The following is a 55513-nucleotide window of genomic DNA, read 5'->3' as shown; positions in this document are numbered from 1 at the left end:
AGCCTCATGATCGGCGAGGTAGGTAAGCAACATCCTGGCCAGCTCCTGCTCTGACTGTGTCGAACAGTGGGCCAAACATTCGGCGAGCCAATGATGCATTTCCCGCGTCCAGACAATTAGATCAGAAAACGTTTCAACTTTCATGGTCTCAACCTCCTAAAGATCGGCATGCGATAGCCTAAACCGGAATTTTCCAGATGGCTCACTGGGCATCAGCGCGAAGTCGGCGCCGGCCCGATCCACGCCGGGCTGCGGGAATCAACCCCCCAGTTCCAGCAATGCCCGGTCGATTGCCACCTTGCGCGGATCCCCCTGCGGCAGGTCATCCGCCAGATCCCTTGCCCTGCCATAGGCGTTCCGGGCGCCGTCGGTCTCGCCCAGCACCGAATAGGCGTTGCCCAGCCGCATCCAGCCGTCCAGATCGCCTGGGTTTTCCTGCATCCGGCTCGCAAGCCGTTCGACCATCGAGCGGATGAAGGCCTGCCGGTCTTCGTCTGACATCTCCTCGGCCGCCGCCACCTGATCGGCAGTTGGGCCGGGCATGGAAGGGGCAAAAGCCGCCAGATTCACCGGAGCCCGTCCGATCGACGGGGCGATGCGGTTAAGCTGGGCCACAAAACTCTCCATCCATGGCCGGAACTCCTCTTCGGCGTCCATCCGCGTCTTCAGTAGGTCATAGGCCTTATCAGGCGATCCAGCCTGCTCCAGACCAATGGCTTTGTAGAATGTCGCTGCTGGGTTCGATGGGTCCAGTTCCAAGGCTCGTTCAAACGCCCGATCGGCCTTGGGCGTAACGACACCGTCATCGGCATAGACCAACGCCTCGCCATATTGCGACACCAGCGCTGAATTCGCATTGGGTCGGTCCAGCAACCCCTCGAACGCGTCTGCGGCATCTCCAAAGCGTCCCATACGCATATAGGTCTGAGCCAACAACACCCATCCCTCGGTTGGCCCGCCGGTTTCATCCGCCTCAAGCCGCGACTTCAGGCGCACGGCAAGGTCGGCGATTTCACGGGCTTCGGCCTGCTCCCCCTCGCGTTGGGCAAATGGCTGGCTGGGGATGTAGGGACTACCCAGTTGCCAATAAAGACCGGCTCCGAGCGCTGGAACTACCAGCGCGGCAAGTAAAATCAGCGCACGCCCGGAATGGCCCATTATCGCTTTGTCGTCCGATTGCCGGTCAATCGCCTTCAGGCGACGTTCTATCTCGGCTCTGGCGGCCTTGGCCTCTTCGGCTGAGATAATTCCTCGTTCCAGGTCCTTCTCCACTTCGCCGATCTGGTCGGAAAAGATGGCAGAGGCGCTTTCGCGTCTCGACAAGTCCGAGGTCTTGCGCCCCAGGCCGGAGAGGGCGAGCGTCAGAAACACCGCCACGGCCATGAATGAAAAGATAATCCAGATCATGCGTGCGGCTCCGTGAGTGAATGGTTTTCGGGATTCCGTTCTTCGCTCGCGCCGCGTTCCGTCTCTTGTTTTCGCGACTTCCGATATCGGCGCGCATTTTGGGTCAATACCGCTGCAGTCGCGATACCACCCAGCCCCAGGATGACGATAGGCGCAACCCACAGAATGTAAGTTGATGGCTTCCATGGCGGGTTGAACAGAACATAGTCGCCATAACGCGCAACCAGAAAGTCCATAACCTGCTGGTCCGTGTCGCCTGCCACCAGCCGTTCGCGCACAAGCAGACGAAGGTCGCGCGCCACGCCAGCGTTAGAACTGTCGATGTCTTGGTTCTGGCACACCACGCATCGCACCTGTTTCGAAATCGCCCGGGCCCGCTCTTCCAATACCGGATCTGCAAGTATCTCGTCGGGCTCAACCGCGAATGCCGGCTGCGACACCAGCATCGCCAGAGTGACCGCGGTAATTACAATGCGACGTATCATGACGCCTCTCCTCCGGCCGCCCGCGCCTGATCCAGCGCGGTGCGCATCTTTGAAATTGCCTCGTCGCCCAGCACCGGGCCGACAAAACGGAATACGACCTTGCCCGCGCCATCAATCACAAAGGTCTCCGGCACGCCGGAAATCCCCCATTCGATCCCGGCTCGGCCGTCCAGGTCGGAACCGATGCGCTCATAAGGGTTGCCCAGATCGTCGAGCCATTTCCGCGCGTCCTGCGGCTTGTCTTTGTAGTTAATGCCCATCAGGCGAATGCCCTCATCGCGTACCATACGCGTCAGCACCGCATGTTCGGCCCGGCAGGGCACGCACCAGGACGCAAACACGTTGACCACGATCGGAGCTGACCCGTCATTTTCCACCAGATCGGTACTGGACAGCCCGTGGGTATCCAGCCCTTCGACCGGCGGCAAGTCGAACTCAGGCACCGGCTGCGAGATCAAAACAGACGGGATTTCGTTTGGATCGCGATCGGGATTCAGTCCCCATAGCAGGAAGGCACCCAGGATGCCGGCAATCGTAATTGGGAACAGTGCAAATAGACGTTTCATTGCCCTACTCCGCCGCCACCGCAACGGAGCTCTGCCCAGTCCGTTTTCGTGGTGCACCGACGCGTAGACGCCGATCGGAGAGTGACAAGACACCACCAAATGCTAACAATCCTGAACCTATCCAGATCCAGACCACCAATGGCTCATACAAGATACGCAGGGTCCATTTGCTCTGTTCTGATTCCGCCGCCGGTTCCGATATTGAGGCGTAAAGGTCCCCTGCCAACGTCGTTCGAATTGCTGACTCGGTCGTACTGGTACCCGCCACGAGATAGGCCCTGCGCTCGGGTTGAAGCGTGGTGACATAAGCGCCATCGCGAAATACCGTCAGTGTGGCCGCGCGAGACAGATAGTTCGGACCGCGAAGCTGTTCCACACCGTCAAAACGCACGTCGAACCCTGCTATCTCAATCTGTGTTCCGGGCTCGGCAAAAGTCACGACCTCGGATTTCCAAGCGCTGGACCCGATAAAGCCGATCATACAGACAGCCAACCCCGCATGGGCCACGACCATGCCGTAATGAGAACGCGGTAGGCTGCGGGCCCGACGCAGGGACTCGGCCAACGGTGCCTCACCCAGCTTAATTCGGCTGGCCCACTCTGTCAGCACAGCGCCCAGCAACCAAACCGCAAGGCCGATCGACACTACCGCCAAGGCTGGGCCGCCGGTATCCAGATACCACACAAGCAACGCTACGAGCAGGCTAACCCCGGCCACCCATTTGAGCCGGGACAGAACACCGCGCAAATCCGCCCGCTTCCATGACAACAGCGGCCCAATCCCCATTACAACGACTAGAACCAGCATGATCGGCACGAAACTGGCGTTGTAATAAGGTGGTCCAACCGAAATCTTTTCACCTGTCACAGCCTCAAGCAAAAGCGGATAAAGCGTACCGAATAGAACCGTCGCCGTTGCGGTGGCCAGCAGCAGGTTGTTAATAAGCAAACCGGCCTCGCGGCTGATCGGGGCAAAAAGACCGCCGCCCTCCATCTCCGGTGCGCGTATGGCAAACAGCGTCAATGAACCACCGATCGCGACAGCCAACAGCGCCAAGATGTAAATGCCGCGTTCGGGATCGACCGAAAACGCATGGACCGATGTAAGCAAGCCTGAGCGGACAATGAATGTCCCCAACAAGGACAACGAGAAGGTCAAAACGGCCAGTAGGATCGTCCAACTTTTGAAGCTGCCGCGCTTTTCGGTCACAATGGCCGAATGGAACAGCGCTGTGCCAGCAAGCCAGGGCATAAACGAGACATTCTCGACCGGATCCCAGAACCACCAGCCGCCCCAACCCAGTTCGTAATAGGCCCACCAGCTGCCCAGAACGATACCAAGTGTCAGAAACACCCAGGCCGCCAATGTCCAGGGTCGGACCCACCGCGCCCATGCCGGATCGACCCGCCCCTCAATCAGGGCAGCCACGGCGAAAGAAAATACGATAGAGAAGCCGACGTAACCCAGGTATAGGAACGGCGGGTGCATAGCCAGGCCGACATCCTGCAACAGCGGATTTAAATCCTGACCATCCAGCGGTGCCGGAAACACCCGGTCAAACGGGTTCGAGGTGAACAGCATGAATGACAGGAACCCCGCGCTGATCCAGGCCTGCACTGCCAGAGTGCGCGCCTTGAGTTTCAGTGGGATGTTCCGAGCCAACAGAGACACACCCAGCCCGAAAATCACCAATATCAGAATCCACAACAGCAGCGACCCTTCGTGGCTACCCCAGGTCGCAGCCACCTTGAAAAGCATCGGTTTCAGCGAATGAGAATTGCTGGCCACATTTAGCACAGTGAAATCGCTGACCACGAAGGACCACATCAGAGCGGCGAAGGCGATAGCAACCAGCGCTGTCAGTAGGACCGAGGTCGCAGATGCCGATCGCATCCACATGACATTGTTCCGTGCTGCTCCAATCAAGGGAAATACGCTTTGCACCAAGGACACGGCCAGGGCAAGCGCCAGGGCGAACTGCCCGATTTCCGGTATCATTCCAATCCCTCCGGATTTCCGGTTTTGCGGCCTTGTCCGACAATCCAGCGCTGGAGGGTCAAGCGCATTATTGCCGCACCCCCTTCGGCTGATGCATGCTTGACGAGCGCAAATCTGGCCGGCGGCCTTGACCTTCCAGCGCTGGAGACCCCCACCATTTCGACTTCACCGATGGACGTACCGAACACTTTGTTTTCAGGGCAGGGACTCAGGAAACAAACGAACACGAGGGCATCATGACACGGAGCAACAGCAAGATTACGTGCGTCTGGCAACGCCTCCAGGCTGTAATACTGGCTGGGGGGCTGAGCCTTGGGTCAACTGCCATGGCCCAACCGGAAACCCGTCCGGCTGACAACGTGGCGATGAACCCGCAAGCCTCCAGCAACATGTCAGGTATGGGAAGCATGTCCAGGATGATGCGCCCCGACGCGGTGCCGCCAACGGGTGTCGTTGGCGGTATGCATCCACCCGAGGGTGTTTTGATGCCTGTGTTCTCTTACATGAACATGGAGATGGACGGAAATCGTACCGGAACGCAGTCGCTGTCTACCTCGAACGTTCTGTCGCAGTATCCGATCGCGCCGCTCAGCATGAGCATGAACATGGCGATGGTCGGCCTGATGTACGGTGTGACCGACGAGATCTCGGTGATGGCGATGCTGCCCTATACCCGCAAGACGATGAAGCACCAGACCCGCATGGGCCAGACCTTTAAGACCAGGGCACAGGGGTTTGGCGATCTGAAGATCATCGGCGGATATGATATCTACAAATCCGACGGGCAGGTGCTGGAACTATCTCTTGGCCTCAGTCTGCCGACTGGCTCGATAGACGAGACCGACACCACGCCAGCTGGGCCGGACCAGCTGCTGCCCTACCCCATGCAACTGGGTTCAGGCACCTACGACCTGCTGCCGGGCGTCACCTATACGGGCCAGAACGCGGATTGGTCTTGGGGCGCCCAGCTGGCCGCCGTGATCCGGATGGGTGAGAATGATGCCGGTTACACCTTGGGTGACGTCTATTCAGCAACAGTTTGGGGTGCACGGCGCTGGAATGACCAGTTCAGCTCCTCGTTGCGGGTGGTCGGCGACATCGTGGAAAACATTGACGGGTCGGATGCGCGCCTGAACCCAGGCATGGTGCCCACCGCTGATCCGACCCTGCGCGGCGGCCAGTTTCTGAGTATCGGAATCGGAGTGAATTACCTTGTGCCGGGGTCGGGCGTTTTGGCGGGCACGCGCCTGGGTATCGAGGGCGTGATCCCTGTGTATCAAGATCTGGATGGGCCCCAGCTTGAACGCGATTACGCAGTCTCCTTCGCGATACGCAGGGCGTTCTGACCCTTCAGCCCCAAACCGACTGTAAACGGACAATCAGCGCCGCCGCGGTGGTCAGAACGACCACTGACACCGCCATCAGTAGCAGGGCCAATGTCACAGGTCCGCCGCGCCCAGGTACGCGACGTGCCAGTTGGGCTGCAAATCCAGTACCGTGGGCGATCTGGCTCTGAACGACGGATAGGTATAGCGGCAGCGCTCCGACCAGCGTGGCGTACAGGTAAACGCCTGAGATGTTCTCGAAGTAGGCGGAGCGTACCAGCGTCGGACCGACTACCCGCAACGCCACTACGGGATCACCGCCGAAAGACCCGAACCAGTCTGCCGAAAGCGCGTAGATCAGCGCGTGCAGCGCGATGAACAGGACGGCCCGTAGCAGCAGGTCAATTAGCAGATACCGGGCCGGGATGGCCCCCCTGCCCCGCGCCCTTACCCCAACGGCGAAAAGAAAAAAGCTGAGATAATTTAAAAGGAAAACGACCGGCAACCCATTCGTCACCACCTGACGCAAAAACCGAACAAACGCGGGACCACTGTTCAGGAGGTGCGTCGCAAAGCCCGGCGTGCGCAAAACGAAGATGGCCAACAGCGGAAACAACGCAAGGCAACTGACGATCAGCGTGTTTCTGGCAAACTTCCAGAAAGGCAATTCAGTGGCAAAATATCTGTTCATTTCATTTAGTTTGCCAACGGTTCCAGCGCAATGTCGATGCCAATTGGTTTACAGACCTGCGACAGAACCTCCGATTTTATTATTCCGCAAGCCCTCTACCTACTTTACGCGCAAAATCTGTTACTTTTGCTCGTTACTTTTGTTGCGCTATCAGTTTCAAGTTACACTCGATAAGTATCCCTTATCATGACTGATTGATTTCGCCGGAAAATGCGCGCAGAATGTGCCTCATGAAGCCCCTTGCGCCTTACCTCCCCAGCCCCTCCCCAGCCCTCTCCGCAGAAGATCAGGAGGCGCTCACCGATCTTTATGTGCGCGGCACGCCAGCCAATACGCTGCGCGCTTATGAGCGCGACCTGCTCTATATCACCGCCTGGAAGTCCGCGCGGTTCGCAGCGACGCTGGACTGGCCGGAATCTGAGGCCACCGCTCTCACCTTCATTCTCGATCACGCTCGCGATCTGAATGACGCACCAGAAACGGATGTGGCGCGCGAAACCGCAGAAGCGCTGATTACTCAGGGGCTGCGGAAGTCCCTCGCCTGTCCTGCCCCTTCGACGCTGGACCGGCGCATCGCCTCCTGGCTTGCCTTTCATCGAATGAAGAACCTGACCAGTCCTTTCGGTGCGCCGCAGGTGAAGCAGGCCCGTGCCAAGGCGCGCCGGGCTACAGCCCGGCCCCCTGCCCCAAAATCGCAGCACCCGATTACCCGCGATGTTCTCGAGCAGTTGCTGACCACCTGCCGGGGGTCGCGGCGCGATTGCCGCGACCGGGCGATCCTGATGCTGGGTTGGGCTTCGGGCGGGCGGCGAAGGTCCGAGATCACCGGATTGATGCGGGAAGATGTGTCCTTGAAAGAGTTCGAGGCCAAGGGTCTGGTGTGGATCTCGCTGCTGGAAACCAAGACCACCCAAAAGAGGGAAACCCCGCGGCTGGTGCTCAAGACCCGCGCGGCACAGGCGCTGGTGCATTGGATCGAGGTGGGCCAGATCAGGGATGGGCCGCTCTTCCGACCCATCTCCAAGGCTGACCGGGTGCTCAAGCGCCGCCTCAGCCCGGATGCGATCTACCAGATTGTTCGGCACCGGTTGAAACTGGCGAGGCTGCCCGAAGGCTTCGCCTCGCCCCACGGGCTGCGCTCGGGTTTTCTGACCCAGGCCGCACTGGACGGTGCCCCGATCCAGGCCGCCATGCGCCTGTCCCTACACCGCTCCATGGCACAGGCGCAGAAATACTACGATGACGTCGATATCGCCGAAAACCCGGCCGCAGACCTGTTGGGGTAAGCTGGTGCTAAACGAAGAAAGCGGTAACCCGTGGGTTACCGCCATTAAAATTAAGAAATCTGAGCATGGGTAACCCGCGGGTTACTACTCGTTCAAAACAGCTTCGAAAGCCTCAACCGCTCTCTGGAGCTTTGACCGGTCAATCGAACTAAAGTCCTGACCAGACAATATCCTGCACTCTCCCTTGCGCGCAGTGATTTTTGAAGCGCCCACGTGGAACTCATACTTCACGCTCTCAACCTTCTCACGCCGCTTGCCGCTAGCTGGTTCAGCATCAGAACTTGCCACGAAAGCATCAAGTATTTCGTTTTGCTCACCGGCTGTGGATGCGCGCACTAACACATCTCTTAATGCAGCAGCTGAAGCCGATGACGCTCGAAGTTTCCGCGCAACCTCAACGCCAAGGTTTCTGGAAACACTCTTTGGAAACGGCAACGCACCCTCAAGTTCACTGAGCAGGTAAACAAAGCTACGAATATAGGAGCGTTTCATCTTGTGCAGGGATGAGTACAGCCTTCCGACCAAAGCTTCTGCATCCCCTGCCCCCAACTCTGAATCTTTAGAAGCAAGAATTGCCACTTGCGCCATCTCAGCAAACGTCAAGTCTTCCCGAACAACGTTCTCTTCAACCATGTCAATATAGAGGTCGATGCGATCACTCTGGGATTTGGCAACTCGCGCCGTAACACTGGAAAAGCGTTCATCACCGGTCTCTTCATAAAGCTGCTTAAGAGCAGTTACTCGTCTCCAACCTTTTTTGAGTTGGAAGCGTCCATCTGAATCCTTATAAAGCTCTATGGGCTCCTTCTGGCCGCGTTCCTGAATTGAAGCCTTGAGTTCATCCATCTCGTCGGAACTTGCGACAGCCGAAAGATCCAAGCGATCTCGTGGCAGATCTGTCGTATGAATTTCATTGATGCCAACCGCAACCAAGACTCGCCCCTCATCACGAGCTTTACGATACTCCTTAGCATCGGAGGCATTTTGCCGTCGCTGTTCGACACGGTTCTCAGTGCTTTCATTTAGGCTGTTTGCTGTCTCGCGAACCGCAGCCCCCATCGGCCCCACTTCGCGGCGGCGTGTTTTCTTGAGGTCATCTTCATCAATTGGAGTGAAGCCAAATTTATTCCCGCTCATTCTACCCGCTCCTCAATTTTAGTACGTGCCTCCCAAGCCCTTAGGACGACATCCCTAAATTCGCTGTATGCATTATCAAATGACTGACGCGCCCGTTTCCATGTGTCCCGAGTCATCTGTCTGTAGTCCTGCTCGTAAACAGACATCTGGAACCTACCAGATTGCTCGACCGCACGTGTCATTTCGATGGGATTTTGACAGACATCGGCGCCGAAGACATTTTTGAAAGCATCCATCATCGCGACGTGCAAAGAGTTGCTAGCCTCGAAGCGAGTCATGAGAACACGTATGTCATCGAACCTTTTAGGAAGCGTGATACCAGCATCCTGTGCAATACGTTCGAACCCGCTGGTTATGTCTTCCAAGGCATCGCCAAGCTGACCAAGATAACTCGTTGTGCTGTCATACTCCCAATAACCAGGACCAGACGGAATATAGAGGATGTCAGCAGCAAAGGCCGCATTCAAAGACTGGTATCCAATTGCCGGCGGGCAATCGAAAACAATCAAATCATATTGGTCGTCAGGCAACTCATCGAGATATCTTGCTACGCATCCAAAAAAACTCCATGCCTTATGAATGGACCTGTACTGAGCGGACGCAAATTCAACGAAGGCCGCGTTCGCACAGCTCGGGATGATGTCGATCGTCGACCAAGAAGTTCTTTGAATGAAGTCTTGTACACGTTGCGCGCCAATCGACTGAACATCTTCAGGCAATTCGTCGGCAGTAGGGTAGGGGCAATCTGCGGGATCATCATATTCGTCCGCGATCCGGTTCGCCTCACGGCAGAGATCGCGGCACATAATGCCCCAGACAGTATTCCACTCTCTAACTTCAGCCAGACCCATCGAATGCGTGAGTGTCGCCTGGGGGTCGAAATCCACCACCAGAACACGGTAACCATCAAGCGCGGCCGCATTCGCCAAGTGCTGGGCAACGACAGTTTTGCCGACACCACCCTTAAAGTTCGAAACCGCTACTCTCATAGCCCGGCCTGCCGGCCTTTGAGGCAGAAGGCTTTTACCTCTAAATCTCAGGCGCCGTCTCAACTCATTTATCTCAGCCAGAGAAAACCATCTTTGCCGCCCATCATCTTCAGTCGCCCCTTGCGGAAGAGACGGATCTTCGGCCAACTTCTTTCTCAAGGTGTCCGCCGGGACATCAAACATGAACTGGCTAATTTCCCAGATCGAGAATGGTCGAAGCACTTTCTCGTCAGCGGGCGAGAAAGTAGCGCGGCGGACGGCAGCCTGTTGGGCCAGGCTTCGTTCGTTCATAGCTTGAAGGTCGGTGTGGTCACGCATGGTGCTGCTCTTGTTATATCACGGATGTCTTCTAATAACGCGATTTTGGAAAACTGCAAAACGTAAAGAATGGAATTTCCGCTTTTTCGCCTCCGACTCGGTAAAAACGGGAGGTATTTCGAAAGCGAAGCTATGTTTTGGTGACAGGCAGCGACCAATTACCAGATATATGGTGACACTCGACCCCCAATATGGTGACAGCATAGTGTCACCTATAACCTATTAACCGAATTTTCTTTTGATTTTGAAGAAAGAGGCGGTCATCCTGTTTTTCAAAGCCCGTTGACAAACTACGGGATTTCATCACACTGAACCCAATTGATGGAATCGGTCAGCGAAACCGATCCGCTCGAGGCACAGTGGCAGTATCAAAATGGAAATAAAACGATTTACAGGATTTCAGGCCGGTTCTCAGAAGTACGATCTTTTGACTGCAATCTCTGTTGCGGGATTGAATGGCACACCCGGTTTTCAATGTTCGATGATGCGGCTCATTGCGTTGATAACGGCCCGATACAACTGGCGCACTGATGAGCTGACGGTCGGACAAAAAGAAATGGCCCGCCTCTGGTCTGTGGACGAACGAACCGTCAAGAGAGAAATTAAGCGATTGACGGATTCAAGTATACTTCTCCAGCTTAGGCCTGGGGTTAGAGGCCGCGTCGCAGCGTACCGACTCAACTACACGGAAATTTACCGTCTGAGCGAACCGGTTTGGCGAAATGTTGGTTCTGATTTTGTATCGCGCATGGAGACACAAACTCCAAAACCGACCGAAAAGGTTGTTCATGTACAATTTGGCCAAGAAAAACCAGAAGCTGTTGAACATGAGGGACAAGACCTTCAGGATCCGTGGGGCAGGGCGCTTCGGCGCCTATCAGAGTCTGAAGCACTATTGTTTAAAAGTTGGTACTGCGATCTCAAATTTGTTGAAATACAAGATCAGACAATCACCTTGCGCGCACCCAGCAAGTTCATCGCACAGTACATTCAATCTCACCATTTGAAACCTTTACTTGGAGCGGTCCAGCTCGAGTTCGGGCGAATTCAGAAAGTGTGTTTGCTCGGCTAACAATCCAGATTTGTAAGTCGCACGCTGTGCCGTGAGACAACCGAAATTGCTGATTTCAACCGTTGAGTTTGGCCTCGAACATCCCGATGGTTTTCAGAATGTTGTCGAACAAGGGGGGATCCCCGATGATCATTTCTTGCATCCCCACATAGTCCCGGCGCAGCGCTGCTTTCAGCTCAGGGTTCGGTAGCAATCTTAGTGATCCGGGCCTGGCATTCTCGTAGTTAGCCCAAGCCGCTTTGAAGAAGACGGACTTATGGTGTGCAACCTGATCCAGCAAATCGATCTGTTCGATAGCGCGAGAATGGGTCTCGTGTTTGATCAACTGAGCCATGTCGTAATAATGGCGCGACATACGGTCAGCCAGAGGTTTGGTGATGTCCTGATGATAGAGCATATGCAGGATCGTGGCTTTCTCCCAGAATGTGCGTTCAACACCCAAGACCTTCACATCGACGTCGCTCGCCTCCAACAGGTCTGGAAATGCCTGATGCACATAAGGTGATATCCTGCGGGACTCGGCTGGAAGGTGAACCCCACGGGCGCCAAATTCGAACCGCACTACCGGCTGGATGTAGCCGCTGGCCGCACTTGTCTCGGATGGATAGGCGAAAAGCAAGGTTTGTGCATCATTAGGATCGACCGAGAGGGAAAAGTGCTGATCAAGCACGGCGCCAAACTTGATCTTGGTTTCTTTCAGAAGCGGTCCTGAGACTACTTTGGTGGCCGTATCCTGAAGCTCCTGCAGCAGTTGCTTTTGTTTTTTGCCTGAAAGGGCAGGGTGCTCGGGGTCACGTGTGCCGTCGAAACCGAGCTGTGCCCGGTCGAGAGACAGATCCACGTCTTCTGAGAACCGATGGATGATGTCATAGACCTTGGATAGCGATGTCCCACCCTTGAAGATCATGTGAGTGCCAAAAGAGGGCAGGGCGAATAGATGTTTCAGCGACCAGCAGACCCAGAAATCCTTCTCAACGATTGCCTTGGAAATGCCAAGCTTTGCGGCCGTTTCCTGAAACGCTTCTTCACGGTTCTTTGGAGTATCGTTGGCAAACTGGTCCAAGATCAGACCCATGCCACGATTTGCTGCACTACCGGGTGCATCCAGGCCGGAACATATCTACTTTGTCTTGCGAGCAATGCGCGGTCCTTAACATCCAGATTGCGGGCCAGCGTGTCGACAACACGGCTATCCACCCGGTTTTTGCCAACATAGCGTAACGCCTGAAATACGGCGCCGGTTTTCTGGCCTGCACCAACTAGCGTTTTGGATGATGCATTCCGGAACTGGATGACTTGTCGACCAACTGTCTTGGTGCGGGTCGGGCCGTCGGTCATGTAAGTCGGCTTGGACGGCACTTGGGTCGACAGCCCCAACTGGTTGGCTGCCATGGCAGGGGAGGGCTGTAGAACCTGATTGTCTTTGCGTGCAATCGCTTTGGCAATGTCATCGGCTGACGGAGACAACAGCCCTAATCGGGCGCTCTTTCTCGGATAGTCATAAAGCCCACGCGTTAACCGTCGGATCATCCCTTGATCTGCCAAACGCGACAATGCCTGATCCACACTTGCGCGGGAGCCAATATCCAGAAAGTCGGTTGGCGCAAAGATTGCGCCCCGGCCTTTTCCGATGATGCGTTGTCTAATCGATGAAGTGATCATAGTTTTCTCCTTGTCAGAAAATATAATACTTTTTTCTGACTTACAAGTTAGCAGAGTATCTGGGTGATTTTGTAAGTTGAGCGGGAAGTGGAAGTTCGCTGCAGTCGCTACGCATGCTCGCAGGAAATGCGGAAGCTGACGTTTAGATAGCTTCCCAAGCGAGCATCTTTCTGTCCCGCCGCAAGGCGGCTCCGAGTTCGTACTTCATATGAATGGTCCATGCCGAAACTGGCGCAATGGGCGGGAAACGAACCTTCGTCGTGTCAATCCCGAACTCCGCTATGCGGCCTAAGCCGAGCTAGAGCTTGTCCACGCCGGTCATATTGATTGAATTCCGAAAGTGTGGAAACGTTCATATGGTAGACGCGTTAACGGCGATATTTCACATGAAGCGTATCCTGTTCTCAGTTGTGTTTTGTTTTCTGCCTGCGATGGTGCTGGCGGACAAAGTTGCCTTGGTAATTGGCAATGCGAACTACCAACATGTCAGCAATCTCAAAAACCCGTCGAATGATGCGATCGACATTGCAGAGGCATTGCGCAGGATCGGGTTTGAGGTCACAACAGGTCTTGATCTGGATTACCGCGACATGCGCCTTGCCATACGTGACTTTGGAGAAAAGGCAAAAAACGCCGAGTCGGTCATCGTATACTTCGCCGGCCACGGCATCGAGTTGGACAACACGAACTTCCTGATCCCTGTCAGTGCGGAACTGCGGAGCGACCGTGACATCGAACTCGAGGCAATCCGCCTCAACACATTGATTAGCTCCATCGCGGGCGCACCCGGCTTGAAGATCGTGTTGGTTGACGCCTGCCGCAACAATCCATTCCTCGCGACTATGGAGCGCACAAACAGCACCCGCTCAATTGGACGCGGACTTGCACGTATCGATCCGGGAGGTGTGTTGGTTGGATATGCTGCAAGGAGCGGAACGCTGGCGCTTGACGGCGATGGCCGCAACAGCCCCTATGCTCAGGCTCTGCTCAACCACATCGAGGAACCCGGACTTGAGATTGGCAAGTTGTTTCGGCGAGTCCGCGACAGGGTTTACACTCTGACAGAAGGCTATCAGGAGCCATTTACTTATGGCTCGCTTCCCGCCAGAGACATTTTTCTTGTTCCAGATGCGGCTGCAGGCTCGACGCCAGAGGAAGAAATTGAGCGTGTCGAAGACCAGATTTATGCGGACTTTGAACTTGCGCGTTCGCTCGGAAGGCTTGATGCGATCGAGATGTTTCTGGAGCGATACGAAGGCGAAAGGGATCATTTTGCAGTCGCGCTCGCCCTTTCGTTGCGGGACGACTTGCTTGCTGAGCACCAGAAGGACGAAGTGCCGGGCAACAGTAGTACTGCGCGAGACAAAGTAGCAGCTCTTGTGCCGACATCGCCTCAAAGCGCGAAGGATGATACAGAGACGCGCAGCCTGATCCGTGATATACAAACTGAGCTAAATCGCGTTGGCTGCAGCGCTGGCACAGCGGACGGTGTTGCGGGCCCACGCACGAGATCTGCTTTCTCTCGGTATATCAGCGCTAGAGAGAATCTTGGACTGACGCCTGAGAGCCTCGAGACCAGTGAAACTCTTGCCGCACTTCGAGGAGAGCAAGGAAGAGTCTGTAATCAGTTGGTCGCGCCGTCTTTCGCGACTTTTGATGGTGACTACATTGTCTTAATCAGACGCAGATGGGACGATGATTATTGGCAAACAACCAGTCGGCCCGACAAGGCCTATTTCCCCGGAAAAATCGAGCCACTTGCAGCCTTGCGCATCAATCGCAATGGAGACAAGCTGACCTTGCTATCTGCCCAAGGCTTTGCGGCCGAAGGGCCTTGGTTTAGGGACTTCACTGGCAAATTCGATGACTCCGGTCAGTTGAAATTGCGCTTCACATTGAGTTCGCATTTCGGGCAGGCGACACCCTATAAGGTCAATATAAGCGTCAAACTGCCCGAAGGACTTTCGCCAGGAAGAAGGCTTGTCTACGAGCCGCGCAGGATTGACGGGCAGTTTTTTCTGAATTTTCTAATACGCCGTGTCAGTTGAAACTTTAAAGCGATGTCCTTGCCTGCTCCGCAAGAAGACCGTCGCTCTGGGCTCCTCGTCGCTGTTCGCCGCAGATTTCGCCAAGGTCTTGTTTGGGCCGTCCGCGAAGACGGCCCAAGTTGTTAGATTTCAATGGCCTCTGCGATCGCAAGCGCATCTTCCAGCTCAACACCGAGATACCGGACGGTGCTGTCCATCTTGGTGTGCCCAAGTAGCAGCTGGACCGCCCGCAGGTTGCCGGTCTTCTTGTAGATCTGTGTGACTTTTGTCCTCCGCATCGAATGCGTTCCGTATGCACTGGCCTCCAGACCGATCGACGTGACCCAATCCCGGACGATCCGGGCGTACTGGCGTGTCGAGATGTGCAAGCGTTCATGGAAACGACCCGGCCATAGGTACTCCGAGCCGACCATGAGCTCATCTTCCATCCACTTTTCAACCGAGGCGCGTGTGCCTTCGGAGATTTCAAAACGAACCGGCTTCTGCGTTTTGCTTTGCAACACCGAAGCTCGTTCCTTGATCTGGCCGGACGCCATCACGTCGACGACTTTCATCTTCACGAGATCGCAGCCACGCAGTTTGCTGTCGATTGCCATATTGAACAGCGCCAGGTCCCGATGGTTCTCGGCGAGTTCAAGTCGAACACGGATTGCCCAGACGTGTTTTGGTTTCAGTGGCCGTTTTTGCCCAACGATGCGCCCTTTGTTCCAAGCCGGGCGAAGCGCACGAATGGCCGGTAAGTTTGGTGTTTCCATGACTGATCCTCCGATCCGCCATGCCCTCCCACAACGACAACCTGACGTTGACGATGCCTCCATATCACGGGATGCTGCGTCGCATCCGAGGTCGGGGCTGAGCCCAAATTGACCAATTCTGTCGTCAGGATCAATTGGCGCATACTGTCAAGAAGCTGCCACTCAAATTCGCGGATCAACGCAAAGCGAGTGAGAGTTTGCGGTCCGCACGTTCCACCAAATGCTTCAATCGGTGGCAGTTAACTTCGGGTCAGACGAAGATCGCTTCAGACGCCATATGTGCAAGATCGAACCCAGATGAATGCTGCACCAATGCGCGAATTGCGAGATTTTCCAGGCTCTGATGCTCAGGAAACGGGAGTGTGAATCCTACGGGGCAAAAGAATCCTTGACCAATTCCAACATCAGCTCTAGTAAAACTGAAATGACGTTTTGCTAGATGAAACGATTGCGAATGATTATGTGGAGCCGCGCATGTCGCGAAGCCACAAACCAACCAACAGTTCGGGAGGAGCCTGACATGATGAAAGATAACCAAAAACTGAAGCTCACCACGGCGCTAGTGGCAGGTGGCCTGGCCATTGCTTCGCCTGCCTTTGCCGAGGGAGAGGTCGTGTTTGCGTCCTGGGGAGGCTCGTTTCAGGATGCCTTGCGCTCAGCCATGCTGGAACCTGCCGCTGGTGCGCTGAATATCACTGTCAAGGAAGATACGACAAACGGCATTCAGGACGTGCGCGCGCAGATCACGGCGGGTGCCGTTGCATGGGACGTTACAGAACAGGATTTGCCTTCGTGTGAAACCCTGAGCCGGGAAGGCAGCCTTGAGCCGATCGACTATTCGATTGTTGACACCACAGGCATTCCGAAAGAGCTGATCCATGACAATTACATCGGCTTCATCAACTTCACCAAGGTGATTGCCTATCGCAAGGATGCATTTGGCGACAATGGCCCGTCCAATTGGGCAGAGTTCTGGGATCTGGAAAACTTCCCCGGCAAGCGCGGTATGCACGGCAAGGTGAACTATAACCTCGAAGCCGCGCTCATGGCGGATGGTGTGCCGATGGCCGAGATCTATGACACGTTGGCCACGAATGAGGGCAAGGCGCGCGCATGGGACAAGCTGGGTGAGATTGCCCCCGAAGTTACCGTTTGGTATCGCGGCGGGTCGCAATCGGCGCAGTTGCTGCGTGACGGCGAAGTGGACGTGATCCATATGGGCCATAACCGCGTAGAAAGCGTGATCGCGTCGGGCATTGATGTGGCCTATGCCTTTGATGGCGGCACGATGGACGTGGACTGCTTGTTGGTTCCCAAGGGGGCTCCGAATAAAGACAACGCGATGCGCCTTATCAACGAATTGCTGAGCGCCGAAGCACAGGCGAGGCTGGCGGTGACCATGCCGTTGGGTCCGGTGAATTCGGGTGCCTTCGGCACCGGGATAATCTCGGATGAGATGGCAGTGAAGGTCAACACACATCCCGACAACTATGGCAAGCAGCTTCTGGTCGATCCGAACTTTTACATCGGCCAGCTGGGCGAGTTGACCGAAGAGTTTGACACGCTGATCCAACAGTAAAAAATATCTGGGCGCGGCACATCTTGTGCTGCGCCCATTTTTGTCAGGTTAGGAGCCCCCATGTCACCTGCAGCCCACTCCCTTCCCATCGATATATCCAACCTGTGCAAGGCCTACGGATCGGTCAAAGCGCTGAATGACGTGTCTTTGAACATCGCCGCGGGCGAGTTCCTGACATTGCTGGGGCCATCAGGCTCCGGCAAGACGACGCTTTTGATGGCGCTGGCCGGATTTGTGCGTCCTGATGGCGGGTCGATCCGGTTTGGCGAACAGGAAATGATTGCAACGCCGCCCCACAAGCGCGGCCTTGGCATGGTGTTCCAAAGCTATGCGTTGTTTCCGTTCATGACGGTCGCAGAAAACGTGGCTTATCCGTTGAAAATTCGCGGGGTGTCCAAAAGCGATCAGAAGGCCCGCGCCGAGCGCGCGCTGGAGACCGTGCAGCTGGGCGGTTATGGCGACCGGCGCATCACGCAATTATCCGGGGGACAAAGACAGCGCGTGGCCCTTGCCCGCGCCATGGTTTTTGAGCCGCAGATCATTCTGATGGATGAGCCGTTGTCAGCGCTCGACAAGAAGTTGCGCGAACATATGCAAATCGAATTGAAGGCGCTGCATGAAAAGCTGGATGCAACTGTCGTTTACGTGACCCATGACCAGCGCGAAGCCCTGACGATGTCGGACCGGATTGCAGTGGTCAATCATGGGCGGATCGAACAGATCGCGACGCCTGAGCGGCTCTATCGCCAGCCGCATAGTTTCTTTGTGGCGGATTTTATCGGGGAATCCATTTCCCTGCCGGTTAGTGTAGCGAATGACACGGCGCAGCTTGGCGAGCGCGTTCTGAAATCCAATACGCCTATTGCGCTGGGCAGCGGAGGCCATCGTCTGATCATCCGGCCCGAGTTGCTGGAAGTCACAGCAGGCGCGGTGCCAGACGCCGCCAATGACCTGTCCGGCCAAGTGCATGACATCATTTATCAGGGCGACAGCGTTCTAGTGATCGTTCAGCACGACAGCGCTGGTCAGATCAATGTGCGTGTGCCTGCCAATCGCGCGGGCCAAACCGGGTTGCCGTCGAAGGGAGAGCAAATCGGCCTTGCCCTGCATCCCGAAGATACGATCATCGTACCGGAACATGTGGCATGAGTATCGCCGAGACGTATGAAGGTGCTGGGACTCTTCAGAATGCCAGCACGCTCAAATCCGAAGAACGCCGCGAAAAACTGACGTTTCTTGGGCTTTCGATGCCTGCGGTTTTGACGATCTTGATCGTCGTCTTCCTGCCGATTTTCTGGCTGTCTTCGCTGTCGTTTTTCAATGCGGCAGGCGAACTGAGCACGGAAAATTACACGCGCATCTTTAGTAGTGCTCTCTATCGGCGAACCTTTGTCGTCACGTTTCAGATCAGCATTGCCGTGACGGTGATTTGCGTCCTTCTCGGCTACCCGCTGTGCTACTGGCTGACAAAGATGCCGAACAAAACAGCGGCCATTCTGATGGTGTTTGTGCTGGTCCCCTTCTGGACCTCGGTTCTGGTGCGGACCTATGCGTGGCTGGTGCTTTTGCAGCGCAATGGGATCATCAATTCGTCGCTGATGTCACTTGGCATTATCGAAGAACCGCTGCAACTGGCGCACAATCTGACCGGCTCCATCATTGGCATGGTGCATATCATGCTGCCTTTTTTGGTTCTGCCGCTCTACGCCACTATGCGCAATATTGACGGCGACCTGGTCCGAGCCGCCGTGGGCCTTGGTTCCAGCCCGCGCGGGGCCTTTTGGCGGGTATTTTTCCCAATGTCCCTGCCGGGCCTTTTTGCCGGCATCGTGCTGGTTTTCATCCTGTCGCTTGGGTTCTTTGTCACACCGGCTTTGCTGGGCGGTGGCCGGGTTCAGATGCTGGCGCAGCGTATCGAAAGCACCATCACAGTCTATTCGAACTGGGGGGCCGCATCAGCCCTGGGCGTGGTCCTGCTGTTGCTGGCGCTGGCGATGATCTGGCTGATGAACCGTGTCTTCGGGCTCGACAAACTGTTTATGCGCTGAGGATCTGAAAATGGAACAAGTCGGACAACGTAAAATCGACGGCCTGTGGCTGACAGTGGTCGGCATTGCTGTGCTGTTCTTTCTCATCCTGCCCACGCTGATCGTTATCCCGATGTCGTTTTCGGGGGCATCCTATCTGGAATTCCCGCCGACATCGCTCTCGTTTCGCTGGTACGTGGCCTATGTCACGTCGCCGGAATGGATGAGCGCAACAAAGACCTCGCTGATCGCGGCGGCGCTGACCACGGCAATCGCGACGCCCCTGGGCTCACTTTGTGCCTATGGTCTGCATTGCTCTGCGCCTCGTATCAGGAGCGCGGCTCAAATCCTTGTGATCATGCCGATTGTCGTGCCAGTGATCCTGATCGCTGTTGGAGTGTTCAGCCTCTATGCCAAGCTGGGGCTCAATTACACACTGACCGGGATCGTGATCGCCCATACTGCGCTGGCGCTGCCATTCGTGATCGTGACGGTGATGTCGGGATTGCAGAATTATGATTTCGATCAGGAGCTTGCAGCGCGCAGCTTAGGGGCGTCCCGTGCATACGCATTGTGGACAATCACCGTACCGCAGGTGAAATTCTCGATCCAGACAGGGGCTTTTCTGGCATTTATCACGTCGCTGGACGAGGTTGTGATCTCGATGCTGGTCTCGGGCGGGGAAAACGCCACAATCACCCGGCGCATGTTCAATTCACTGCGTGATCAGCTTGATCCGACAATCGCGGCGATCTCGACCTGTCTGATTGTCGTGTCCATCACGGCGCTTATCGGTGTGCAGATGATCGGGCGTCGGAAAGACAAGGCACAATGATGCGGGTCTTATTTTTCGCCAAACTCCACCCGAATCTGGCGGGCGGCATCAAGGACCGCCGCGCGATACTTTTCGACGGCTGTGTCATTGAAGCGGACGCGCAGGCCGGACAAGCTGATCGCGCCCAGCAATTCATCTTCGAACCCAAGAACAGGAACCGACAGTCCGGCGACGTCAGGATCGCGTTCACCAAGGCTGAGATAATACCCGGCCTTTCGGATGCTGGCCGCCTGTTTTCCCTGCCGGATGGAATAAGCATCCAGCACCTGACCCGAAGAGCCCATGCTCAGCGGAATGATCTCGCCCTCCTGAACGTGATCCCGCGCAAGCCTTGGCGAATTGACCCGGTAGAGGCACACGCCAGAGTTGCCGCGTTGCACATAAAACGACGCACTTTCGCCGGTCGCATTCACCAAATTCGCAAGCACCGGTCGCACAATTGGCCCCATCCGCAGGTTTTGGCGAAACACGGATCCAAGACGCCACAAAGACGGCCCGAGGTGAAACAGACCCTCGGCGTCTCGCGTAATATGACCAAACTTTTCAAGCGACACGCTCAGACGCAGAATTGTCGCCTTGTTGACCCCGCTGCGGTCCGCAACCTCCTTCAAAGAGAGGCCTGCATCGCCCGGCTCAAAGATGTCCAGCACACGCAATGCGCGCTCTACCGCTTCGACACCACCATTGGCGTCAGGGGATCGGGGCTTGTCGGGCATAGGCAGACCTTTCGACGCAAATCCGTCGCTTTTTATAGCCGGTTTGAGCGCAATTGGAAATCGCAAATAACGAAGGCGTCTGGCAATGAATAGCGCGCGGAAACAAATGATAACAGCTGGTTATGCGGACCTTCCTTTTGGCATTCATTCGCAATGTAAGGCTGATTGTGTTGGGGTTATGGGCGTTCCGAGCGAAGTTAACACCGGGCCCCGATCCGGCACCTCTCTGGCACCCGATGCGCTGCGCAAAATGACTGCCCAACTTGGGATCGGACTGCCTGTAGATGGTCGGGATCTTGGCAATCTGGACCTGTCAGGGGATTGGCCTGCCGCGTTGGAACAACTTGTGACGCAAATGGTGGATCACGGTGTTGTACCCGTTGTCTTGGGTGGCGCGTCTGATGTCGCCTCGGGTGTGCTGGGGGCCTTGCCTGATCTGCCAGTTGTCGCGGCCATGCCGTTGGCCCGGCGTGATATCGCGACGCGAACAGCCAACACGATCTGGGTGGGATTGAACGGCGATCAACCTGCTGGTGTCTGGGATCTGATCAGCCAGCGCAAGATGGATTGGCGCACCGCGCGGCAGTTGGATGAAGGGCACGGCGACTATTCTGACACGCCCGAGCGCGCTGTCTTGTGGATCGACATATCGGTCATTGATCTGGGGCATGCAGCTGGCAGCGTCGGCCTAAATCCCGGCGGGATGAAACCTGAAACGCTGGTTTCCGTCATTGGTGCCATGTCCTGTAAATGGCAGGCGATTGTGATCACCGGCCTTGCGCCTGCGCGCGACACCAGGGGAATGTCGGAACTGGCGGCGATCGAAACCCTGAACGCGGCGTTGCACAATGAGTGAAGCGGCGCAAATACAGTTTGACGCGATCCCCAGTTTTCTGGGCGCATCCATTGGCGATCTGGAAGATCTCGTGCCCGGTCAGGTCGCGATTGCAGGCTATTTTTGTGACAATCTCGCCCGGCCATCGGCAGGGCAACGCTATCTCGCGCGCCAGCTTCGGTATGCGTCCTGCCCCACAGTAACACCCGCGAATGCAATTGACCTTGGGGACGTGAACGTCTTTCCGCTAGAACCTGACAAGCATTTTCTCGCAGTTGCCTCGCAATGTGAATCGGTTCTTGAAACCGGTGCCCGCATGGTGTTGGTAGGCGGCGATTCCAGCGGTTTGGAAGCGCTTGACGTCGCCGCAAGACAGGTCACAGGTGCGGATGTTCCCATCATTGGGGTCAATGGCGGCGCAGTGAGCCATTTGCCCCGCACCCAACCGGTCATCCTGTCTGTGGATTTACAAGAGCTTGCGGGCAAATGGGTATCGCACCCGCATCGCCTGACGGGAATGTCACCAGCACAAATGATCGCGCAAATTGACGCCACCCCGGGCGATACCATCGCGGCTGCGGTTTTTGGGCTTGCCCCGGAACTGGACAACCGTGGCAAGGCTGAAACCCGCGCTGCACTGGCGATCCTGCAAGCGGTCACAGCTCGTCTTGAGAAAGGAGCAGGCTGATGCCTCTACGTTCGGCCCCGTTGCCGCGCATGGCAGGGCATCTGTCGTTCATGCGCTCTCAGACCAAAGCAATCGGCGACGTCCGGTCTGGAGATCTGGCCGTACTGGGCATCCCGTTTGAAGATACAAACGCACCTCATGCAGGGCAATCTCTGGCGCCGCGTGCATTACGCGAAACCTCGGTCTATTTCGGTTGGCACGCAAATCCACAATTCAGTCACCCCGTAGATATCGATGCGCGTCAGGATATCAGTACCGATGGCCTGCACGAGCGGCTTTGTGATCTCGGAGATATTGCACCGGGGTCCGAAGATGCGATCCACGCGGCCTTGAAGGCGGCCATGCGTCAGATCAGCGACAATGGCGCCTGTGCAATCTTTTTGGGCGGATCAGATCGCATGTCCGAGACGGCGCGGAGCGCGCTCCCTCATTGTCAGACAGTGCAGCTTGGCGGTACACCAGCCGATGCGCGCGATTTTCATATTGCGCCCTTGCCGAACGGAACGACCACGCCGGTAAATAGAGATACTGCCGCGCAGCGTGCCGCGTTTTCAGAGTGGCGGGATCCATCAAAGCCGTTGTTTGTTCGGTTTGATCTCTCGGTGTTTGAAACATCGCTCAGTGCGCTTTGTGATCGGCCCCGTTTGGGGGGCTGCGATCTTGCGACGGTGGTGCAATGGCTTGAGCTTTTGGGACGGCACGAGGTCAGCGCCATTATGTTGACCGGTCTGAATCCGAACCGTCCCGGAATGGGTGTCGTGAAGGTTGGCCAACGCCTGATGGTCACGGCTCTTCTGGCGTTTATCTATGCGCGCCTCGGCTTTGGGATTGATTTTCCGCGCCGCCAAACTTCCAAGGAAAAAGTACTGACATGACTGCAGCGATAACGACATTTCTCCCGCCTCTGGCACAACCGGGGTATCGGCTGTTTGATGGGCCTCTGCTCGATGCCGCCGACGTCCGTCCGGGCCAAATCGGTGTGGTGGGTATGCCCAGCGATTGGACACATTCAAGCCGGCTCGGAACCAGGTTTGGTCCCGAGGCGCTGCGTAAGGCAACGACGGTATTGCAATCCATGCGACCGCAGGGGGTCAGTTTTGATCCAGATACGGGCCAAAGAAGCGCAACGGCCAGCGACTGGCTCGTGGATTGCGGGGATGCAGTGATCACCCCTGAGGATGTAGACGCAACCACCGAGGCCATTGCCGCAATGACCGAGGCGCTGAGCGTTGGAGGGGCGATCCCTCTGGCACTGGGCGGTGATCACTATAATAGCTTCCCGGCCTGCCTTGGCTATTCCCGTGGGTTGGCCAAACGCGCACCAAATGCACGTTTTGGGTATATCCAGATCGACGGTCATCTGGATTTCTCTGACCGGCTTGGCGCGTGGGGCAGCCATAACCACGCAACCAATGCCCGTCGGATTTCCGAACTGCCCAATGTCGACGTGTCCAATATGGTTTGGGTCGGGATCACCGGTTGGGTCGACAGCGGTGAACTCGCCTTGATCGAAGAGCAGGGCGGTCGGGTGTTTTCGGCTGGCGACGTACATAAATTGGGGACGGCAGAGGCAATTCGTCAGGCGTTGGAGCATGCCATGAAGGGATGTGACGAACTGTATCTGTCAATCGACATCGATGCGATGGACGCTGGCTACCTCCCCGGCACCGGCTCAATCGTTCATAGCGGTATTACACCGCGTCAGTATTACGATCTGCTGGATGGGCTGGCCGAGGCCCCGTTGGGTGGACTGGATATTGTTGAGGTGTCCCCTCCTCTTGATCCGTCGGAGCGTACCGAATTTCTGGCTGCAGAAATGTTGTTCCGGATCCTGCGTCGCTTCCGCACACAACCTGTGACCGGGGCGGTGACAGAGCAATGATGGACTACAAAGGAACAGAGCAGCTGGGTGGGTTTTCCCATGCAGGAAAAACACTTGCGCCCGCGACACGGCCCTGGATCACAGACCTGTCAGCGCTTTGCCCTTACGAGGGCCTGCAACCCGGGAACCTACCGGAATTTGAACGCGACCCGAATTGGGACAACTGGGCGCTCACCGACAGTCCCAAAGACCCGAACCTGCGCCTGAACTGGCATCTATTTGAGGACGGTGGAAGAAGATTGATGGTCGCCGACCGGATGCTTATGAGCCGCGTCAGCTGGCAGGATCTGGATGATGCGGGGTATGTCCATGGCACAGAGCTGTCGATTGATGGACGCCTGTTTCGCTGCCGGTTGCTTACGGGGGGGGATACGCCCTGTAGTGACCCTTTTCAGGGGGCGACGCGCCCCAATGAATGGGATGCGCTGGTGGGGGGCAGCGGGGCGTTGAACGCTCCGCAACCGGACCCGGCCAATAGTACAGCACCGCTTTGCCCGGATCATCTGACCTCGCCTCATAACCGTTTGTGGAACTGGTTCGGCGCGGTCAGCTGGACCGCCGAACCGGTTGCCAGACGGGCCGATGGGCGGGTGTGCAGGGGCTATCATGGCCCGACCTATTTTTACGTGAATACTGTGGACCACCGGCATGAAGATATCGGGTGGCGACCAGTTCTTGAGGAAGCGCTATGACTGCAAACCCCTTTGCCAACTTTATCGCCGGATCATGGGTTGCTAGCAGCGACGCGGCCCCCAATGTCAACCCGTCCGACCTGAACGACACGATCGGCGAGTATGCCCGGGCAAGCGCCGATCAAACGGTTGACGCAATCGAGGCCGCGGCCGCGGCCCTGCCGAATTGGCGCAAGACATCGCCTCTGGTCCGGTTCGAAGCGCTCGACCGGATCGGGTCGGAAATCCTCGCCCGTGTAGACGAGCTGGGCGATATGCTGGCCCGCGAAGAGGGCAAAACCTTGCCCGAAGCCAAGGCCGAAGCGCATCGCGCCGGGCATTTGTTCAAATATTTCGCGGCTGAGGCGTATCGTGCGACCGGCGACACCTACCAATCTCTGCGCGAAGGTGTGTCGCTAAATGTTGTACGCGAGCCAATCGGCGTTGTGGGCGTAATCACGCCCTGGAATTTCCCACTGGCGATCCCCGCATGGAAAATCGCACCCGCTCTGGCCTATGGCAATACGGTTGTGTTCAAACCTGCCGAACTGGTGCCCGGATCGGCATGGATGTTGTCCGATATTATTGCCCGTGCGGGCGTGCCTGAGGGGGTGTTCAACCTTGTGATGGGAAAAGGCCGTGAGGTTGGGGAGGCAATCGTTACGCACCCCAAGGTGTCCGGGGTCACATTCACCGGTTCCACACCCGTCGGTCGCCATATGGGGGCGGCGCTGTTTGCGCGAGGAGCGAAAATGCAGCTGGAGATGGGGGGGAAGAACCCCTTGATCGTGCTGGATGACGCCGATCTGGATCTGGCGGTGCACTGCGCCGTTCAGGGCAGCTTTTTCTCAACCGGACAACGCTGCACAGCGTCTTCCCGCCTGATTGTGACCGAGGGCATTCACGACGCATTTGTTGACCGTCTTTGCGCGGCAATGAAAGACCTTCGGATCGGTGATGCGCGCGCTCCGGAAACCCAGATTGGTCCGGTCGCCAGTGAAGCGCAGCTCGCCATCGACAAACGATACGTGTCTCAGGCTGTGGATGACGGTGCAACGCTTGCCGCAGGTGGTGGCGAGGTCAAATCCAAAACAACCGGCCATTACTTTGCGCCTGCGTTGTTTACGGATGTGTCACCCGACGCAGCCGTGGCACGAGACGAAATCTTTGGGCCCATCGCCGCCGTGTTACGCGTGCCGGATTACGACGCCGCCCTGGCCACGTCCAACGACTGCGAATTTGGATTGTCCGCAGGAATTGTCACGCGGGATCCCGCCAAAATCGATCACTTCTCGCAGAACGCCGAAGCAGGCATGATACAAGTCAATCTGCCCACCGCCGGCATGGATTTCCACGCACCCTTTACGGGCCGAAAGGGATCCTCTTATGGTGCACCGGAAAAAGGCAGCTATTGCCGCGAGTTTTTCACGGCGGCCAAGGTTGTACACGCGGGGCGCGGATAATGTCGCAGACACCTTTGAAGGGCATTCGTGTTCTTGATCTGACCAATGTCCTTGCCGGTCCGTTCTGTTGTCATCATCTGGCGCATCTGGGCGGCGAGGTTATCAAGGTCGAAGCCGTCGGTCGGGGCGATCTCGCCCGCCAACTGGGGGCCGACCCAGAGCTGAACAAAGTCAACATGGGCGTGTCCTTTCTCGCCCAGAACGCGGGCAAGAAATCGGTCACGGTCAACCTCAAGAACCCACGGGGTCGAGAGATTTTTCTGAAACTGGTCGAAACTGCAGATGTCGTGGTTGAAAACTTCCGGCCCGGCGTCATGACGCGCCTCGGCGTGGGCTACCAGACCCTGAAAGAGGCCAATCCGACCCTCATCTATTGTGCTATCTCCGGCTTTGGCCAAGAGGGCCCGTGGATACGCCGCCCGGCTTATGACCAGATCATACAGGGAACCTCGGGTGTGATGTCGATCACCGGGGATAGCGACAGCGCGCCGCTGCGCGTTGGATATCCGGTGGCAGACACTGTGGGGGGCATCACCGCAGCCTTTGCGATTTCATCTGCTCTGAACGCCAATCCGCGCGGCACCTTTATTGATGTGTCGATGCTGGAATCGGTGCTGGCGACAATGGGCTGGGTGGTGTCGAACTATCTGATCGCCGGCGTCAATCCGACTGCCAATGGCAATGAAAACCCCACTTCGGCGCCTTCCGGTGCGTTTGAAGCGAAGGGCGGGTTGATCAACATTGCCGCAAACAAAGACCAGCAATGGGAGCTACTGACGGACCACCTGGGATTGGCCGCGCTGCGCGAGCGGCCTGAATATGCCACGCGCGAGGATCGCAAACGCAATAGGCTGGCTCTGAAAACTGAGCTGGAGACCGTGTTGAAGACCCGGTCACCGCGCGACTGGGCCAAGGAACTCAATAGCATTGGTGTGCCATCAGGAGCGGTTTTGACAGTGCCGGAAGTATTGGAAATGCCGCAGGTTGCAGACCGCGGTTTCCTCGACCAGTTTGAAAACGTCCCCGGCGTCGGACGCGACATTCAGGTTGCCACGACCGGGATCAAATTGGACGGCAGCGCGCCCACCGTCGATGCACCACCGCCCACATTGGGGCAGCACAACTCTCAAATCTGGAGCGAGTTAGGTCTTTCACCGGAAGACATTGAAAAACTGGCAAAGGATGGCGCGATATGACGGACCCCGCAGGACGCAATGACGCCGATGCCATTTGCCACTGGTGGCGCACCGAAATTATCGACATGGCTCCGGGGCGGATCGCCTTTCGCGGCCACCCGATCCAGGACCTGATCGGAAACGTCAGCTTTGCTCAGATGATCTGGCTCATGGTGCGCGGCAATTTGCCCACGCCAGAACAGGCGGCGCTTTTTGAATGCGCGCTGGTGGCGGGCGTGGATCATGGTCCGCAGGCGCCATCGATAGCCGCAGCGCGTATGGCCGCGACCTGTGGGCTGGGGCTCAACAACGTCATGGCCACCGGGGTCAACATGTTGGGTGACGTGCATGGCGGCGCCGGTGAACAATGCGCCGAGCTTTATTTCGACGTCGCCAAACGGATGGATGACGGCGCTGAACAGGAAGTTGCCGTCCGCGACGGTATCGCCGCCTGGTGTGAGGAAAATGGCAAGATCGTCTCGGGTTTTGGCCACCGTTTCCACAAGCCCGTCGATCCCCGCGCACCGCGATTGATGGCGTTGGTACGCGAGGCCGCGATGTCAGGCACTGTAGAAGGGCGATTTGCCGATATCGGTGAAGCTATACAGACGGAAATCGGACGTAAGCGCGGTGCCGATATCGCGATGAATATCGATGGGGCCACGGCTGTTATCTTTTGCGAATTGGGGTTCCCGGCACCGCTTTCCCGGGGATTGTTCTGTCTTTCCCGCTCGGTTGGCGTCTTGTCTCATGGCTGGGAACAGATTCAACAGGGCGGGCGGAACAAGGGGCCAATGCCGCCGCGTTATCTGCCGGAATATATTGGTGTCAAATCGGAGCGCTAACCCGATGACCATTGATGGTGCGAACGCCTAAATTCACACCGAACTTGGCATTGAAGCGCCACTGGCGTGTGGACTGTTTTGCCGGTCTCGGTCATTGGGCATCCCCCCCTAGAAGCAGACCCAACATGTTAGTCTGAACAAAGATTCACTTCTTTGGTGTTGTCTTTGAAGGTATTTCAATCCAGGCGAGAATCGATACATTTTCACGCTTGTTCTGACGTCAGCGAAGCGCACCGAGCTGCCATCGCGACAAGCGCGGCGAATTCACACTTGGTCCGCGATGCGTGAGTTTGTCGATCGCTGGATTTCGCAGTCGCAGCTAAAGTCCGGTCTGGTGGGCCGCACCGCAGCGATGCGCGCCCTCGGTCAACGGCAGCAAAGGGCCGATCTCCTAACAAGTTGTGGAAAGAAATTACGGGATCACCTTAGATCTCAGCGTTATCGCTCAGATTGAACCAAGTTGGCTATGCTAGTTCGCTGATCATCGATTTCAGATGGCGCATGTCGGTACCGCAGCATCCTCCAAATACTTGGATCGACGGATTCTGCCTCGCAATCGCGGCAATCTGTTTACCAAGTTCAGCTGGATCGCCTTCGTCCAGCTCATCTGCTTCGTCAAGTTCCGCATGCGAGCAACTCGAAGCGTTCGCCACAAGGCCTCTCAGCCGGGGGTGGTTGCCAAGCGCTCCGGCGAAATGGGTAGGGTGAGCGCAGTTGACCATAAAAAACAGCGCCGCCGAGTCGGTTGCTGCGTCGATCTGGTCAATTCCGTCCACAAGTTTGGTCCCGTCTGCCAGGCACCCGTCTGTCTCAACAACCAGAGACATGATGATCGGCAGTTCAGCGTCCCGGGCGGCGAGGATGCATCCCGCTGCCTCGCTTGGGCGGTTGAATGTATAAGCGGTGACCAGATCGAGGCTTGTGTCTTTCAGGCTGTGCATTTGAGCGGCGTGGTATTGACGTGCATCTTCGACGGGTACCGGCGGGATGTCGGCGTAAGGATCATGGCGCGGGCCGATGCAGGCCGACACCAGTACATCATCGCGAGCGGCAGCTTGGCGCACGTCTTCCATTAGACTGACCGCATCTTTGTTTACTTCGGCGAGCCGCTCTGCATCGTACCCCAAGGGCGCTGCCCGGTCGGCGTTCGCCATCCATGTGGGCGCATCAAGGATGCATCCGACATTCATTTCACGGGCCAGATCGACAAGAGCCTGCATTTGACCGGCCAGTATCACCCTGGTGCCAGGTTCTTCCAGCAATGGAAACGACGCGAAACCGGGAAGCTCAATTCCATGATTGAAAATCAGGTCGGTGCCAGTGCCGGCGTAAACCAGAAAGGGCTTGTTACCTTCGAGTGGGAGCTGTCGCGCCATTCTGATCCACGCCTATTGCCGTTACCTCTGCACAAGAAACCTACTTTGTCTCGGGCCTCCTGTGAACCTTAGGACTGCGACAGGGTGTATTCCGTCACTCTGATCCCCACGCCAGGCCAAACACCAGGTCATGTCTCGGTCGAAATCACCAGTGGCGACCGGCGCGCTCTGATTACAGGTGATGCAATCCATACAACCGCCCAGTGCTGGCATCCCGAGTGGCATTTTATGTTTGATTCCGATGCTGAGATGGCCGTGACATCCCGTCGGAAACTGTTGGAAAGCGCCTCGGAAACGGGATGTATTGTGCTGGGAAACCACTTCGCTTTGCCGTCTATTGGTCGGGTGAAGGCGGACAACGACGCGTTTCGCTGGGAGGACTAGCCCAGGTTGTATTTTGATGTGCGCGGGTCTGTTGTGGGATGGCGGCTGACGTGAAAGTTCGACGCGCCGCGCAGCTTACAGGCAATGATCGGCGAAACTAAATCTCGAACCCATTGGGCTATGTCACATTCCCTTGAATTCTTGTTTCACAAGCTTTCTCTCTTCACCATTTTGTGAAAGCCTGAAGCAGTTATGAGTGACAGAGTGTGCAATTTTCAGAAAACAGTGGTTCTTTCTGAACTCCAATCAGCTCTCTTGGACGGAATTTGTGATCACTGCGAGGTGACAAGTTCGGAACTGGCCAAGAGTGGAGAGGTGCTGGAAATATGTGGACAAGAGTACTGTTTCGATTATGAAACCGGTGTGTCCACGGAGACTGAAATTTTGTTGTGCCCCAGCTGTCACGAGGCAAACCATCTGGACGCGCAGCGACAGCATAACCCTTGCCACATCTCTGCAAGACGCAGCCGGGAAAACATGGGTTAGTCGATGGGTTCAGGAGGCGAAGCTTTGGAACGGTTTTTGCAAGAACCATCGCTGGTCCAATTTCGGTAGTCTGACAGACCAAGCTCGTCCCACATCCAGCCGAAATCATACTCAGCCACCGGAGAGCCGGTCTGGCGCGCGCTGCGGTTTTCGATTGTCTTCAGCCAGTCTATGACTTTCTTCCTGCCCGCCGTGCTGCGAACGGCCTGGCGCGGGGTCTTGCCATCCAGGGCAGGAATCGGCTGGTCAAGCGTATCGCGGTAATGCTGTTCGAGATATTCGTGGGCCATCTGACGGGCAAGGGCACGGGGGATGTCCTCTTCTTCTGCCACTCCGTTACTCGTGCTGTCATCCGCCATCATCTGTTCGGCGGTCTGGATTGATGTCAGCGGAGATTTCACCAGGTCGCCCAGGAGGTCCCGGACCAGGGCTTCGCCGCGTTCAGCGCGCGCTGTAGAGCTCACAGAAAGTGTGAGTGTCCGACCTTTCAGATCTAGGGACCCAAGCACGGAGGCCCCTGACATTGATTTGTCCAACACGAGGCCGGTGCCGTGCTTGGTGCCGGACGGGGTGTCGAGGTCAAGCCAGGTCCAATCCTTCTGGCCTGAGATCACGAGTTCTGCGGACTGTGTTAGCTTTTCAGATACCTGGCTTTGCGTCACTTTGCTGGCGAGGGGGAAGCGCATGTCGTGAAAGAGCAGGTTGTCGCCATCGCTGTTGCTGATTTGTGGTGGTTCCGGATCCAGTAGGTTCGGCAGATGTGCGAAGAGCCAGGCATTGGTGAAGAGGGGTGCGGAACGGTGTAGCTGATCCTGTGTCAGCCTCAGTTCAACGTCGGGGTTCAATTTCAACACGGAGCGGAGCCCGTCTTCAAAAAACGCGACGGTGTCGGGGTCGAATGGGAGCAGCGCCCCCGAGATCACGTTATAATCCCCCTGTGCGACAACCCGAGCTGCGATGCGATCCCATCGCTGCAGCATCTGCGTCGCGCTGTGTTCCCGGACGGTAACCGGCTCTGCGTCCGAAAGCATGTTGCGCAAGACCATGGATCTGCCGGGGTCTACCTCGCTCACCTCATAAAGGCTGACCGACGCGTCCCGCAATCCTTTGATATAGGCGCGGGTCTGCGCACTCTCCTTGGAACCGCTCCCTTTCAGATAAGCATCCGCAGCGTTTTCGGCGTCCGCTCCGAATGTCCTGCCCAGCAAATCTTCCAGGCCACCACCCCACAGGACCATCGGCCAATCCTCGCCCAGCAAGTCGCCCAGATCCTCGAACTCAAGATCGAAGGCCTCGAGCGCTGGCAGAAAATGCTCGTCCAACACATCAGCGAGCCGCTCATGCCAAATCTCGTCACGGGTGATAAACCCGATGAGCCCACCAAGATCGTTCCCCGTTGTCATCTTCAGCTTCTCCCTGTTTGCCGGACAGGGGCGATTTAGCGCAGATTGCAACCGCCAGCCAGCCCACACGCGTATGCAGACCTGCGTTACATGGAGGGACTTGTCATGGCGAATGCTATGTCTTTGGCTCCCGCCCAAAAAGCTCTGTGAAAAGCTTTTCGGAGCGGCGCAGGCCTTCATCGGTCAGTACCACCGATTTTGCCTTTCCAACCGGGTCCAGGATCAATCCGTTACGGTGCAGGCGATCAAGCGCTCCCCAGTCAAAGCCTTAGGGCCGTCCTGAACCCAGCGAATTCGGGGATGTTGCGAGCCGCTTCGACGACGGGTGTGAGCCCAACTAGTGGATTCGTCAGGGCGTTTCCGCCGGTATTCTATGATTGCTAAAAGATGGTGGTGCTGATCGCTGTCGTATTAGATTTTCCGCAAATATGCCCAAGAGACGTATCCCTTAAGCTTGCGCGCGCGCTCCAAAGAGACGCGGCACCAACGGGTGCCACCGGTCTGCTCACAGCCGTGAACTCGTAGTGCGGTTCCATTTGGAAGACCAACGATCACATTGAACCCTGTTCCAGGCCCACTGCGCATTTTTAGCATGTCACCGTCTTCGACGCCAAAAACCTCATATGTTCCGAGTGACGCGGCCGCCGCCGGTTTAACGTCCATGACGACCCCCAGGAACAAAGCCATTAGGGGTAAAAAGATTGCATTGCGCATCGCGATGTCCTGCTTATTGCCTCAACGACAATCGTAGCAACTCGGGTCACCAAGAGGAACAACTCCAAGACAGAAATGTAGGTGATACCAAAGCTTCAAACGCTACATTTCTTCCAAATGGTGGGGAACCCTGGCCCAGTTGGGGGCATCTTTCACAAAAACCTTGCTCGTTGGCTTGAAGTTGTTTGGCTCATCCAATGTCCCAGCCGCAATGCTCGTCAATCCGAAGGCTGTCACGCCCCACAGGCCTGATCCGCAGGTGCCACAAAAATGCTTGATGACAGGTCGACCTTCCTTTGAGGTCTTCTCAAAGGTCCGTGGTTTGCCTTTCAGCAGCTGCAGGTCTTCCGACTTTATCATGTACCCGGCATAACCGTCCGTTCCGGTCATCGATAGGCAATCACTGCAAAAACACATGAGTTGCATTACTGCGCTGCCAGTGACCTGGTATCGAACCTCACCGCAAAAACATCCGCCTTCCAAGATTTCAGCCACGTTGCCTTCATCCTTCTATTTCGTTTTGCAAGATATGAGAAAACCGTACCTACTCTGGCCAGTGGTCACAACGGTTCCAGCAGCGGAATGTGGAATGGTGCCAATATGAGCTCCTGTACCTGGATGGGTACGAGGCAAGCATCAGACAGATTGAGTTGTCGAATGTTTTCATCACGGTTCTGAATCCTTGCCAATTGACTGTTCCAGCAAAGTCATTGGACAGACGAGCTTTATTGATCGACAATCGCGTCATGGAGCTGACAGACACCACACCTGTGCACCTGATCCATGTGGACCCTGAGATCAACATGGCGCGGTTCTATGGCATCGAGTTGCAGCCGACGTTGTTTGGGGAGGTTTCAGTGCTTCGTACCTGGGGGCGTATTGGCACGAACGGGCAAGCCATGATGGTGACGTATGATGACGAAGCCCTGGCTAGTGAAGCGCTCCACAATCTCGAAAAGCAAAAGCTCCGTCGAGGGTATGTTCCGGTCGGTGAGTGACTTCGGGCTGCAGTCTGTTTCTGTGGCAAATCCCGAGCCTTTCGGCTCGTGAGCAGGCTCTAGGTTTCAGCCGACGTATCGGCTTCCACCCAGAACACCCCAGAATGATCTCCCTGTCCCAGTAGCCCCTGACCCGTCTCTTGCGAGCCGGGGCAGGGGCTTTGGGTCATGGTCGGTCCATGCCGTGGTGATCTGCCCATTCGGGTGACGGTCCCTTTTGCGCTCACGCAGGATCAGAGATCCTTTGTCCTTTCCTTGTGGGTCAGGCGGGATTTGGACAAGCCAAACGCTACCTTCCGTAAGGGGGAAGGCGCGGCCTCCCCCCTCGGACAAGACAAATAGACAATACCGTGTCCTCGCGCGCCTGCGCTGCGGGCCGCACCACTCTTGTCGATTGGTCCTGTCTCGCCCCTCTCCGCGTTCGCCACGGGGCAGGTTTTAGAGACGACGCCCTTTCAGGGCTCGGCTCAAAACCAGCACCAAAGGGGATCAACCCCAGAGGTCGCACCACAAAAGGAGAGACGGTTTTGGACATTGAAAAGACAAAAGACATCGACACTGACACCAGCCTGCAGGCGGCAGAGATTGCGACCCAGAATGACCTATTTCGGAAAGCGCTGATCGATCCGACTGCGGCAATCGAGATGCATTCTAAGGGAATTCAGGGTCAGGTATTTGTCACGCCCGGCGTGTCAGGTGAAGGGATGGAGTTCCAGACTGCAGCTTTGGCAGCGGTGGCGTCGGATGACCAGTTTGACGAGGGCAATGACCCCTATGGCGATCACACCTTTGGGGCGGTGACAGTCCGTGACCAGAAGCTGTTCTGGAAGATCGATCTTTACGACACGGACTACACGTATGGGTCCGACCGGCCGTTTGACACGTCAGTGACGCGCCGCGTTCTGACCATCATGTGCCCCAGCGAATACTGATCTCAATCCCAAACCGGAAAGGAGGTGAACACCATGAGCAATGAAATCTTGCAGCAACGTATCGCAGAAGCGTGGGCGCTAATCAGGAAGGGCGACAATTTCCACATCGCGCGCCGCTTCCTGATCCAACACGCAGCCATCTAAACGGCTCCGCTCTACCCCGGAAGGGGTAGGGCACCCTTAACACGATCTCAAACACTCAAACAAGGATTTGCCCCATGAGCAAAGTCGAAACATTCACCGCACCGGAAACCATCGAAACCGTATCCCTGTCCGATCTCTACCTGTCTGACATCAACCCACGACAGGAGGTTGGTGAGGAAGGTATTGCACTTCTGGCCGACAGTTTGGTTATGTGTGGCTTGATCCAGAACCTCAGCGGGTTGCGCGATACCGATGGCAAAGTCGCAATCGTTGCCGGTGGTCGCCGCCTACGGGCTCTGAACATCGCCGTGACTGAGCGCGCTGATCTGGCACAGGTTCCCGTTAAGGTCACGGACAATCCCTTCGTGGCTGAGCAATGGGCCAATGCGGAGAACACCGCCCGTGAAGAACTGGACCCTGTGGACGAGGTCCGTGCTTATGGCAAAATGGCCGAGAAATCTCTGTCTATTGCCAAGATCAGCAATGCGTTTGGCGTGACCGAATCCCATGTGCGCCGCCGCCTCGCGCTTGCCAGTCTGCCCGCCGCCGTTCTGGATGCGCTCAAAGCCGGTGAGATCAGCATGGGGCTGGCCAAGGCCATGACCGTCAGCACCGAAGAAGAGAAAATTCTGGAGGTTCTGGAACGGGCCAAAGAATGTCGGTGGTTCAGTGAGCATGATGTCAAACAGGCACTGACGTCGGAGGCTGTTAGCAGCACTAGCCGCAAGGCCGTATTTGTCGGGCAGAAGGCTTATGTTGAGGCGGGCGGCACCGTCACCGCTGATCTGTTTGCCGATGAAACCCTATTCAATGAAGGCGCGTTACTGGATCGTCTGTTTGCCGAGAAACTGGCGGTAGAAGCGGAAAAACTGCGCGACGCGGAAGGCTGGGACTGGGTGGACACCCATGAGGAAAGCTACATTCCCTATGGGTTCTCGGGTACGAAAGACATGCACCGTTTGGACATGGTGAGCCGGGACTTCACCGAAGGACAGGCCGAACGGTATGACGAACTTGCCGAACTCTATGAGGGTGAGGCTCTGGACGCGGATGGTGAAAAGGAGCTGGCCGCGCTTGAGGACTATACGGCGCCGTTCTATTCTGACGCGCAGCGCAAGCTGTCCGGCGTGTTTGTCTATGTCACCAACAATGGCGAGATCAAAACATCCCCGGCCTATGTCGCGGCGGAACATGTTCAGGCTGCCATTGAGGCTGGTGTTCTGGCCCCGGTCAAAGAACCGGAGATCAAGGAAGAACCAAAACCAGTTTATTCGCAGAAGTTCATCGACGACATGGTGGCGATCCGGCTGGCAGCGGTTCAAACGGCCCTGCTGGACAAGCCTGATTATGTGTTGAGCCTGTTTGCTTTCTTTGCCACCCCGGCCTCCGGTCTGAGCAGCAATCTGTTTGGGTTTGGCTATGGTGGTGCCGAGCGGAACACACCCGAGATCGATGACCAGTTCATCCTCGACCCGCGTCTTGGCGGAGAACGGGATGAAGCGGCACAGGCAGCCTATGACCAGTTCCACGAGATTGCCGCACAAGGCAGCGTGGAAGCGTTCAAAGCGTTTCGCGATCTGGGCAAGAAGACCCGCAATGGTGAGATCACGGGTTTTCTGGCCCGGCGGTTTCTGACCCAACGCCCGGAGTTCATGGCGGAGATCGAGGCTGAGATCGAGGCTGACATGCGCGCGATCTGGACCCCTTCGGCTGAAAACTGCTTCAAGCGTCTGAAAGGCTGGCAGCTGGATGATCTCTACAAAGACCTGCTGGACCTGCACATCGACGCCGACATGTTCAAAGCCTTCGCGAAATCCAAAAAGGGTGCCAAGAACGAGGCGCTGCACAAGCTCTTCAATGATCCAGAGCATCAAAAGGCACTGGGCGTGACCGAGGCACAGAAAGCCCGGATCGATGCATGGGTGCCGGATTGCTTCTGAAACTGGCAGGGCAGGGCGCAACGCGCCCTGCTTTTCAGCAATGATTTTTGATTTTAGTTCAATGGTATAGGTTGTTTTGACTTGAAAGGTTGTAGCCTGTAGGCTACATATAGGTATGATAGAAATTCGTAAGACGGACCTGTTCGACAAGTGGCTCAAGGGCCTGAAGGACCAAAGGGCGAGAGCCAGGATCTTGGTTCGCATCACGCGGTTGAGCCTGGGCAATCCCGGTGATGTGAAACCGGTTGGTGAAGGTGTGAGTGAACTGCGTATCTCCGAAGGGAAGGGGTATCGCGTTTACTATGTGTCGCGCGGTGACGTTTTGATCGTTTTGCTGTGCGGGGGAGACAAGTCATCCCAGCAAGCCGACATCAAAACCGCCAAGGCGATGGCAAGAGAGTTGGAGTGAAAAACATGGGTGTCAAAACAACGAAGTTTGAAGCGGCTGACTATCTGGACAGCCCGGAAGCCATTCAAGCCTATCTTGAAGCGGCTTTTGAAACCAGCGACACGGCGCTGATCGCGTCGGCACTTGGCGATGTTGCCAAGGCCAAAGGTATGTCGAGTGTGGCCGACAAATCTGGTCTGTCTCGGGAAAGCCTCTACCGCGCACTTAGCGAAAATGGCAATCCCGAGTTTGGCACGGTGCTGAAAGTGCTGAGCGCTGTGGGTGTGACGCTCACCCCGAAAATGCACGTGAATTAACCCACTTTAAAGGCTATCCACCATGTCCACCGATGCAGCTCCGTCTACGGTTGAAAAAGCCGCCCGCCGCGTCTGGAAATCCGCGCAGATGTTCGTCGGGTTTCATACAGACCAGAAGGGCAAGCCGCGCACACAGCCGAAGCTCTGGCCGCCAAAAAACGGGAGCGCGTCGATCCATGGTGATCCCAGCGCGCAGGAGGCCATCGTGGTCGTCAAAGCCGCTGATCCGGACGAGGTACAGGACGTGCAGATCAAGCTGCACCCAAACCGCATTGTTGTGCGCCGCGATGCAGATGCCTGGTGGCAGGGTGTCGCTGTAGATGAGCATACCGTGACGGTCCGAATGGCCGACAACACGATCATCGAAATCCGCCATGACGGATCGGTGAAGCGGCGCTCGGCAGAGGACGAAACCCATGTTGAAGCAGATGGCAGCATCTTCAAGTTCACGGAATTTGCCGAGGCGCATATGACGGGTGACGGGGTGGAAATGACCCGCCGCACAGAGGATCGCATTGCCACGATCACAGCTGACGGTGTTGTCGATCGCGCGCGCAAGCGTTAGCCTGTAAAGAATACCTCCAGATTTTCCTTTGGTTAAACTCGTGGCCCGCTTCGGTGGGCCTTTTTCTTGGCGTACTCATCACTGTATCTGCCCGTGCGCCGGTCTCGCCCCGCGACAGCGCTTGAGAGAGTTCTTGCGGATTACCGGGGCGTCCTACCGAACCCGCCAATCCAAATTGAGTCCGGCTGTTTACCTGATCCGCACAAGCACGGACCAGGGCCGGACCGTCCGGTCTTTGGCCTCCGCCAGTTGGATAGGGCGGTTTGCACCGTCCGTCATTCTTCATCCTTTGCGACGACGGTCATACCGACCCAGAAGGGCAACCCCCAACTTAGAACTGAGCGCCGCGCCTGTGTCGGATCGAGGTGATGTTGCCGCCATCAAAGACATCGTTTTGTTCAGATGTTCCGCGCGCAGCGATCCCAGAAAGCCTTGCCTTTCACCAGGTCTGACAGTTTCAAGTACGTTGCCGGAGAAGATCCTCGGCTGCGGTGTTTCTGAAGGGATGAACATAAGCGGGCAGTCGGGGAAGACGCGCGGCGCCCGGGCCGGGCGCCGCGCTTCAACAAGGAATGTCCCCTGCGCCTGCGGCGCATTCCGCGCGGATCAAATTCCCTGCTGACATCCCCTTGATGCCCGCTTTTCCCTTGTTCATCGAAACACGCCATAGCGAGGATCAAACAATGGCAACTCAAACTCTGAAACTGAGCGTCAAGACCGGTGAAAAAGAAGGCAAGACATTCTGGGATCGATGCGGGGTGCTCTTCGTCAATACCGATGAGACCGGCACCATCACCTCGATCCAGGTCAAGCACAGCATGTTCCCTGGCGTTGAGATGGTGGCCTTCCCGAAGCGCACCGATGACGATCCCGTCACCGAATGACGGGAGGGCAGGGCGGCGCAAGCCGCCCTTTCTTCTGCTCCGGCCGCAGGCCGGACCACATATGCGCCACAGGTGGCGCGCGGTCCTAAGACCGGGCAGGGGTGCCGACCTGCCCCAATGCGGCAGCAGACAACCCTGCCACACCCGCCGCGAAAGCGGCGGGACATTGAGCGCGCTGAGGCGCGCGGAAAATGCCATACTGACCTTGAACGTGCCGGTATGTGACGGGCGCTGTTCGGGCAGCTCCCGCTTTGCGTGATTGCCCTGCGCCGGTCCACCGGCACCCACGCCTGCTGGCTGGAAAAGGGGCAGGACCCTTTTCCCGGCGTGGAGATTGCCTCCAAGAGCAAAACTGTTCCGGGGGCAATTTGAGAAAATACGGATTTCTAAAATCACCCCCGGTTTCCTCTTGGAGAGTATGACAGGATAAGGTAGTTGTGTTACAAGTCATAAAAACAACCAGAGGTATACATTGAGCAAGCCCGGCGACACCACTGTCTTTTCCGTTCGATTGCCGTCAGATGCGTTGGTGCGTTTGGAGGAGGCCGTGCAGTCGCTTGGGGCCAAGAGCCGCAACCAGATCATCCAACGACTGATCTATCGTCTGATCGGGTATCTCGATCCTGACCCGGCCGTTGTCGATCTCTGGCAGACGCACTTGCGGCAGGTTCAGGGTGGATACACCAACCTCAATCAGCTCGCAAAATCGGCCAAACGCGGTTCGGTGATCTGGACCGATGACGACCGGCGCGATGTCGAAAACCTCCATCGTGCGATCATCCAGCACCGGCAAGACCTGAAGGCGCTGATCACCGCGGCCCGCCGAAACCGAGAGCCAGACTCCGCCATTCGCCGAATCTTGCGCGACGATGAGAGGACATCTGAAGCATGAACGTCGCGGCTCACAATTTGACGGCAGGGGACTTTCTGGAGCTAGCCTTCCGGGAAGCGCAGAAGGGTATCGATCGGTCCAAGCAGATCAGCCAGCAGCTGCAAACCGCCAAGCGCATGAAGTTCATGATCTCGCGGGCCTCATCCATCAAGGCGCGGCTTGGTGCTGTGGTTGGAAAGCCCGAGGCGGTTGTGAAACACGTCCGCAAAGGTGGGGTGAAAAAAGCGCATGAGCTGCGCCGCCAGATCAATTACCTGACCGTCAGGGCAGAGGGCGTGTTGGACATCCGCGACAATGGTGTGACCCCGCTCGATGCCGATCAGGTGAGTGATCTGATCGAGACCTGGGCCGAGGATTTCAACGGGAAAACCAACTATGGTTATACCCGTCACATGATCGTTTCTTTTCCCGAAGGCACCTATCCGGATGCCGCGCATGAGGCCGGTTTGGACTTCGCGGATCGCCTGTTTGGGAGCGGTGATTTTGGCGATACCTGGGACTATCTGACCGTGTTCCACAACGACACTGACAACCCCCATGTCCACATCGTTGTGAATAACCGAGGCGTGGAACATGGGCAGTGGTTGGCTATGGGTATGAGCAGCGACATGAACATCGACGTTCAGCGCTCTATCCAGGTTGAGGTTGCCGAAGGATACGGAATTGAGCTGACCGCAACGACCCGCCTTGAGCGCGGTTTGCGGCAGGAAGTTGAGACCGACACGTGGAAGGTTCAGGCCGGACTGTCTGTTGTTGAAAGCACTCCGGAGGTTGAAGTTACGGCCCGCGACATGGCCGGTGATGTGATGACACTCTCCATCGCAAGAATGTCGGATCTGTTTGATGAGCGCGCCAACGCTGTCAAAGACCGGATCGAAGAGTTTGCCATCCAACTCGTTGAAAGTGAGGAACCTATGGTATCGAGAATGGAACATCTGCTGGATCAAGCCCATCATTTTGATGATTACGGCGAGCCAGGAGACCCGTCTTATGTGTCGCCCGAAGTCATGAGCAACTTGCGGCGACACATCGAATTAGGCGGTTCTGAGGAAACAATCGCACCCGAGCTGAAGGCTCAGGTTGTTGCCCATATCAGCGACGTTCGGGACAACGAACAGAGCCATCCGTATCTGTCTGCCCTTGCTGATATTGTCGATGACAAGGCGTTCCAGTCGTCCGCTGATTATGCCCCGGCAGCACGCCGGTACGAGGTCTATATACAGGACACCTTGGGCAAGGGGGCCTATGAGGACTTCCAGACTCAGACCAAAGAATTGCTGCAATCCATCGACAAGATGGAAGGGCTGGCCCGTGAGGTTGACGACCCTCATCTGCGTGTCGCTATGGATATTCAAATTGGCGAGTTGAAGGGCGACGTTGCGGACCTGCGCACCAACGATCCGGACCTTCAAGCCTTCATCATCGAGGACCGCCGCTATTCAACGATGATGGGAATGGGCACTGCCGAAATGGATGTCTTGGATTATTCAGAGGCCGGCAAGTGGGCAGCGATCCGCAAAGAAGTCACCGACACGGCCAGCAGCTACGGCCTCGATGGCGAGGCGTTCGTTGCCCGCTTTGGCGATCATCAGAACGTCACCCTGGGTACAACAATGGGATGGCGCAGCGACGACATTTCGACCGCCGCGGCCCACTTCCAGGCGCAAGGATTACCCGACAGCCACGACCGCGCTGAGGCCGTTGTTGACGAGCTGCACCAGCTTGCGTCTTCCAGGATCATCGCAATCTCAGAAGAACTTTCAGACGTTCACGCCCACGCAACGCACCCGCTCTTGCAGGGGCGCGGTGACGATGACGGGCACAGCTTGTAAGGACTTTAACCGGTCTGCCTGATGCGCGCGCCAACGCCCCAGGCAGACCCATCACAGAGTTTTCCATCAACTCGCAAAGGAAAAACTATGGTTTCGCGTACAGACTATCTTTTGAACGAAGTCGAACACTTCGCACCCTATTCCAGATTTGATCAATCCGCCCCGCGTGAAGATCGCGTTTCAGAGCAGATCGACATCATCAGGAAAGAACAGCAGGCGATGGGCTTTGATCGTGCAGCCATCGCCTCAAACAGCTTCGACATCGAGGACCAGGCCAACCGCCGTGTTGACGAACATACTGCGCAACAAGATCTGGTCGAAGAATTCAAAATCGAATTTGAAGCTGCGGAGCGGTCAGGGGAGCCGGTTGATCTGAACGATATGCAGGCTTTGGTTTCTCAGCACATGAGTGATGCTCAGGAATACGATCTGTATCACCCTTACTATTCGTCCCTTGCGGATCTGAGTGGTGACAAGGATTTTCAGGAGTCCGACGACTACCAGTCGCCCGGTGATCGCTATGTTCAGTATATGCAATCCGCTTTGGGGGAGGCCATCTTTGAGAACTACGAGCAGCAGACCAAGGACATCGTGAACTCCATCGAGAACATGGAGGCTCTTGCACGAGAGGTCGAAGATCCACACTTGCGTGCCGCAATGGACGTTCAGATCGGGGAGTTGAAAGGCGATGTTGCCGAACTGCGCCCATATGACACCGACCTGCAGGCATACACTTTGGCTGATGACAGCTACACCACATCCATGAATGCGGCCGAGTTGGACAACCTGGACCCCACGGAAGCCGAAAAATGGCTGGCTGTGCGTGATGACATTGTGGCGACCGCGCACAGCTTCGGTCTCGACGGAAGCAAGTTCCTGGCCCGCTACAACGATCATGACAGCGTTTCAATCGGCACAACGGCGACTTGGAAAGACGCGGACATTTCCACCGCTGCCGCCCATTTCAACAGCCAAGGCGTTCCGGACAGCTACGAGCGCGCGGAGGCCGTTGTTGGTGAGCTGCACCAAGTTTCATCCAGCAAGATTGCCGCCGTGGTGCAAGAGATTGCCCATACCCGCGAACAGGCTACCCACGTCCATGAGTATGATGGACACAGTCTTTAACCACGGAGGACATGATAGATGATTGTTCGCGCCGGTGAATGTGTTGCCGGGAACAGCGAGACCACCGGGTTGGAGTAATGTGGGGTCTGTTCCGATTGGGACGGACTCTTGTCCTTGGACATTCCGGGCATTCGCTGCACCACGTTTGAATAGGCAAGAAGCGGACAAAACAGTCTTTCGCTGGGACTAAAGCAATGTCCGCTCATAGTTTAGTGATCGTGGTGACAGAGTTTATGATCGGCAAGAGACGCGAGCACATAGCAGTTCTCTGACACTCCTTCGTCATCACAGCCCTTCGAAATCCGAACCAGCTCTTTTTCAAGAGCCCGTAGTCGTTTGATCTTTGCTCTTACTTCGGAAAGTTGTGAGACGGCGATGTCCGTTGCGGCTTGGCATGAACGATCCGGGTGGCCTTGAAGCACAATCAATTCGGAGATCGCTTCAATTGAGAAACCAAGATCGCGTGCATGCTTGATGAAACTGAGACGCTCTAGCCCTGCCACATCGTAGCGCCGTTGGTTGCCTTCGGTGCGTTCTGGTGCGGCAAGCAGGCCCATTTCCTCATAGTAGCGGATAGTCGGAACTTTGACCTTCGTGCGCTTGGAAAGCTCCCCGATAGAAAACATGAAAATACCTCTTGAACCTCTAGTAACTAGAGACACTACACTATGGTCACGACAGATACAAAAAGGGCTTCCCAATGTCAGCATGTTGCGGACACAACGCCAAATTCGACGGCGTATCAGACGACTACAAAAGGAGGCTGTGGATTGTCATTGCTCTGAACGCGGTGATGTTCGTCGTCGAGATGACTGCCGGTCACTATGCAAAGTCTCAGGCACTTCAGGCCGACGCTCTAGACTTCCTTGGGGATGCTTTGACCTACGGTATCTCGCTGGCAGTGATCGGGGCTTCAATCCGTGCACGCACCAATGCCGCTCTGGCGAAAGGGGTGAGCTTGCTGCTGATGGGTCTTTGGGTGTTTGGATCGACCGTGTACCGGGTGTTCTATGTCGGAGTGCCGGAGGCCGAGATCATGGGCATCGTTGGCTTTTTCGCTCTTATGACCAATCTCGCAAGTGTTCTCTTGCTCGTCCGTTACAAGGACGGCGATGCAAATGTGCGCTCTGTCTGGCTATGTTCGCGTAATGACGCCATTGGCAATGTGGCCGTTATGTTTGCAGCTTTAGGCGTCTGGGGCACAGCTAGCGGTTGGCCTGACCTGATTGTTGCGGCGGTCATGGCAACGTTGTTTCTTTCCTCTGCTTTCCAGATCGTGCGCCAAGCGCTCGCCGAGCGTCGGGAAGTTGGCGAACATGAGCATGTTTGACGTGGATTATGACCTTTGATCTCGAATGATACGAAATCGGCTCAATTTAGTTGGAAATACCAAGGACTCTCGCCATGAACCTGAAACGCCGCCAAGTACTGACTTACGCCGCTGGCTTTGCCAGCACAGTACCATTTGCCGCGTTTGCGCAAGACACGCCTTCCGTCCGTGTTCTCAAGGATCCGAACTGCGGCTGTTGCCAGGTTTGGATCGACATCCTGCGGCAGGAAGGCTTTCGCATTACCGAGGAGCGCAGCTTTGGAACACAGCTTGTCCGCCACAAATTGGACAACGGCATTCCCGAAGAAATGATGTCCTGCCACACAGGCGAGATCGATGGCTATATGATCGAGGGGCATGTGCCGGTTGCAGACATTCGTCGTCTGCTGGAGGAGCAACCCAGTGCTGTTGGACTTGCTGTTCCTGGCATGCCCTACGGTTCCCCTGGGATGGGGCCGGAAGATCGTCGTGAGGCCTACGACGTGTTTTTGATCCTCAAGGACGGTAGCACCGAGGTGTTCAAGAGTTACGAAGCGGCCTGAGGCGACGTTCATCGAGCGGAAACAGTAAGGAGGAGAAGATGACGAAGCTTGGATTACGCACTCTTACCTTAAGCGTTCTGTCTATCACCATTGCTACAGTGGGTTGCGCACAACAACAACGAGGAGATTGGTGGGGTCACGGGCCAATGGGATCTAACCACATGAGGTCTGAGCACATGCGTGGTTGGGGGCACGGCAATATGGGGCCTGGCCAGCAGCAGCGCATGCAACGACATTGGACGTATATGAACGAGGACGTGCCCGCAGCCTACCGCGGGGCTCGGAGCACCATTCGTGCAACGCCCGAGAATGTTTCGGAGGGCAAGACGCTATATACGGAAAACTGCGCAAGCTGTCATGGAGCTGAGGGTTTGGGCGATGGTGAAGCCGGACGTTCGCTCGCGCCCTCTCCCGCTCTCCTACGATGGTTCGTTCAGATGCCGATGTCGGGGGACGAGTACCTTCTTTGGGCAATTTCCGAGGGCGGCGAACGCTTCGGAACAGACATGCCAGCCTTCAAGGAAGCGCTGAGCGAAGAAGACCTTTGGAAGATCATCGTTTATATGCGTGCGGGGTTCCCTTGATCTGTCGTCAATCTGTTGGTTTTTGATGAGTGTTTTTGCTGTCGATACTATGACGACAATTCTCAGCAGGCATAAAGCTGACAATGCGCCATTCTAGTAAGCTTCACGGAAGCGGACATATATGTAAGTCGCAGCACGAGCAGGTTAGGGCTCTCTCCTGCCGTTCTCTGCATATTGAAGTAAGGTCCGGTTCGGCCGCGTCCTGTTACCCCCGTCAAGTGAAGGCGCTACTTTCAGCCCGTTTGGCTTTCATTTTCTCCATCGCCATATCTTTCGCTGACCGACTTTTCCGCTTTGCGACCGTGCGCTGCGCATCAAATGCCGCCTGAAGTTCCTGGTCTTTTTCAGAAACCTCTTTCACCGGGGCAGGGGCCGGATTCGCATCCGCCAGAGCCTTTGCCGTGTCCCTGGCCTGTTCTTCAGCAAGATCCAGATGTGTACCTTTGATCTTTGGAGCATCACCCCCAAGGAACTGCATGAAATAGGGATCTTCGAAGTATCGGATCTTGTTTGCAATCACCGGCATCTTGCCTTCGCGGATCAGCACAACTTCATTTTCAGGCAATCGGCCAACGTGTTCGGGCCGGAGCAGGCGAATGCCTTCTTCACGCTCTGATATGCTGCCCATTTCCATCTTGCCGAGTGCTCGAGACTTCGACTTGCTTATGACCGTTTTGTCCCCGATGGACCTGGACACATGTTCGCGTACTTCGGAATCCTCTGAGGCGGCAAACATCTGGGTTCCAGCGTTTGCCAGCATCGCCCGCACACCCTCGTGCCCATAAATGTCCTGTAGGCGCGACAGTGTTTGCGAAATCACCACGAGCCTGCCCCCGAACGATCGCATGGTGTCATAGGCTTCAACAACGCGCTCAAGATGGCCGAGGCGTTGGAACTCATCGAGCAGCATCAAAACCTTGAACGGCTCATCTTCGCCCGGCTCAACAGTTTCGATGGTGTTCACCAGATCGAGGAAGAACAGGCGAATGAGCGTCCGGAACTCTTTGACCTTTTTCCCTGGCACGGAAAAGTAGATCGAGCTGGGGCGCCGACGCAGATCTTCAAAGTTGATGTCATTGCCCTGCGTGGCTCTTGCTACCGACGGGTTGCGCCAGAGCTGCAGGCCGGAGTTCAACATAACCGAAATCGTTGACCGCAGGATTTTGGATTCTTCGGCTGCAAGATTCAGAAACTCATCTGCAGCTCGCGCATATCCAACTTCTTCAGCCATTTTCTCATAGTCCTTTTGCTTGGTCGTTTTGACCAGGCGCAGGACTTCGGAAATGTATGGCCGCTTTCTTTTGATCGCCAGCATCGCCATTGCGCAGAACATGCCTTCAACACCACCCATAAAGCCCTGCGCGGACGAGCTGGGCGTGTCGAACATCTGAGTTGCAACCTGAATCACTTCTTCCCATCGCCGGTCCAGATTGTCGGCACGTGCTGCGCGGCGCAGAGGGTTGTAGCTGTGGCTTTTGTCGGGGTTCTCGGGGTCGAACACAAAAACCTCATCGCCCATTGCTGCCCGACGCGCGCCGGTTGTCTGGAAAATCTCGCCCTTGATGTCCAGGACGACGCAAGACCCATTGAAACGCAGGACATTCGGGATCACAAAGCCGCTGGTTTTGCCCGAACCAGACGGGGCAATGAACATCGCGTGCGGCTTTTGGACACCGGGGCCGGGCTTATAGTAGATCGCGTTTTTGTCCTTTGGCTCACCAAATTTGGCAAACACGATTTCACTATCCAATTTGTCTTTGAGCTTCAGAACCGACGCATAGCCTTCCTGGACGAGCTGAGGGGCCTTTGCAAAGGTCGCATCACCGTATTTCGTTGAGGGACCACGCAGCGCAGCCGCCACAAATGCAAAGGTCAAAACACCCACTGCGACCACCGCCACCAGACCCATGATCTGCTGCGTCTCTGCAGGCTGTGCCATGAACTTCTCTGGGATCGCCCAGATGTCCAGCCCGCGAAAGCCTCTGGTGTTGATGTATTCGAGCGCCAGCCCGACCACCAACACCGCGCAAGCCGAGGTAGCGATAAAGCCCATAGTACCGGCTATCGCGACCTTCTTGCCTTTGGGTAGATCCTGAAACTCAGCCATCGGTCAGCTCGCGTTTGAAGAAGCACACGATGCCAAATTCTGCACGTGCGACACCAACCATTTCCCAACCTTCTTTGCCCAGCTTTGCGAATTTCTCGCTGGCGTCGTCGCATTCCGAAAAAGGCACGTCTCGGTACTCGAATTTCTTCATCTTTGTACTCCTTCAATTCAGTTGTTCAGCAGTCATCAGAGGCGGGAAGATCACGCCGTTGACCTTCCGTTCGTCCCCGATTTTCTTCATGTGAACGATCATGTGAATGGTGGCCCGGATGTCATCGACCACTTCTGACTTTTGAACGGTCGGAGATCCGCGACGCACCATTTTGCTCATCCGTCCAATGGCATCTACGGGCGAGTTCGCGTGCATGGTGCAGACAGATCCATCGTGGCCGGTGTTCACCAGTTCCAAGAACATATTCGCGTCGTCGCCTCGGATTTCACCGCAGACGAGGCGGTCAGGCCGGAGGCGAAGCGCCGATTCCAGCAGCTTTGTTGGTGATCGAGGGCCATCTTCTTCGGAACGGTCGGCAAGCAGATCGACAGAATTGGGTTGCTCGATGTCCAACTCGGCCACTTCTTGAATCGTCACGATCCGTTCGCCCGGATCGACGCGCTTCAGCATTGCATTGAGGACAGTGGTTTTGCCGGACGAGGTGCCCCCGGCAATGATCACGTTCCATTTGCTAAGCATTGCAAGGTCGGCCAGCTCGTCAAAGTTCATTGTTCCGTCAGCGAGAACAGCCCGAGCATTTTCAAGCGCGCTATGATCGTTGTTTTCTGCCAACGCCGCCTCTTTGCTGGCGAAGCTGAACGCGCCCAGATCGACGTTTTTCACGCGCAGGAGACGGATCGCAACGGACCCCACGCCGGTTGTTGCTGGCGGAATCACGACCTGAACCCGCGCTTTACCCTGCTGTGTCGGCACGTTGGCCGTCGCAATCGGCTTCTTTTCTCCGAATGTTACATCGCTGAAACCGGCCACGCAGCGCCCGATGTTTTCTACATCGTCTCTGTTCAGAGTGATGTCTGTCCTGGTCATGTGCGTTGTGCCCATTTCTTCGACCCAGACCGATCCGTCAGGGTTCACAGAAATTTCGCTCAGGCTTTCATCGTGTAACAGATGCTCGATCTTGCCTGTATAGTATTCCAGAAGGCTATTCCCGTTCCGCCCGCTCATGTTCTTGTCCTTGGTAGAGCACTTTTTGGAACACTGGAGGTTGCCTTCGCTGCATCTCGGCTTTGCCTCGAACACGAAGGCATCCACATAAGATTCATTGCTTCCAAAAAGTGCTGAATTTGCTTCAAAAAAGGCCGCTACCGCACTCGATCATGCTGGCAGCGGCCGGAAAGACCGCTGAGGCGGTCGGCTCATTGGCTCGCTCTCAGAAGCTATCGAACACAACGTCGCGCTGCAGGATCGCGTTGATACGACTGCCCTGATCGACAAAGATTGTCGGAGTGATGCGCAGGTATTCATCAAGCGCCGCTGCCGTGGCGTTCTGCAGGTTAGACCCCACTTGGGTTGCCAGATCCGTTCTGACCGAGTTGTTGCTGTCGCTGTCAGACACCAGCGCCACAGGGGCAATACCGATGATGGACAACAACGCAGCCGTGCCGAACCGCTTCCCAAAGTGTGTGTTCACCCTGCCGGTCGCGCCGGTGCGGCCCTGTCCGTCCGTGCCAACTGAGCCGATCTGAGCGGAAAGGCCATCCGGTGTAATGACACGGCTCCAAACAATCATGATGCGCGTTTGCGCCAATGTCGTATCCGCTCGATACTCGCCATAGAGCTTCGATCCACGAGGCAGAAGCAAACGTGTGCCGTCCATCGAGTAGACGCCGCGTGTGATCGTTGCCACGACACTACCGGGCAGTTCCGAGCTGACCGCCCCACCGAATAGCGCCGACAAGACCGTGCCTTGCGTTAAGGTGCGCGACGGATCGTCAATGATCGAGGCCCCGACGATGGGTGGATATTCTTCGACCAGATTGTTTTGCCATGTCGTATTCGGGTTTTCCTGATAGCCGCGCTGTTCTTCAGGTAAGCGGGTGTCGTCTGGCTGGACTTGAACCGGCTGCGGCGCAGCAGGGAAGGGTTGGAAAATGACCGGCTGCGATCCACCATTGATCGGCTGGTAGTTTTGACCGGGTGCTTCCTGTGCCATCGCGCTTGACGCCAAAGCAACCAGGGCGAGGGTGAGTGCTGTTCTGTTCATCGTCAGCTCCATTAGTTTCTGCCGTATGGGTTTTCATCGAACACGATGCCGTCTGACTGGTTCTGGCGCTCGCGCATCCGCTTGAGTTCTTCAAGCCTGCGCCGCTCATCATCAGTCAGACCCGTAGTCTGCAAGTGGCTCATACTGGCGAGCGCCCGGGCCTCTGCATCAGCAACCGCCTGGGCAAGCTCAGTCTGAAACTTTTTCTCGCGCTCATCATATCTGACCTGAAGGCGTTCATTGGTCAGGTTCAGCGTTGCGATTTCACCGTCTTTTTCTGACAGCGAAACTTTGGCGTCCGTCAGCTCGTCTTGCAGATCGGAAATCCGGCCATTCTGTTGCTCGATTGTTTTCAGGGCTTGTTTCAGCCCTTCGGAATCGACCTGCGGCACTGCTACCGGTGTTGCCACCGCAATTTCCTCGGGCAAAGCCTCTTGTTCCGGCTCATCGACCTCTGGTCCCCGTGCGGTCAAAAGCCCGTATCGCTCGCCACCGCCTTGTTGCAAAGCGTCAACGCGGACACCCGTGTTGGTGCTTTTGTTTTCGTCGCCCATGACAAACCATACAAAGCCCAGGAACACCGCCCCTGCGATTGCAACAGTTATCAGCTTCTTTGGGTCGAACTTCTTCCGGACACGTTGCGACGGCTGTTCAGCCGCCGCCCGTGCCGCAATTGTCTGATCGCGGTTCATTACTTGCTGCCCCCCGGTTTAACTGTCTGTGAAGTGACGGGCCGACCGCTCACACTTGCCTGCTGAAACGCGTCGCCATCGTTTCGTACACAGATCGAAGTGTCCTCGATGCGCAGTGTCCAAAGATCTGAAAGGCCTTGCACCTGGATAATGCCGCGCTCTTTGACTGTGGTGTTCACCATCAGCTCGCGGCCATCAGGCAGGACACGGAAGATCCCCGGCAACTCCGCATCCTGCGGGATCTGCATATAGGTGTGAACGCCATCGTCCCACACGGCAGTAGGCGCGAAGTCAGCTTTGCCCGAGCGCGAGTAGTTTTGGTTGACGAAGCGGCCTGTTGGTTTCGGTTCGCTGCGCGCTACCGTGCCACGGCGCGTTGTAGTCCCGCCGCTGTTGTTTTTGTTGTAGAACGTGACCCGGAACGGAACACGTTTGCGTTCGGCGGCGCTCTCGGCCGGAACCAGATAGAAGTTGTATGTGCCGCGATTGGTCAGGACAGTCAGGTTTGAATCCGAGTTCAGGATTTCCGGCTTGAACGCAATAACGCGACCTTCCTGAAGGCGAGTGATCTGAAAACTTTCAGTGTCGCCCGCACCAATGCTGCGGACGGTTTCGCCCTGCGGAAAGTGAACATAGGTAATCAGGCGTTCACCCACAGGGATGCGGTACACCTGGTTCTCGACGTAATGGAAATGCGTGATGCGGTGATCCGCGTTCTTTCCGTCCGGTGTCGGTGTGATTTCAGCGAGCAGAGGCGTAGAGAATGCCAAAACTGCTGCGGCGGTGGCGGTGAGTGTTTTGAAAGAACGCTGCATCAGATGTCTCCCATTGCGTCTACGCGATAGTTGGTGACGACGAAGCCGAATGGATTTTCCAAAAGTTCGTCCATCGACGTCACGATTTTTTCCTCAAACCCATAGGTCACTGTGACCACGTAGCGGGCTGAGGCCGTTGCTTGGTTTGGAACGATCAGGGACTTGCGGATCTCGACCTGCACCGTCGCATCGTTGACCGGCGACACGCCCAGAATTTCGGTCTGCACCTTTGTCTTGGGCGTATAGATTTCGTCCGGATGGTTGTCGTTCGACCCGTCCCACAGTTCGCGGTAGGACGTTTCGGCCAGCTCATCAGAACGACGCAGCACCGATTTCAGGCGCTCGTTGTTGTCCTGGACATCATAGGTTTCCCGGTCGCGCACATAATTTGCGACTTCACGGAAGGCCATCGCCTCAGAAGGTTCCAGTTCTTCGACTTTTTCAGTCAGCAGGACCGGCAGTTTCGTGTCCGGATCAATGGAGAATGGCACCGCGCGGATTTCCTTCAAGGGAAGGAGCATCGCCCAACCAATCATAGAGGCCACGCCCATTGCCATGCCGACCATGCCGAATACCTGCCATTTGAAGGCATCGCGGCGTGCACCCAGAAAGAGTTCTTTTTCGTGATCTGTCACGTGTGACATCAGCTCAATACCTCGATTTAGGAAGATTTATTGACGCGAGCTTGTCGAATGCTCTGCCGGTAACGGTCAGCGGCGTAGCTCTGTCGAGCCGCCCCATCCTGATTGCGGGCTCTGTGTGCAATGTCCCGACGCGCTTGCATCGCGCGCGAGGCGCTGTCACGAACACCTGTCCCATCGCGGGCTGCGGAGGCCATCGCGGCGGCGGTTTTCCCACCGGCTACTGCACCCCTTGCGCCGTCGCTTGCAGTGCCCAATGCACTTCTTGCGGCAGCGACGGCACCAGTTGCCACGGCAAGACCCGAGGATGCCGAAACGATTGCACCCGACATTCCGCCCGCGAGCGATGGGATCTGCGTGAGCATCACGATTGACACAATGCAGATCGCCAAAAACCGGCCACTGGCCTCCATATTGTTCACATCCTCAACAGCGGTCAGTTCTGAGCTGAAAAGGGCCTGAATAAGAGAAACAATACCTGTCAGAACGACGATGACCATGATCAGGCCAACAGTCGTTTTCGCCCAGGCTGCGAAGATATTGGCTGTTGCTGAGCTGAGCAGCGTTGCGATGAAAACAGGCGCTAGTCCCAGCAGGACCGCCAGACCGCCTTTTGCGATCAGCGCCATGCCGGTGCCAAAAGCTACGATGACAGCCCCAACAACCCAGAGAATAGCCCCGGTGATGCTCAGGCCCCAGGTCGCGTTTTCAATGGCCTGCTGGCCCATCAAGAAACACTGAAGCGCAATGTCATCGAGTGCTTCCCAGACATTTGTTGTGCCGGTCAATTCTCCGGCAATCGTGTCTGGGAGGCTCGAAATGCCCTGATAAATGGGCTGAAAGAAGCTCCAGCTGGAAGCCATACCAATGATGATCGTCGCCCGAATGATCCAGCCGACATAGCCACCAAACCCGATTTCCCGGATTTGAAGCACACCGTTGATCAGCATTGCCACGAAGATCAGCGCGGCTATTGCCCAGAGGGCGGATGCAAGATCCGCCGCCAGGCTGTTGTATGCTTGCTGCGAGAAGTTATTAAGCGCAGCCTCAATCGAGCTGACGAAATCTTGGATCACGGCCCACAAGCCTCCTCAATTGCAGGGCGCAGAGCTTCCAGACGGGTCCGTTGCTCTTTTTTAAGCGCGGCAAGATTGTCGGACGGTTGGGTCCAAAACTCGTCTTGGTCAGCTCCGACCTTTTGGGCCGCGTCCTCACGGCTCAAACCACCCAGCGGACATTCGGTGCTGTAGGTCTCGCCAGACTTGCGCAGATTACATTGCTCGATGGTGGCCTCGTGCGCTGCTATGACCTGTTCATTCAGGATCACCACCGACCAGTTGGTCACAAGAGGCTGCTTGTCTGCGGATTGGCCCGCTTCGGCCATGCGCGCTTGATCGTCTTTGACGAATTGACGACCGTACTCACTCGCGCCCGAGTACCCAAGGCACTTACGATATTCATCGAACGGCATATCGACCTTGGGTGACGGGCGCAGCTTCACCTGTGCCGATGCAGCACCCGACATAACGACGGCGGCTGCAATGGTCAGGATGAGAGTTGAGCGGAGTTTCATTGTGAGGTTCCTCGTACATAGTTGCTGAGTGTCGAAAGATCAGCAGCGGTTGCAGCCAGATCCGTGCCCGACGCCAGAGCATTAGCCGAGGTTGCGCGCAAGATTTCAATTTCAACTTGCAGGAGTTTCAGGAGAACCGCCGTGTTATAGTCGATTGCATCCTTCAGATCTTCTTGCTGACCGATTTCACCGCGCAGTTTTTCAGCATCTTCGGAGAGCTGACCGGCCATGTCATAGCCATTCTCACCCAACGCCGACGCCATCAGGCCCGCACCACCACGCTCAGACAGGATGCGGCGAGCCTGCACATCCGATCCGCTGAAGTCGGACAAGATGCCATCGTTCAGGCCGAGGTTGATTGATCGACGTTCCATTGCCTGCGCAGCGACATCGGGCAGGCCGGAGATACCGCCCTCCGCTGCATCCAGTGCGTAGCCGAGCGTGTCAGCAGCAGTCGCCAGTTTCAAAAAGCTGCGGCTGTTGAACTCATCCAGATCTGTCAAACCGCTGATGGTTTTGAAGGAGTTTTCGAGCAATGCCCGCTGTTGTTCCAGTTTCTCGTACTGTTCCAGCAATTGCTCGTACTGGCGGACCATTTCAGCGATTTCTTTGGCCGAATTGGCGGCGTCCTGCGTGATGGATGCAGAGTCCACCACCGGAACACCCTGGGCCGATGCCATGACGGGCAGGGCGGCCAGAACTGAAACAGCAATGGTTGTGCGGAATTTCTTTGAAATATTCATCAGACAAGCTCCAAGTTTTCAGGGGGGGTCATGCGCTCAAAGTCGCAGGCGCATTTGCTGCGATAGCCCGAATAGGTGCTGGTGCAGGCTGAGACAGCGGCCAGAACTACAAGGGCGATTACAAGGCGGGTTTTCATGTGATTTCCTTCCAGAAGTTGGGGTTTTTTCGCCAGTCAGGATCAGGGAACGATTTTCCGTCTGATCCGCTCAGAACACGGAGAAGCGGGCCGAGAGCGCCGACATCGACATCGAGCCAAACACTCTCATCACCCTTTTTCATGAGCATTACGCGGTCGCCAAAATGCGCCCTCAGCGCGGCCAGCTCTGAATCGTTCAAGCCGATTGCCCGGTAGTCTGCTTCATTGCCGGATCGAGAGGGGAACAAGAGCTGCGTGCTGGTGTTTTCCAGGATCGACTTACTTGCCGCCGACGACAGGAGGTGATCGGGGATCTGCGTCATCATCATCATCATGACGTTCAGCTTCCGATACGTGGTGTAGGCATTTATGAGAATGCCAGCGCCATAAGGGTTGCCAGCAATTACCCATGCTTCATCAATCACAAAGACAGTGGGTATCTTGGTGGCGCAGCGGCGTTCGATCTGGCGCATGACGTAGCTGATCCATGCCAGCCGCACCAACTCGTCATCCAGAACCTCGGAAATGTCGAAAACAAGATGACGGGCGCCAGCAGCAAACGGATCTGAGCCACCCTCGCCAAACATCCAGGACAAGCGGCCTTCGCCAGCCCATTCACTTGCACGCTTGTACAGGTTCTTGTCATCGTCAAAGGCTCTGAACCGTTCCACCAATGAATCGAAGTTCTGAAGCGCAGGCGGCAAAGTGGCATTCGCTTGGCAAGCCCGCGTGATTTCATCCTTTTGATCGGTGGTCAGTGGTTCGTCATAGCTCAACAGGGCAATGACCCAATTGGCGAGCCAGCTTTGCCCAGCCTCATCCGTCTCGGTCTGAAACGGGTTCATGCCGGTTGGTTCACCAACTCGGACGCGGGTGTACTGTGCGCCGAGCGCACGCATGGGGGCCTCCATCGCCCGGTCTTTGTCAAAAGCGATGATCCGCGCGCCCTGTGCAACCGCCGTTGTCGCCAGCAGCATCGCGGTCACAGTTTTACCCGATCCGTTCGGCCCCAGAACGATTGTGTGGCCGGAGGGCAGGTTTTCAGCGTCTTTGCTGGTCTTGGGAAGGTGCAGCGAAACATCGTAGCTGTCCCCGTGCGTTGTCGGCAAAGTCGCCAATGGCCCCGGCCAGGGCAGCTTTTCCGCATCCAACCCTTTAGGGCGCATGTGGAACGCAACCATGTCCGCAAAGTTCTGGTCCGTGATCAGTTCTTCACGAGGACGGAATGCGAAGTTGCCGGGGTGCTGCGCGAAGTACACCGACCGCGCCGACATCGCTTCGCGTTTGACCGTGCCGC

At 56.3% G+C, this 55513-nt stretch carries 59 protein-coding genes and 1 pseudogene (1 of these 60 cut by a window edge); 30 read left to right on the top strand and 30 right to left on the bottom strand.

What is annotated here, in order from left to right:
* The 5 genes from GOV80_RS19805 to GOV80_RS19785 all read right to left on the bottom strand — a co-directional run.
* Nucleotides 1-144: the 5' end (the start) of an ATPase gene (locus GOV80_RS19805; protein ID WP_170417881.1), read on the bottom strand. Its footprint begins 315 nt before the window's first position; 144 of the gene's 459 nt are visible here — the first part of the coding sequence; it begins with the start codon at nt 142-144; the stop codon falls past the left edge of the window.
* 114 nt (nt 145-258) lie between these two features.
* Nucleotides 259-1407 (bottom strand): c-type cytochrome biogenesis protein CcmI, encoded by a 1149-nt coding sequence (gene ccmI, locus GOV80_RS19800; RefSeq protein ID WP_170417878.1) that lies wholly within the window; start codon nt 1405-1407, stop codon nt 259-261.
* On the bottom strand, nt 1404-1892 hold the full coding sequence (locus GOV80_RS19795; RefSeq protein ID WP_170417876.1) for a cytochrome c-type biogenesis protein: 489 nt from the start codon (nt 1890-1892) through the stop codon (nt 1404-1406). Before GOV80_RS19795 ends, ccmI begins: the two co-directional genes overlap by 4 nt.
* Nucleotides 1889-2458: a DsbE family thiol:disulfide interchange protein gene (locus tag GOV80_RS19790; RefSeq protein WP_170417873.1), complete on the bottom strand. Its 570-nt coding sequence runs from the start codon at nt 2456-2458 to the stop codon at nt 1889-1891. The genes GOV80_RS19795 and GOV80_RS19790 overlap by 4 nt, the downstream gene beginning before the upstream one ends.
* Nucleotides 2459-2462: 4 nt before the next feature.
* Nucleotides 2463-4457: a heme lyase CcmF/NrfE family subunit gene (locus GOV80_RS19785; protein ID WP_170417870.1), complete on the bottom strand. Its 1995-nt coding sequence runs from the start codon at nt 4455-4457 to the stop codon at nt 2463-2465.
* A 326-nt stretch (nt 4458-4783) separates the two neighbouring features.
* On the opposite strand from GOV80_RS19785, the gene GOV80_RS19780 reads away from it, so the two are divergent.
* The gene (locus GOV80_RS19780; protein ID WP_170775027.1) at nt 4784-5803 is read left to right on the top strand and encodes a transporter; all 1020 of its coding nucleotides are present in this window, start codon (nt 4784-4786) and stop codon (nt 5801-5803) included.
* Nucleotides 5804-5807: 4 nt separating this feature from the next.
* Here the strand turns inward: GOV80_RS19780 and GOV80_RS19775 are convergent, their stop codons facing one another.
* Entirely contained in the window at nt 5808-6473 is a 666-nt protein-coding gene (locus GOV80_RS19775) for a hypothetical protein (RefSeq protein WP_050605729.1), read from the bottom strand.
* A 230-nt stretch (nt 6474-6703) separates the two neighbouring features.
* Between GOV80_RS19775 and GOV80_RS19770 the strand changes: the two genes are divergently transcribed.
* Nucleotides 6704-7759 carry a tyrosine-type recombinase/integrase gene (locus tag GOV80_RS19770; RefSeq protein WP_170702624.1) on the top strand — a complete coding sequence of 352 codons (1056 nt, stop codon included), beginning with the start codon at nt 6704-6706 and terminating at the stop codon, nt 7757-7759.
* A gap of 84 nt (nt 7760-7843) precedes the next feature.
* Here GOV80_RS19770 and GOV80_RS19765 read toward each other — a convergent pair whose 3' ends face one another.
* Both GOV80_RS19765 and GOV80_RS19760 read right to left on the bottom strand, forming a co-directional pair.
* On the bottom strand, nt 7844-8896 hold the full coding sequence (locus GOV80_RS19765; protein WP_170702625.1) for a ParB N-terminal domain-containing protein: 1053 nt from the start codon (nt 8894-8896) through the stop codon (nt 7844-7846).
* A complete protein-coding gene (locus tag GOV80_RS19760) occupies nt 8893-10203 on the bottom strand; it encodes an AAA family ATPase (protein WP_170702626.1) in 1311 nt (436 codons plus the stop codon). Before GOV80_RS19760 ends, GOV80_RS19765 begins: the two co-directional genes overlap by 4 nt.
* 373 nt (nt 10204-10576) lie before the next feature.
* On the opposite strand from GOV80_RS19760, the gene GOV80_RS19755 reads away from it, so the two are divergent.
* Nucleotides 10577-11275, top strand: a complete 699-nt coding sequence (locus tag GOV80_RS19755) for a DnaA N-terminal domain-containing protein (protein ID WP_170702627.1) — start codon at nt 10577-10579, stop codon at nt 11273-11275.
* A 55-nt stretch (nt 11276-11330) separates the two neighbouring features.
* On the opposite strand, the gene GOV80_RS19750 is transcribed toward GOV80_RS19755, so the two are convergent.
* Together GOV80_RS19750 and GOV80_RS19745 are read right to left on the bottom strand one after the other, a co-directional pair.
* Nucleotides 11331-12350: a nucleotidyl transferase AbiEii/AbiGii toxin family protein gene (locus GOV80_RS19750; protein ID WP_170702628.1), complete on the bottom strand. Its 1020-nt coding sequence runs from the start codon at nt 12348-12350 to the stop codon at nt 11331-11333.
* A complete protein-coding gene (locus tag GOV80_RS19745; protein ID WP_170702629.1) occupies nt 12341-12937 on the bottom strand; it encodes a DUF6088 family protein in 597 nt (198 codons plus the stop codon). Before GOV80_RS19745 ends, GOV80_RS19750 begins: the two co-directional genes overlap by 10 nt.
* Nucleotides 12938-13323: 386 nt before the next feature.
* On the opposite strand from GOV80_RS19745, the gene GOV80_RS19740 reads away from it, so the two are divergent.
* Nucleotides 13324-14985 carry a caspase family protein gene (locus GOV80_RS19740; RefSeq protein WP_170417841.1) on the top strand — a complete coding sequence of 554 codons (1662 nt, stop codon included), beginning with the start codon at nt 13324-13326 and terminating at the stop codon, nt 14983-14985.
* A gap of 122 nt (nt 14986-15107) precedes the next feature.
* On the opposite strand, the gene GOV80_RS19735 is transcribed toward GOV80_RS19740, so the two are convergent.
* Nucleotides 15108-15740 carry a tyrosine-type recombinase/integrase gene (locus tag GOV80_RS19735; RefSeq protein ID WP_093037018.1) on the bottom strand — a complete coding sequence of 211 codons (633 nt, stop codon included), beginning with the start codon at nt 15738-15740 and terminating at the stop codon, nt 15108-15110.
* A gap of 520 nt (nt 15741-16260) precedes the next feature.
* Between GOV80_RS19735 and GOV80_RS19730 the strand changes: the two genes are divergently transcribed.
* The 4 genes from GOV80_RS19730 to GOV80_RS19715 are packed head-to-tail and all read left to right on the top strand — an operon-like array spanning nt 16261 to nt 20181.
* Entirely contained in the window at nt 16261-17319 is a 1059-nt protein-coding gene (locus GOV80_RS19730) for an ABC transporter substrate-binding protein (protein ID WP_170417838.1), read from the top strand.
* A gap of 60 nt (nt 17320-17379) precedes the next feature.
* Entirely contained in the window at nt 17380-18468 is a 1089-nt protein-coding gene (locus tag GOV80_RS19725) for an ABC transporter ATP-binding protein (RefSeq protein WP_170417835.1), read from the top strand.
* A complete protein-coding gene (locus tag GOV80_RS19720; RefSeq protein WP_170417832.1) occupies nt 18465-19367 on the top strand; it encodes an ABC transporter permease in 903 nt (300 codons plus the stop codon). The genes GOV80_RS19725 and GOV80_RS19720 overlap by 4 nt, the downstream gene beginning before the upstream one ends.
* 10 nt (nt 19368-19377) lie before the next feature.
* Entirely contained in the window at nt 19378-20181 is an 804-nt protein-coding gene (locus GOV80_RS19715) for an ABC transporter permease (RefSeq protein ID WP_170417829.1), read from the top strand.
* Nucleotides 20182-20189: 8 nt separating this feature from the next.
* Here GOV80_RS19715 and GOV80_RS19710 read toward each other — a convergent pair whose 3' ends face one another.
* Nucleotides 20190-20897 carry an IclR family transcriptional regulator gene (locus GOV80_RS19710; RefSeq protein ID WP_170417827.1) on the bottom strand — a complete coding sequence of 236 codons (708 nt, stop codon included), beginning with the start codon at nt 20895-20897 and terminating at the stop codon, nt 20190-20192.
* An 85-nt stretch (nt 20898-20982) separates the two neighbouring features.
* Between GOV80_RS19710 and GOV80_RS19705 the strand changes: the two genes are divergently transcribed.
* Genes GOV80_RS19705 through GOV80_RS19670 form a run of 8 tightly spaced genes read left to right on the top strand, consistent with a single transcriptional unit; the run spans nt 20983 to nt 28456 of the window.
* On the top strand, nt 20983-21753 hold the full coding sequence (locus GOV80_RS19705) for an arginase family protein (protein WP_170608326.1): 771 nt from the start codon (nt 20983-20985) through the stop codon (nt 21751-21753).
* Nucleotides 21746-22420, top strand: a complete 675-nt coding sequence (locus tag GOV80_RS19700; RefSeq protein WP_170417821.1) for a hypothetical protein — start codon at nt 21746-21748, stop codon at nt 22418-22420. The genes GOV80_RS19705 and GOV80_RS19700 overlap by 8 nt, the downstream gene beginning before the upstream one ends.
* Nucleotides 22420-23295, top strand: a complete 876-nt coding sequence (locus GOV80_RS19695) for an arginase family protein (protein WP_170417818.1) — start codon at nt 22420-22422, stop codon at nt 23293-23295. Before GOV80_RS19700 ends, GOV80_RS19695 begins: the two co-directional genes overlap by 1 nt.
* Complete coding sequence (locus GOV80_RS19690) at nt 23292-24302, top strand: agmatinase family protein (protein WP_170417815.1); 1011 nt, start codon at nt 23292-23294, stop codon at nt 24300-24302. The genes GOV80_RS19695 and GOV80_RS19690 overlap by 4 nt, the downstream gene beginning before the upstream one ends.
* Nucleotides 24299-24994 carry a hypothetical protein gene (locus tag GOV80_RS19685; protein ID WP_170417812.1) on the top strand — a complete coding sequence of 232 codons (696 nt, stop codon included), beginning with the start codon at nt 24299-24301 and terminating at the stop codon, nt 24992-24994. Before GOV80_RS19690 ends, GOV80_RS19685 begins: the two co-directional genes overlap by 4 nt.
* The gene (locus GOV80_RS19680) at nt 24991-26436 is read left to right on the top strand and encodes an aldehyde dehydrogenase family protein (protein WP_170417809.1); all 1446 of its coding nucleotides are present in this window, start codon (nt 24991-24993) and stop codon (nt 26434-26436) included. The genes GOV80_RS19685 and GOV80_RS19680 overlap by 4 nt, the downstream gene beginning before the upstream one ends.
* Nucleotides 26436-27632 carry a CaiB/BaiF CoA transferase family protein gene (locus GOV80_RS19675; RefSeq protein ID WP_170417806.1) on the top strand — a complete coding sequence of 399 codons (1197 nt, stop codon included), beginning with the start codon at nt 26436-26438 and terminating at the stop codon, nt 27630-27632. The genes GOV80_RS19680 and GOV80_RS19675 overlap by 1 nt, the downstream gene beginning before the upstream one ends.
* Nucleotides 27629-28456 carry a citryl-CoA lyase gene (locus GOV80_RS19670; RefSeq protein ID WP_170417803.1) on the top strand — a complete coding sequence of 276 codons (828 nt, stop codon included), beginning with the start codon at nt 27629-27631 and terminating at the stop codon, nt 28454-28456. Before GOV80_RS19675 ends, GOV80_RS19670 begins: the two co-directional genes overlap by 4 nt.
* 464 nt (nt 28457-28920) lie before the next feature.
* Here GOV80_RS19670 and GOV80_RS19665 read toward each other — a convergent pair whose 3' ends face one another.
* On the bottom strand, nt 28921-29832 hold the full coding sequence (locus tag GOV80_RS19665; RefSeq protein ID WP_170417800.1) for a homocysteine S-methyltransferase family protein: 912 nt from the start codon (nt 29830-29832) through the stop codon (nt 28921-28923).
* 84 nt (nt 29833-29916) lie between these two features.
* Here GOV80_RS19665 and GOV80_RS22595 point away from each other — a divergent pair, with 84 nt between their 5' ends.
* Nucleotides 29917-30216, top strand: coding sequence for an MBL fold metallo-hydrolase (locus tag GOV80_RS22595; protein ID WP_170417797.1), 300 nt, complete (start codon nt 29917-29919; stop codon nt 30214-30216).
* 482 nt (nt 30217-30698) lie between these two features.
* Here the strand turns inward: GOV80_RS22595 and GOV80_RS19655 are convergent, their stop codons facing one another.
* The 4 genes and pseudogenes from GOV80_RS19655 to GOV80_RS19645 form a co-directional block, all read right to left on the bottom strand.
* Nucleotides 30699-32105, bottom strand: coding sequence for a DUF7986 domain-containing protein (locus tag GOV80_RS19655; RefSeq protein WP_174819503.1), 1407 nt, complete (start codon nt 32103-32105; stop codon nt 30699-30701).
* Between the two features lie 115 nt (nt 32106-32220).
* Nucleotides 32221-32361: pseudogene (locus GOV80_RS22755) on the bottom strand (DUF6429 family protein); the annotation flags it as partial.
* A gap of 155 nt (nt 32362-32516) precedes the next feature.
* On the bottom strand, nt 32517-32819 hold the full coding sequence (locus tag GOV80_RS19650) for an SH3 domain-containing protein (RefSeq protein WP_152460662.1): 303 nt from the start codon (nt 32817-32819) through the stop codon (nt 32517-32519).
* 102 nt (nt 32820-32921) lie between these two features.
* Nucleotides 32922-33314 carry a GFA family protein gene (locus GOV80_RS19645; RefSeq protein ID WP_152460663.1) on the bottom strand — a complete coding sequence of 131 codons (393 nt, stop codon included), beginning with the start codon at nt 33312-33314 and terminating at the stop codon, nt 32922-32924.
* Between the two features lie 215 nt (nt 33315-33529).
* On the opposite strand from GOV80_RS19645, the gene GOV80_RS19640 reads away from it, so the two are divergent.
* From GOV80_RS19640 to GOV80_RS19595, 10 genes are all read left to right on the top strand, one after another.
* A complete protein-coding gene (locus GOV80_RS19640) occupies nt 33530-33817 on the top strand; it encodes a WGR domain-containing protein (RefSeq protein WP_237215935.1) in 288 nt (95 codons plus the stop codon).
* Nucleotides 33818-34344: 527 nt separating this feature from the next.
* Nucleotides 34345-34749: a DUF3768 domain-containing protein gene (locus GOV80_RS19635; RefSeq protein ID WP_152460664.1), complete on the top strand. Its 405-nt coding sequence runs from the start codon at nt 34345-34347 to the stop codon at nt 34747-34749.
* Between the two features lie 218 nt (nt 34750-34967).
* Complete coding sequence (locus GOV80_RS19630) at nt 34968-36833, top strand: ParB/RepB/Spo0J family partition protein (RefSeq protein WP_170417794.1); 1866 nt, start codon at nt 34968-34970, stop codon at nt 36831-36833.
* A gap of 115 nt (nt 36834-36948) precedes the next feature.
* Entirely contained in the window at nt 36949-37242 is a 294-nt protein-coding gene (locus GOV80_RS19625; RefSeq protein ID WP_170417791.1) for a type II toxin-antitoxin system RelE/ParE family toxin, read from the top strand.
* A 5-nt stretch (nt 37243-37247) separates the two neighbouring features.
* Nucleotides 37248-37538 carry an addiction module antidote protein gene (locus tag GOV80_RS19620; protein WP_152460667.1) on the top strand — a complete coding sequence of 97 codons (291 nt, stop codon included), beginning with the start codon at nt 37248-37250 and terminating at the stop codon, nt 37536-37538.
* A gap of 22 nt (nt 37539-37560) precedes the next feature.
* The gene (locus GOV80_RS19615; protein ID WP_170417788.1) at nt 37561-38103 is read left to right on the top strand and encodes a hypothetical protein; all 543 of its coding nucleotides are present in this window, start codon (nt 37561-37563) and stop codon (nt 38101-38103) included.
* A 683-nt stretch (nt 38104-38786) separates the two neighbouring features.
* Complete coding sequence (locus tag GOV80_RS19610) at nt 38787-38987, top strand: hypothetical protein (RefSeq protein ID WP_170417785.1); 201 nt, start codon at nt 38787-38789, stop codon at nt 38985-38987.
* 472 nt (nt 38988-39459) lie between these two features.
* A complete protein-coding gene (locus tag GOV80_RS19605; RefSeq protein WP_170417782.1) occupies nt 39460-39879 on the top strand; it encodes a hypothetical protein in 420 nt (139 codons plus the stop codon).
* Nucleotides 39876-41711 (top strand): relaxase/mobilization nuclease domain-containing protein, encoded by a 1836-nt coding sequence (locus GOV80_RS19600; RefSeq protein WP_170417779.1) that lies wholly within the window; start codon nt 39876-39878, stop codon nt 41709-41711. The genes GOV80_RS19605 and GOV80_RS19600 overlap by 4 nt, the downstream gene beginning before the upstream one ends.
* Nucleotides 41712-41732: 21 nt before the next feature.
* Nucleotides 41733-42836, top strand: coding sequence for a hypothetical protein (locus GOV80_RS19595; protein WP_170775031.1), 1104 nt, complete (start codon nt 41733-41735; stop codon nt 42834-42836).
* Between the two features lie 209 nt (nt 42837-43045).
* On the opposite strand, the gene GOV80_RS19590 is transcribed toward GOV80_RS19595, so the two are convergent.
* Complete coding sequence (locus GOV80_RS19590; protein WP_170417773.1) at nt 43046-43462, bottom strand: MerR family transcriptional regulator; 417 nt, start codon at nt 43460-43462, stop codon at nt 43046-43048.
* A gap of 74 nt (nt 43463-43536) precedes the next feature.
* Between GOV80_RS19590 and GOV80_RS19585 the strand changes: the two genes are divergently transcribed.
* The 3 genes from GOV80_RS19585 to GOV80_RS19575 all read left to right on the top strand — a co-directional run bounded on the left by GOV80_RS19585 (nt 43537) and on the right by GOV80_RS19575 (nt 45292).
* Nucleotides 43537-44166, top strand: a complete 630-nt coding sequence (locus tag GOV80_RS19585) for a cation efflux transmembrane domain-containing protein (RefSeq protein ID WP_170417770.1) — start codon at nt 43537-43539, stop codon at nt 44164-44166.
* Between the two features lie 74 nt (nt 44167-44240).
* Entirely contained in the window at nt 44241-44708 is a 468-nt protein-coding gene (locus GOV80_RS19580) for a DUF411 domain-containing protein (RefSeq protein ID WP_170417767.1), read from the top strand.
* Nucleotides 44709-44869: 161 nt separating this feature from the next.
* On the top strand, nt 44870-45292 hold the full coding sequence (locus GOV80_RS19575) for a c-type cytochrome (protein ID WP_170474328.1): 423 nt from the start codon (nt 44870-44872) through the stop codon (nt 45290-45292).
* 214 nt (nt 45293-45506) lie between these two features.
* Here the strand turns inward: GOV80_RS19575 and GOV80_RS19570 are convergent, their stop codons facing one another.
* The 12 genes from GOV80_RS19570 to GOV80_RS19515 all read right to left on the bottom strand — a co-directional run.
* Nucleotides 45507-47399 carry a type IV secretory system conjugative DNA transfer family protein gene (locus tag GOV80_RS19570; protein ID WP_170418000.1) on the bottom strand — a complete coding sequence of 631 codons (1893 nt, stop codon included), beginning with the start codon at nt 47397-47399 and terminating at the stop codon, nt 45507-45509.
* Nucleotides 47392-47550, bottom strand: coding sequence for a hypothetical protein (locus tag GOV80_RS19565; RefSeq protein WP_170417997.1), 159 nt, complete (start codon nt 47548-47550; stop codon nt 47392-47394). Before GOV80_RS19565 ends, GOV80_RS19570 begins: the two co-directional genes overlap by 8 nt.
* A 12-nt stretch (nt 47551-47562) precedes the next feature.
* Complete coding sequence (locus tag GOV80_RS19560; RefSeq protein ID WP_170417994.1) at nt 47563-48576, bottom strand: ATPase, T2SS/T4P/T4SS family; 1014 nt, start codon at nt 48574-48576, stop codon at nt 47563-47565.
* A gap of 205 nt (nt 48577-48781) precedes the next feature.
* Nucleotides 48782-49615 carry a TraB/TrbI/VirB10 family type IV secretion system protein gene (locus GOV80_RS19555; protein WP_170417992.1) on the bottom strand — a complete coding sequence of 278 codons (834 nt, stop codon included), beginning with the start codon at nt 49613-49615 and terminating at the stop codon, nt 48782-48784.
* A gap of 11 nt (nt 49616-49626) precedes the next feature.
* The gene (locus tag GOV80_RS19550; protein ID WP_170417989.1) at nt 49627-50307 is read right to left on the bottom strand and encodes a hypothetical protein; all 681 of its coding nucleotides are present in this window, start codon (nt 50305-50307) and stop codon (nt 49627-49629) included.
* Complete coding sequence (locus tag GOV80_RS19545) at nt 50307-51122, bottom strand: TrbG/VirB9 family P-type conjugative transfer protein (RefSeq protein WP_170417985.1); 816 nt, start codon at nt 51120-51122, stop codon at nt 50307-50309. The genes GOV80_RS19550 and GOV80_RS19545 overlap by 1 nt, the downstream gene beginning before the upstream one ends.
* Nucleotides 51122-51766 carry a VirB8 family type IV secretion system protein gene (locus GOV80_RS19540; RefSeq protein WP_170417982.1) on the bottom strand — a complete coding sequence of 215 codons (645 nt, stop codon included), beginning with the start codon at nt 51764-51766 and terminating at the stop codon, nt 51122-51124. The genes GOV80_RS19545 and GOV80_RS19540 overlap by 1 nt, the downstream gene beginning before the upstream one ends.
* 17 nt (nt 51767-51783) lie before the next feature.
* Nucleotides 51784-52839, bottom strand: coding sequence for a TrbL/VirB6 family protein (locus tag GOV80_RS19535; RefSeq protein WP_170417979.1), 1056 nt, complete (start codon nt 52837-52839; stop codon nt 51784-51786).
* Entirely contained in the window at nt 52836-53336 is a 501-nt protein-coding gene (locus tag GOV80_RS19530) for a hypothetical protein (protein WP_170417977.1), read from the bottom strand. The genes GOV80_RS19535 and GOV80_RS19530 overlap by 4 nt, the downstream gene beginning before the upstream one ends.
* Nucleotides 53333-54079, bottom strand: a complete 747-nt coding sequence (locus GOV80_RS19525) for a type IV secretion system protein (protein WP_170417973.1) — start codon at nt 54077-54079, stop codon at nt 53333-53335. Before GOV80_RS19525 ends, GOV80_RS19530 begins: the two co-directional genes overlap by 4 nt.
* A complete protein-coding gene (locus GOV80_RS19520; RefSeq protein ID WP_170417970.1) occupies nt 54079-54216 on the bottom strand; it encodes a hypothetical protein in 138 nt (45 codons plus the stop codon). The genes GOV80_RS19525 and GOV80_RS19520 overlap by 1 nt, the downstream gene beginning before the upstream one ends.
* On the bottom strand, nt 54213-55513 hold a 1301-nt coding region (locus GOV80_RS19515; protein ID WP_419555663.1), incomplete at its 5' end, for a VirB4 family type IV secretion system protein. The genes GOV80_RS19515 and GOV80_RS19520, both read right to left, overlap by 4 nt.

The sequence above is a fragment of the Ruegeria lacuscaerulensis genome (assembly GCF_013034685.1).
Classification (GTDB): domain Bacteria; phylum Pseudomonadota; class Alphaproteobacteria; order Rhodobacterales; family Rhodobacteraceae; genus Ruegeria; species Ruegeria lacuscaerulensis_B.
The sequence above is the reverse complement of the archived record's forward strand: the minus strand, read 5'-3'. Positions and strand labels throughout refer to the sequence as shown.

Coding starts and splice junctions, on each gene's coding strand:
- ccmI (WP_170417878.1), bottom strand. CDS start 1,407: ATGATCTGGATTATCTTTTCATTCATGGCCGTGGCGGTGTTTCTGACG.
- GOV80_RS19795 (WP_170417876.1), bottom strand. CDS start 1,892: ATGATACGTCGCATTGTAATTACCGCGGTCACTCTGGCGATGCTGGTG.
- GOV80_RS19790 (WP_170417873.1), bottom strand. CDS start 2,458: ATGAAACGTCTATTTGCACTGTTCCCAATTACGATTGCCGGCATCCTG.
- GOV80_RS19785 (WP_170417870.1), bottom strand. CDS start 4,457: ATGATACCGGAAATCGGGCAGTTCGCCCTGGCGCTTGCCCTGGCCGTG.
- GOV80_RS19780 (WP_170775027.1), top strand. CDS start 4,784: ATGGCCCAACCGGAAACCCGTCCGGCTGACAACGTGGCGATGAACCCG.
- GOV80_RS19775 (WP_050605729.1), bottom strand. CDS start 6,473: ATGAACAGATATTTTGCCACTGAATTGCCTTTCTGGAAGTTTGCCAGA.
- GOV80_RS19770 (WP_170702624.1), top strand. CDS start 6,704: ATGAAGCCCCTTGCGCCTTACCTCCCCAGCCCCTCCCCAGCCCTCTCC.
- GOV80_RS19765 (WP_170702625.1), bottom strand. CDS start 8,896: ATGAGCGGGAATAAATTTGGCTTCACTCCAATTGATGAAGATGACCTC.
- GOV80_RS19760 (WP_170702626.1), bottom strand. CDS start 10,203: ATGCGTGACCACACCGACCTTCAAGCTATGAACGAACGAAGCCTGGCC.
- GOV80_RS19755 (WP_170702627.1), top strand. CDS start 10,577: ATGGAAATAAAACGATTTACAGGATTTCAGGCCGGTTCTCAGAAGTAC.
- GOV80_RS19750 (WP_170702628.1), bottom strand. CDS start 12,350: ATGGGTCTGATCTTGGACCAGTTTGCCAACGATACTCCAAAGAACCGT.
- GOV80_RS19745 (WP_170702629.1), bottom strand. CDS start 12,937: ATGATCACTTCATCGATTAGACAACGCATCATCGGAAAAGGCCGGGGC.
- GOV80_RS19740 (WP_170417841.1), top strand. CDS start 13,324: ATGAAGCGTATCCTGTTCTCAGTTGTGTTTTGTTTTCTGCCTGCGATG.
- GOV80_RS19735 (WP_093037018.1), bottom strand. CDS start 15,740: ATGGAAACACCAAACTTACCGGCCATTCGTGCGCTTCGCCCGGCTTGG.
- GOV80_RS19730 (WP_170417838.1), top strand. CDS start 16,261: ATGATGAAAGATAACCAAAAACTGAAGCTCACCACGGCGCTAGTGGCA.
- GOV80_RS19725 (WP_170417835.1), top strand. CDS start 17,380: ATGTCACCTGCAGCCCACTCCCTTCCCATCGATATATCCAACCTGTGC.
- GOV80_RS19720 (WP_170417832.1), top strand. CDS start 18,465: ATGAGTATCGCCGAGACGTATGAAGGTGCTGGGACTCTTCAGAATGCC.
- GOV80_RS19715 (WP_170417829.1), top strand. CDS start 19,378: ATGGAACAAGTCGGACAACGTAAAATCGACGGCCTGTGGCTGACAGTG.
- GOV80_RS19710 (WP_170417827.1), bottom strand. CDS start 20,897: ATGCCCGACAAGCCCCGATCCCCTGACGCCAATGGTGGTGTCGAAGCG.
- GOV80_RS19705 (WP_170608326.1), top strand. CDS start 20,983: ATGAATAGCGCGCGGAAACAAATGATAACAGCTGGTTATGCGGACCTT.
- GOV80_RS19700 (WP_170417821.1), top strand. CDS start 21,746: ATGAGTGAAGCGGCGCAAATACAGTTTGACGCGATCCCCAGTTTTCTG.
- GOV80_RS19695 (WP_170417818.1), top strand. CDS start 22,420: ATGCCTCTACGTTCGGCCCCGTTGCCGCGCATGGCAGGGCATCTGTCG.
- GOV80_RS19690 (WP_170417815.1), top strand. CDS start 23,292: ATGACTGCAGCGATAACGACATTTCTCCCGCCTCTGGCACAACCGGGG.
- GOV80_RS19685 (WP_170417812.1), top strand. CDS start 24,299: ATGATGGACTACAAAGGAACAGAGCAGCTGGGTGGGTTTTCCCATGCA.
- GOV80_RS19680 (WP_170417809.1), top strand. CDS start 24,991: ATGACTGCAAACCCCTTTGCCAACTTTATCGCCGGATCATGGGTTGCT.
- GOV80_RS19675 (WP_170417806.1), top strand. CDS start 26,436: ATGTCGCAGACACCTTTGAAGGGCATTCGTGTTCTTGATCTGACCAAT.
- GOV80_RS19670 (WP_170417803.1), top strand. CDS start 27,629: ATGACGGACCCCGCAGGACGCAATGACGCCGATGCCATTTGCCACTGG.
- GOV80_RS19665 (WP_170417800.1), bottom strand. CDS start 29,832: ATGGCGCGACAGCTCCCACTCGAAGGTAACAAGCCCTTTCTGGTTTAC.
- GOV80_RS19655 (WP_174819503.1), bottom strand. CDS start 32,105: ATGACAACGGGGAACGATCTTGGTGGGCTCATCGGGTTTATCACCCGT.
- GOV80_RS19650 (WP_152460662.1), bottom strand. CDS start 32,819: ATGCGCAATGCAATCTTTTTACCCCTAATGGCTTTGTTCCTGGGGGTC.
- GOV80_RS19630 (WP_170417794.1), top strand. CDS start 34,968: ATGAGCAAAGTCGAAACATTCACCGCACCGGAAACCATCGAAACCGTA.
- GOV80_RS19625 (WP_170417791.1), top strand. CDS start 36,949: ATGATAGAAATTCGTAAGACGGACCTGTTCGACAAGTGGCTCAAGGGC.
- GOV80_RS19620 (WP_152460667.1), top strand. CDS start 37,248: ATGGGTGTCAAAACAACGAAGTTTGAAGCGGCTGACTATCTGGACAGC.
- GOV80_RS19615 (WP_170417788.1), top strand. CDS start 37,561: ATGTCCACCGATGCAGCTCCGTCTACGGTTGAAAAAGCCGCCCGCCGC.
- GOV80_RS19610 (WP_170417785.1), top strand. CDS start 38,787: ATGGCAACTCAAACTCTGAAACTGAGCGTCAAGACCGGTGAAAAAGAA.
- GOV80_RS19600 (WP_170417779.1), top strand. CDS start 39,876: ATGAACGTCGCGGCTCACAATTTGACGGCAGGGGACTTTCTGGAGCTA.
- GOV80_RS19595 (WP_170775031.1), top strand. CDS start 41,733: ATGCGCGCGCCAACGCCCCAGGCAGACCCATCACAGAGTTTTCCATCA.
- GOV80_RS19590 (WP_170417773.1), bottom strand. CDS start 43,462: ATGTTTTCTATCGGGGAGCTTTCCAAGCGCACGAAGGTCAAAGTTCCG.
- GOV80_RS19585 (WP_170417770.1), top strand. CDS start 43,537: ATGTCAGCATGTTGCGGACACAACGCCAAATTCGACGGCGTATCAGAC.
- GOV80_RS19580 (WP_170417767.1), top strand. CDS start 44,241: ATGAACCTGAAACGCCGCCAAGTACTGACTTACGCCGCTGGCTTTGCC.
- GOV80_RS19575 (WP_170474328.1), top strand. CDS start 44,870: ATGAGGTCTGAGCACATGCGTGGTTGGGGGCACGGCAATATGGGGCCT.
- GOV80_RS19570 (WP_170418000.1), bottom strand. CDS start 47,399: ATGGCTGAGTTTCAGGATCTACCCAAAGGCAAGAAGGTCGCGATAGCC.
- GOV80_RS19565 (WP_170417997.1), bottom strand. CDS start 47,550: ATGAAGAAATTCGAGTACCGAGACGTGCCTTTTTCGGAATGCGACGAC.
- GOV80_RS19560 (WP_170417994.1), bottom strand. CDS start 48,576: ATGAGCGGGCGGAACGGGAATAGCCTTCTGGAATACTATACAGGCAAG.
- GOV80_RS19555 (WP_170417992.1), bottom strand. CDS start 49,615: ATGAACAGAACAGCACTCACCCTCGCCCTGGTTGCTTTGGCGTCAAGC.
- GOV80_RS19550 (WP_170417989.1), bottom strand. CDS start 50,307: ATGAACCGCGATCAGACAATTGCGGCACGGGCGGCGGCTGAACAGCCG.
- GOV80_RS19545 (WP_170417985.1), bottom strand. CDS start 51,122: ATGCAGCGTTCTTTCAAAACACTCACCGCCACCGCCGCAGCAGTTTTG.
- GOV80_RS19540 (WP_170417982.1), bottom strand. CDS start 51,766: ATGTCACACGTGACAGATCACGAAAAAGAACTCTTTCTGGGTGCACGC.
- GOV80_RS19530 (WP_170417977.1), bottom strand. CDS start 53,336: ATGAAACTCCGCTCAACTCTCATCCTGACCATTGCAGCCGCCGTCGTT.
- GOV80_RS19525 (WP_170417973.1), bottom strand. CDS start 54,079: ATGAATATTTCAAAGAAATTCCGCACAACCATTGCTGTTTCAGTTCTG.
- GOV80_RS19520 (WP_170417970.1), bottom strand. CDS start 54,216: ATGAAAACCCGCCTTGTAATCGCCCTTGTAGTTCTGGCCGCTGTCTCA.